This window comes from Corynebacterium sp. EPI-003-04-2554_SCH2473622 (genome assembly GCF_001665955.1).
Taxonomy (GTDB): Bacteria; Actinomycetota; Actinomycetes; order Mycobacteriales; family Mycobacteriaceae; genus Corynebacterium; species Corynebacterium pseudodiphtheriticum.
In genome coordinates, this window is the sequence record NZ_LZMN01000080.1 from 1 (window position 1) to 57671 (window position 57671).

50 protein-coding genes and 3 pseudogenes (1 of these 53 running past the window's edge) are annotated in these 57671 nt (G+C 55.8%); 25 read left to right on the forward strand and 28 right to left on the reverse strand.

Going from position 1 to position 57671, the window contains the following annotated elements:
* Positions 1-11: 11 nt before the first annotated feature.
* Positions 12-257 carry a hypothetical protein gene (locus tag A5774_RS12040; RefSeq protein WP_369815552.1) on the forward strand — a complete coding sequence of 82 codons (246 nt, stop codon included), beginning with the start codon at positions 12-14 and terminating at the stop codon, positions 255-257.
* On the opposite strand, the pseudogene A5774_RS09355 reads toward A5774_RS12040, so the two are convergent.
* Positions 243-1022, reverse strand: a pseudogene (locus A5774_RS09355) (Cj0069 family protein); the annotation flags it as partial. The gene A5774_RS12040 and the pseudogene A5774_RS09355 sit on opposite strands and share 15 nt — an antisense overlap.
* A 120-nt stretch (positions 1023-1142) precedes the next feature.
* Between A5774_RS09355 and A5774_RS09360 the strand changes: the two are divergent.
* From A5774_RS09360 to A5774_RS09375, 4 genes are all read left to right on the forward strand, one after another.
* Positions 1143-2033, forward strand: coding sequence for a sulfurtransferase (locus A5774_RS09360; protein WP_064834565.1), 891 nt, complete (start codon positions 1143-1145; stop codon positions 2031-2033).
* A 181-nt stretch (positions 2034-2214) separates the two neighbouring features.
* Positions 2215-3993: an acetyl/propionyl/methylcrotonyl-CoA carboxylase subunit alpha gene (locus A5774_RS09365; RefSeq protein WP_064834567.1), complete on the forward strand. Its 1779-nt coding sequence runs from the start codon at positions 2215-2217 to the stop codon at positions 3991-3993.
* A gap of 59 nt (positions 3994-4052) precedes the next feature.
* Positions 4053-4553: a GNAT family N-acetyltransferase gene (locus tag A5774_RS09370; RefSeq protein WP_021351845.1), complete on the forward strand. Its 501-nt coding sequence runs from the start codon at positions 4053-4055 to the stop codon at positions 4551-4553.
* A gap of 244 nt (positions 4554-4797) precedes the next feature.
* The gene (locus A5774_RS09375; protein WP_156519605.1) at positions 4798-5904 is read left to right on the forward strand and encodes an ABC transporter substrate-binding protein; all 1107 of its coding nucleotides are present in this window, start codon (positions 4798-4800) and stop codon (positions 5902-5904) included.
* A 31-nt stretch (positions 5905-5935) separates the two neighbouring features.
* On the opposite strand, the gene A5774_RS09380 is transcribed toward A5774_RS09375, so the two are convergent.
* From A5774_RS09380 to upp, 5 genes are all read right to left on the reverse strand, one after another.
* Positions 5936-9364 (reverse strand): pyruvate carboxylase, encoded by a 3429-nt coding sequence (locus A5774_RS09380; RefSeq protein WP_027017580.1) that lies wholly within the window; start codon positions 9362-9364, stop codon positions 5936-5938.
* A 165-nt stretch (positions 9365-9529) separates the two neighbouring features.
* On the reverse strand, positions 9530-10936 hold the full coding sequence (locus A5774_RS09385; RefSeq protein WP_021351848.1) for an NAD(P)H-quinone dehydrogenase: 1407 nt from the start codon (positions 10934-10936) through the stop codon (positions 9530-9532).
* Positions 10937-11138: 202 nt separating this feature from the next.
* Positions 11139-12329 (reverse strand): amidohydrolase, encoded by a 1191-nt coding sequence (locus A5774_RS09390; protein ID WP_023019062.1) that lies wholly within the window; start codon positions 12327-12329, stop codon positions 11139-11141.
* Between the two features lie 107 nt (positions 12330-12436).
* Positions 12437-12898 carry a helix-turn-helix domain-containing protein gene (locus tag A5774_RS09395; protein WP_064834571.1) on the reverse strand — a complete coding sequence of 154 codons (462 nt, stop codon included), beginning with the start codon at positions 12896-12898 and terminating at the stop codon, positions 12437-12439.
* A gap of 210 nt (positions 12899-13108) precedes the next feature.
* On the reverse strand, positions 13109-13744 hold the full coding sequence (gene upp / locus A5774_RS09400) for a uracil phosphoribosyltransferase (protein WP_027017579.1): 636 nt from the start codon (positions 13742-13744) through the stop codon (positions 13109-13111).
* 89 nt (positions 13745-13833) lie between these two features.
* On the opposite strand from upp, the gene A5774_RS09405 reads away from it, so the two are divergent.
* From A5774_RS09405 to A5774_RS09415, 3 genes are all read left to right on the forward strand, one after another.
* Positions 13834-14205, forward strand: coding sequence for a hypothetical protein (locus tag A5774_RS09405; protein WP_021351852.1), 372 nt, complete (start codon positions 13834-13836; stop codon positions 14203-14205).
* A gap of 12 nt (positions 14206-14217) precedes the next feature.
* Positions 14218-15234, forward strand: coding sequence for a C40 family peptidase (locus A5774_RS09410; RefSeq protein WP_021351853.1), 1017 nt, complete (start codon positions 14218-14220; stop codon positions 15232-15234).
* 134 nt (positions 15235-15368) lie between these two features.
* Positions 15369-16619 carry a hypothetical protein gene (locus A5774_RS09415; RefSeq protein WP_027017578.1) on the forward strand — a complete coding sequence of 417 codons (1251 nt, stop codon included), beginning with the start codon at positions 15369-15371 and terminating at the stop codon, positions 16617-16619.
* Here A5774_RS09415 and A5774_RS09420 read toward each other — a convergent pair.
* Positions 16616-17680 carry a hypothetical protein gene (locus A5774_RS09420; protein ID WP_051619207.1) on the reverse strand — a complete coding sequence of 355 codons (1065 nt, stop codon included), beginning with the start codon at positions 17678-17680 and terminating at the stop codon, positions 16616-16618. The genes A5774_RS09415 and A5774_RS09420 overlap by 4 nt on opposite strands.
* A gap of 154 nt (positions 17681-17834) precedes the next feature.
* Between A5774_RS09420 and A5774_RS09425 the strand changes: the two genes are divergently transcribed.
* Positions 17835-19238, forward strand: a complete 1404-nt coding sequence (locus tag A5774_RS09425; protein ID WP_064834573.1) for a D-alanyl-D-alanine carboxypeptidase family protein — start codon at positions 17835-17837, stop codon at positions 19236-19238.
* A 68-nt stretch (positions 19239-19306) separates the two neighbouring features.
* On the opposite strand, the gene A5774_RS09430 is transcribed toward A5774_RS09425, so the two are convergent.
* The 6 genes from A5774_RS09430 to A5774_RS09455 form a co-directional block, all read right to left on the reverse strand.
* Positions 19307-20395 carry a YhjD/YihY/BrkB family envelope integrity protein gene (locus tag A5774_RS09430; RefSeq protein ID WP_064834575.1) on the reverse strand — a complete coding sequence of 363 codons (1089 nt, stop codon included), beginning with the start codon at positions 20393-20395 and terminating at the stop codon, positions 19307-19309.
* Positions 20396-20561: 166 nt separating this feature from the next.
* Positions 20562-21593, reverse strand: a complete 1032-nt coding sequence (gene trpS, locus A5774_RS09435) for a tryptophan--tRNA ligase (protein ID WP_027017575.1) — start codon at positions 21591-21593, stop codon at positions 20562-20564.
* Between the two features lie 107 nt (positions 21594-21700).
* On the reverse strand, positions 21701-21892 hold the full coding sequence (locus A5774_RS09440; RefSeq protein ID WP_021351859.1) for a hypothetical protein: 192 nt from the start codon (positions 21890-21892) through the stop codon (positions 21701-21703).
* 55 nt (positions 21893-21947) lie between these two features.
* A complete protein-coding gene (locus A5774_RS09445; protein ID WP_021351860.1) occupies positions 21948-22727 on the reverse strand; it encodes a trimeric intracellular cation channel family protein in 780 nt (259 codons plus the stop codon).
* Positions 22728-22802: 75 nt separating this feature from the next.
* Entirely contained in the window at positions 22803-23738 is a 936-nt protein-coding gene (locus A5774_RS09450; protein WP_064834655.1) for an exodeoxyribonuclease III, read from the reverse strand.
* A 48-nt stretch (positions 23739-23786) separates the two neighbouring features.
* Positions 23787-25046, reverse strand: coding sequence for an MFS transporter (locus tag A5774_RS09455; protein WP_035000476.1), 1260 nt, complete (start codon positions 25044-25046; stop codon positions 23787-23789).
* Between the two features lie 201 nt (positions 25047-25247).
* On the opposite strand from A5774_RS09455, the gene A5774_RS09460 reads away from it, so the two are divergent.
* Positions 25248-27464, forward strand: coding sequence for an NADP-dependent isocitrate dehydrogenase (locus A5774_RS09460; protein ID WP_064834577.1), 2217 nt, complete (start codon positions 25248-25250; stop codon positions 27462-27464).
* A 314-nt stretch (positions 27465-27778) separates the two neighbouring features.
* Here the strand turns inward: A5774_RS09460 and A5774_RS09465 are convergent, their stop codons facing one another.
* Complete coding sequence (locus A5774_RS09465; protein WP_064834579.1) at positions 27779-29131, reverse strand: septum formation initiator; 1353 nt, start codon at positions 29129-29131, stop codon at positions 27779-27781.
* 242 nt (positions 29132-29373) lie between these two features.
* Here A5774_RS09465 and A5774_RS09470 point away from each other — a divergent pair, with 242 nt between their 5' ends.
* From A5774_RS09470 to A5774_RS09480, 3 genes are all read left to right on the forward strand, one after another.
* Positions 29374-30492, forward strand: a complete 1119-nt coding sequence (locus tag A5774_RS09470) for a homoserine O-acetyltransferase (protein WP_064834581.1) — start codon at positions 29374-29376, stop codon at positions 30490-30492.
* A gap of 121 nt (positions 30493-30613) precedes the next feature.
* Complete coding sequence (locus A5774_RS09475) at positions 30614-31717, forward strand: SWIM zinc finger domain-containing protein (RefSeq protein ID WP_064834583.1); 1104 nt, start codon at positions 30614-30616, stop codon at positions 31715-31717.
* A 29-nt stretch (positions 31718-31746) separates the two neighbouring features.
* Positions 31747-32268 (forward strand): gluconokinase, encoded by a 522-nt coding sequence (locus A5774_RS09480; protein ID WP_156519606.1) that lies wholly within the window; start codon positions 31747-31749, stop codon positions 32266-32268.
* Here A5774_RS09480 and A5774_RS09485 read toward each other — a convergent pair.
* The 3 genes from A5774_RS09485 to A5774_RS09495 are packed head-to-tail and all read right to left on the reverse strand — an operon-like array spanning position 32255 to position 34953.
* Positions 32255-33637 (reverse strand): GntP family permease, encoded by a 1383-nt coding sequence (locus A5774_RS09485; protein WP_064834657.1) that lies wholly within the window; start codon positions 33635-33637, stop codon positions 32255-32257. The two genes, A5774_RS09480 and A5774_RS09485, sit on opposite strands and share 14 nt — an antisense overlap.
* A gap of 58 nt (positions 33638-33695) precedes the next feature.
* Entirely contained in the window at positions 33696-34112 is a 417-nt protein-coding gene (locus A5774_RS09490) for a DUF3017 domain-containing protein (protein WP_082936197.1), read from the reverse strand.
* Positions 34102-34953: a bifunctional methylenetetrahydrofolate dehydrogenase/methenyltetrahydrofolate cyclohydrolase gene (locus A5774_RS09495; RefSeq protein WP_156519607.1), complete on the reverse strand. Its 852-nt coding sequence runs from the start codon at positions 34951-34953 to the stop codon at positions 34102-34104. Before A5774_RS09495 ends, A5774_RS09490 begins: the two co-directional genes overlap by 11 nt.
* Before the next feature lie 23 nt (positions 34954-34976).
* On the opposite strand from A5774_RS09495, the gene A5774_RS09500 reads away from it, so the two are divergent.
* Entirely contained in the window at positions 34977-35447 is a 471-nt protein-coding gene (locus A5774_RS09500; RefSeq protein WP_027017566.1) for a tRNA (cytidine(34)-2'-O)-methyltransferase, read from the forward strand.
* Here the strand turns inward: A5774_RS09500 and A5774_RS09505 are convergent.
* The 3 genes from A5774_RS09505 to A5774_RS09515 form a co-directional block, all read right to left on the reverse strand.
* Positions 35444-37024: a PH domain-containing protein gene (locus A5774_RS09505; protein WP_082936198.1), complete on the reverse strand. Its 1581-nt coding sequence runs from the start codon at positions 37022-37024 to the stop codon at positions 35444-35446. The two genes, A5774_RS09500 and A5774_RS09505, sit on opposite strands and share 4 nt — an antisense overlap.
* Positions 37021-37470 carry a PH domain-containing protein gene (locus tag A5774_RS09510; protein ID WP_021351879.1) on the reverse strand — a complete coding sequence of 150 codons (450 nt, stop codon included), beginning with the start codon at positions 37468-37470 and terminating at the stop codon, positions 37021-37023. Before A5774_RS09510 ends, A5774_RS09505 begins: the two co-directional genes overlap by 4 nt.
* 165 nt (positions 37471-37635) lie before the next feature.
* Complete coding sequence (locus tag A5774_RS09515) at positions 37636-38244, reverse strand: hypothetical protein (protein ID WP_064834587.1); 609 nt, start codon at positions 38242-38244, stop codon at positions 37636-37638.
* A 151-nt stretch (positions 38245-38395) separates the two neighbouring features.
* Here A5774_RS09515 and A5774_RS09520 point away from each other — a divergent pair, with 151 nt between their 5' ends.
* A complete protein-coding gene (locus tag A5774_RS09520; protein ID WP_231892410.1) occupies positions 38396-38848 on the forward strand; it encodes an excalibur calcium-binding domain-containing protein in 453 nt (150 codons plus the stop codon).
* Between the two features lie 267 nt (positions 38849-39115).
* Here A5774_RS09520 and A5774_RS09525 read toward each other — a convergent pair.
* From A5774_RS09525 to A5774_RS09535, 3 genes and pseudogenes are all read right to left on the reverse strand, one after another.
* Positions 39116-39844 (reverse strand): annotated as a pseudogene (locus A5774_RS09525) (SPFH domain-containing protein); the annotation flags it as partial.
* A gap of 260 nt (positions 39845-40104) precedes the next feature.
* A pseudogene (locus tag A5774_RS09530) lies at positions 40105-40710 on the reverse strand (hypothetical protein); the annotation flags it as partial.
* Positions 40711-40725: 15 nt separating this feature from the next.
* Positions 40726-43263, reverse strand: coding sequence for a nitric-oxide reductase large subunit (locus A5774_RS09535; protein ID WP_035000472.1), 2538 nt, complete (start codon positions 43261-43263; stop codon positions 40726-40728).
* Positions 43264-43482: 219 nt separating this feature from the next.
* Between A5774_RS09535 and A5774_RS09540 the strand changes: the two genes are divergently transcribed.
* The 5 genes from A5774_RS09540 (at position 43483) to A5774_RS09565 (ending at position 48230) form a co-directional block, all read left to right on the forward strand.
* On the forward strand, positions 43483-43746 hold the full coding sequence (locus A5774_RS09540; RefSeq protein ID WP_023019034.1) for a hypothetical protein: 264 nt from the start codon (positions 43483-43485) through the stop codon (positions 43744-43746).
* A 69-nt stretch (positions 43747-43815) separates the two neighbouring features.
* Positions 43816-44568 (forward strand): NAD-dependent deacylase, encoded by a 753-nt coding sequence (locus tag A5774_RS09545; RefSeq protein WP_021351889.1) that lies wholly within the window; start codon positions 43816-43818, stop codon positions 44566-44568.
* Positions 44569-44678: 110 nt separating this feature from the next.
* Complete coding sequence (locus tag A5774_RS09550; protein WP_021351890.1) at positions 44679-45479, forward strand: hypothetical protein; 801 nt, start codon at positions 44679-44681, stop codon at positions 45477-45479.
* Between the two features lie 189 nt (positions 45480-45668).
* The gene (locus A5774_RS11040; protein WP_082936199.1) at positions 45669-46973 is read left to right on the forward strand and encodes an LGFP repeat-containing protein; all 1305 of its coding nucleotides are present in this window, start codon (positions 45669-45671) and stop codon (positions 46971-46973) included.
* 576 nt (positions 46974-47549) lie between these two features.
* Complete coding sequence (locus tag A5774_RS09565; protein WP_156519608.1) at positions 47550-48230, forward strand: hypothetical protein; 681 nt, start codon at positions 47550-47552, stop codon at positions 48228-48230.
* A 44-nt stretch (positions 48231-48274) separates the two neighbouring features.
* Here the strand turns inward: A5774_RS09565 and A5774_RS09570 are convergent, their stop codons facing one another.
* On the reverse strand, positions 48275-48724 hold the full coding sequence (locus A5774_RS09570) for a hypothetical protein (RefSeq protein WP_348650548.1): 450 nt from the start codon (positions 48722-48724) through the stop codon (positions 48275-48277).
* Between the two features lie 222 nt (positions 48725-48946).
* Between A5774_RS09570 and A5774_RS11570 the strand changes: the two genes are divergently transcribed.
* A complete protein-coding gene (locus A5774_RS11570; protein WP_021351894.1) occupies positions 48947-49096 on the forward strand; it encodes a hypothetical protein in 150 nt (49 codons plus the stop codon).
* Between the two features lie 264 nt (positions 49097-49360).
* A complete protein-coding gene (locus A5774_RS11045) occupies positions 49361-49507 on the forward strand; it encodes a DDE-type integrase/transposase/recombinase (protein WP_023019028.1) in 147 nt (48 codons plus the stop codon).
* A 275-nt stretch (positions 49508-49782) separates the two neighbouring features.
* Here A5774_RS11045 and A5774_RS09580 read toward each other — a convergent pair whose 3' ends face one another.
* Positions 49783-50733 (reverse strand): Abi family protein, encoded by a 951-nt coding sequence (locus tag A5774_RS09580; RefSeq protein ID WP_197490281.1) that lies wholly within the window; start codon positions 50731-50733, stop codon positions 49783-49785.
* Between the two features lie 227 nt (positions 50734-50960).
* On the opposite strand from A5774_RS09580, the gene A5774_RS09585 reads away from it, so the two are divergent.
* From A5774_RS09585 to A5774_RS09595, 3 genes are all read left to right on the forward strand, one after another.
* Positions 50961-51728 carry a phage antirepressor KilAC domain-containing protein gene (locus tag A5774_RS09585; RefSeq protein WP_064834596.1) on the forward strand — a complete coding sequence of 256 codons (768 nt, stop codon included), beginning with the start codon at positions 50961-50963 and terminating at the stop codon, positions 51726-51728.
* Positions 51725-52177, forward strand: a complete 453-nt coding sequence (locus A5774_RS09590; RefSeq protein ID WP_064834598.1) for a DUF4406 domain-containing protein — start codon at positions 51725-51727, stop codon at positions 52175-52177. Before A5774_RS09585 ends, A5774_RS09590 begins: the two co-directional genes overlap by 4 nt.
* Positions 52178-52238: 61 nt before the next feature.
* Complete coding sequence (locus A5774_RS09595) at positions 52239-52538, forward strand: hypothetical protein (RefSeq protein ID WP_023019026.1); 300 nt, start codon at positions 52239-52241, stop codon at positions 52536-52538.
* A 58-nt stretch (positions 52539-52596) separates the two neighbouring features.
* Here A5774_RS09595 and A5774_RS09600 read toward each other — a convergent pair whose 3' ends face one another.
* From A5774_RS09600 to A5774_RS09610, 3 genes are all read right to left on the reverse strand, one after another.
* A complete protein-coding gene (locus A5774_RS09600) occupies positions 52597-52785 on the reverse strand; it encodes a hypothetical protein (protein WP_064834600.1) in 189 nt (62 codons plus the stop codon).
* Between the two features lie 148 nt (positions 52786-52933).
* Entirely contained in the window at positions 52934-56212 is a 3279-nt protein-coding gene (locus A5774_RS09605; protein WP_064834602.1) for an AAA family ATPase, read from the reverse strand.
* A 257-nt stretch (positions 56213-56469) separates the two neighbouring features.
* Positions 56470-57671 carry the 3' portion of an amidohydrolase gene (locus tag A5774_RS09610; RefSeq protein ID WP_064834604.1) on the reverse strand. Its footprint extends 442 nt past the window's final position, so 1202 of the gene's 1644 nt are visible here — the last part of the coding sequence; the start codon falls outside the window, past its right edge; the stop codon is at positions 56470-56472.

Below are 57671 nucleotides of genomic sequence, written 5' to 3' on the forward strand. Positions count from 1 at the left end.
CTCCGGTTTCGGTGATTCACAAGAAGCCTGCTGCGGGCGGCAACAACTTCTCGGCGACGCTATTTTCTGGTGCGCACTACACCCATGATGCCCCGGAGGCATGGCCGGATTTGTTGGCCGTGTTTGATCGTTTCCGCCCGGTGCTTGCTGAGCGTTTGGGCGGTGAATTGGGTGGCACGATGCCATTGCTGTGGACCGCTGATTTTATTCTGGCCGACGGCGACGATGGAGCAGAAAGCGTGCGCACCAGAAAATAGCGTCGCCGAGAAGTTGTTGCCGCCCGCAGCAGGCTTCTTGTGAATCACCGAAACCGGAGTATCACCGACAACCAAGACACGGATCTCGCCTTCCACAATGCGCGGCAAAAAGCGCATGTCTACGAGCATGCCGTTGTCGCCCTCCAGATAGGCCTCACACTGCGTCATGAATTCCGCCAGCGTGTGGGTTTCAGTATGGTTGTCCACGGCCTCGGTACAGGTGACCTGGGCATCGCCCGCCACCGGTTGCCCAGACCCAGGCCGCGCAGACTCATCGGCAAGCTGTACGCGCCAAATACCCTCCCCGGTAGAGCCGCGGTTTTGCTTGAGCACACGCTCACCGCTAGCTAGGGAGATTGGGAAAGCCTGCCGGAAGCTGTCTACGTCGTAATATGCTGCGGTGTCTGCGGGAACCAGTGGAGTGTCATTCAGCTTGACCAATGCGTCTTTCGCGCCATACGCCAGCATTTCTGCTGGGCGGGAGAATGCGGCCAGGCCAGCGTCGGCAAGCCTTTCTAACAAGGCAAAATACCCTTCCTCGCCACCAGGGATATTGCCCGGGTTTACTCGCGAGATATAGGCATCGAAGGAGCCGGACACGTAGTCGAATAATTTATCGGACCACTCCGGGCGGTACACAACCACTTCCGCGTGCCAGCCTTGCGCCCGCAAAGCATCAAGAATGGGCTGGGTATCGACGCGGTTGCCGTGGATGGTTTTGTCGTTTCCGCCTTCCACTTCAAAGACTACGACGGCCCGGTGGATTGCGTCTGCTGCGCGCGTGGTGTCAGGTTTCTGGGCGTCCGTGCTCATGGCTGCTCCTTGCATAGGAAGTTTTCGATAAGATTTAATGGTGTACTTTCCCGCCGTCTGAAAGGCTAACCCGTGGCTATTGCATTCGATAACCATCCCTCGTTTCGGGAATATGCGGAACCTGGACGGTTAGTTTCCGCCTCGTGGCTATCCGCACGCTTGGGCGTAAAAGGTTTGCACGTCGTTGAGTGTAATGAAGACTCCGTGCTTTATAACATCGGGCACTTGCCGTCCGCCCTGCGCATCAACCCCGACGAGCTGATTGACCCCACGACCTTGGACATTATCGACGGTGAGGGTTTTTCCGCGCTGTTATCCCGCCTGGGCATTGGCCGGGATGACACCGTGGTTTTCTATGGTGATCGGAGCAACCGGTGGGCGTGCTTCGCGCTGTGGGTTTTCGAGTTGTTTGGGCACCCGGACACGCGCATTTTAGATGGTGGCCGTGAAGGCTGGATGCAGGAAGAACGGGACACTTCCCTTAGCCCGGCGTTGGTGCTGAGCCCATCGCATTATCCGGTGTGCGAACGCGATGATTCCGACGCCCGAGCATTTGTGGATGAGCTTGCCGACGACGATTCCATAACGGCAATCGATGTGCGCTCTGCCGCGGAATTTTCCGGGTTGCCTAGCGAGCAGGCAGCAGCGCGCTTTGAGCTGGGATCAGGCCCTGGTGCGGTGACGGCGCGTCGACAAGGTCACGTTCCTGGCGCTAAGCATTTACCGTGGAAATCGCTGATAACTCCGAGTGGCATGTTCCGTTCCCGTAAGGAGCTCGAGAAAGTCTGGCCAGCACAGTCAAGCGTAATTTATTCGCAGGTAGGCGCACGCGCCGCACTAGTGTGGTTCATTGGCCGGTTCTTGTTGGGGCACACAGAAACTCGAATTTATGACGGCGGTTGGTCCGAATGGGGCAACATGGTCGGCATGCCTATTGAAACGGGCAGTGACGCCGAAGAATAAAGCGACGCCGAAAAATAATTAGCCGATGCCGCGATTTTGGTTTTTGCACGATTTTCGGCATGATTTTGGAACACAAACCAAAACCTGATGGTTTTCTCATGTTTTGGTGTGTAAGAATAGACTGAGACGGATTCACGAATTGTGCAACGATTTTTTACTTTAAGCGCTATGGAGGGCCAACGTGGCTGAACAGACAAAGATCACCAAGGTATTGATCGCCAACCGCGGAGAGATCGCGGTACGCATCATCCGCGCCGCCAAGGACGCCGGCATCGGCTCCGTGGCCGTCTATGCGGAACCCGACACCAACGCGCCTTTCGTTGGGCTTGCCGACGAAGCTTTCGCCTTGGGTGGCTCCACGTCTGCAGAGTCATATTTGGACTTCCACAAAGTACTCGACGCCGCGAAGAAATCCGGCGCCAACGCCATCCACCCTGGCTACGGCTTCCTATCCGAAAATGCCGATTTCGCACAAGCAGTCATCGACGCCGGCTTTATCTGGATTGGCCCCTCACCAGAAGCCATCGCGAACCTAGGCGATAAAGTCACCGCGCGCCATATCGCAGAAAAAGCTGAAGCCCCGATGGCACCGGGCACCAAAGATCCAGTCGCTGACGCCGCAGAAGTGGAAGCTTTCGCGGACGCACACGGCCTGCCCATCGCCATTAAAGCCGCATTTGGTGGTGGTGGCCGTGGCATGAAAGTCGCCTACGAGCGCGAAGAAGTTGCCGAACTTTTTGAATCCGCCACCCGTGAAGCGACTGCCGCCTTCGGCCGCGGAGAATGCTTCGTCGAACGTTACCTCGACCGTGCCCGCCACGTGGAAGCCCAGGTGCTGGCCGACCAGCACGGCAACGTCATCGTCGCCGGCACGCGTGACTGTTCACTACAGCGTCGTTTCCAAAAATTGGTGGAAGAAGCCCCAGCCCCGTTCTTGACGGACGCGCAGCGCGCAGAAATCCACGAATCGTCCAAACGCATCTGCCGTGAGGCCGGTTATTACGGTGCCGGAACCGTCGAGTTCTTGGTGGGTTCCGACGGCCTGATTTCCTTCTTGGAGGTCAATACCCGACTGCAGGTAGAACACCCGGTTACGGAGGTAACCACCGGCATCGATTTGGTGCGCGAGCAGTTCCGCATCGCCGAAGGGCAAAAACTGCGCTTTAGCGAAGACCCCACCCCAGTCGGCCATGCCTTTGAATTCCGCATCAACGGCGAGGATCCAGGCGCAAATTTCATGCCCACACCAGGCACCGTGGCGACTTATTCCGAGCCGGCCGGCCCCGGTATCCGCGTGGATTCCGGCGTACGCCAGGGCACCGTAATCGGCGGCCAGTTCGACTCCATGCTGGCCAAGCTGATCGTGCACGCGGAAAACCGCGAAGAAGCCCTAGCGCGTTCTCGCCGTGCACTGGATGAGTTCCTGGTCGACGGCATGCCCACGGTCATCCCTTTCCACCGCACAATCATCGACGATCCGGCTTTCGCATCCGCCGATGCCGAAGGTTTTACGGTATACACCAAGTGGATCGAAGAAGAATGGAACAACGAGCTCGCTGCTTTTTCTGGGGAACACGTGGAACCAGAAGCCGAAGCCGACTTGCCACCGCAGAAATACGTTGTCGAAATCGACGGGCGTCGCATCGAAGTTGCACTGCCTGGCTCATTGACTGTTGGCGGTGGCGGAGAAGCGCCAAAGAAGAAGGCAAAGAAACGTCGCGGCGGTAGCTCTAAGGCCGCCGTGTCCGGTGATGCCGTCACTGCTCCAATGCAAGGCACCGTGATCAAGGTGGCTGTGGAAGAAAACCAAGAGGTCGCAGAAGGCGATGTCATCGTCGTGCTGGAAGCCATGAAAATGGAAAACCCGGTGAAAGCCCACAAAGCTGGCACAGTGACTGGCCTGCAAATCGCTGAAGGTGGACAAATCGGCAAAGGCGATGTCATGTTGGAGATCAAATAAGTCATCTTCCCCAAAATGTGTAGCCCACGCTATATAGATTTCGGTTATCCTAGGTAGCTATGACTAACGACACAACTATCACCCTGCGCCCGGCTACTAACGAGGACCGCACCTACCTATCCCGTCTGCACTACTTAGCTGACGTTTTCGGCGACGAGTCCCGCGATCTCCCGGAAAGCGAAGCCGCTGATCACCACAAATACGTCAACCAGTGGGATCCGTACACCCAGGGTGGCATCATCGCGGTATCAAGCCACGCGGTACCCGCTGGCGGTTTGTTCCTGCGCTACTGGAAGTCCAATAATCCTGGTTCTGGCTGGGTTGGCTACCCAGAGGTTCCGGAGCTCGTGATCGCGGTTGAGCGCCGCTATGCCGGCCTCGGGTTGGGCACTCGCCTCTTGGAGGCCGGTGTGGAGCTCGCGCGCGCACAAGGCGCCCCAGGCATCTCTTTGTTCGTGGATAAGGACAACCCACGTGCGCGTTCGCGCTATGAGAAATTCGGCTTCGAATACAAGACAGATTCCACAATGGTCAAGTGGTTCGCGACTCCACGCGTTTAGCGGGGCGTTGTGGGAGTCTAGCGGGGCCGGTCTGCACGTTGAGCGGGATTTAACCCGCCACGGCTCCGTGGCTATTTCATGGTCTCCACATCATCACCACCGCTTCATCACCCAGCTTCACAATAACTTATAAATTTGGCTATGCTAACCTATTGGTCGTAATAAGGGTGGACTAGCAACACCGTACGCTAGTTCGGCGTTGCTGGTCTGCACTTCAGTTTTGCGACCAGGAGGTACAGCCACAGTGCCAGCATCCCCACTGCCCGAAGCAGCAGCGGTTTCCTCACCACTTCCCCACAGGCAATTCTCCCCACACCCAACGTCGATAAGCAGACAATCGCTCGGCAGCCCATTCCACAGCCGGAAGGCCAGAAACGCATTCCTCGCAGTCGCCTGCAGCTTGGGGCTACTGACTGCATGTACCGCACCAGCCGATGATTCTGCGCACCCCAGCCAGAATACAACCACCGGCACTGCAGACAGCACAGAATCGTCTGCTACACGGACAATTTCGCACGCAATGGGATCGACGGAGCTGGGCGAAGAAATTACCACCGTCGCAGCACTCGACCGCACGGTATTGGACCCAGCTATCGCTCTGGGCTTGCACGTCGTTGGCTTCACCGAGCTCCAAGGGGGCAGCGAAATCCCTGCTTATTTCGGCGATGATGGCGAGAAATACGCAGGCGACGCGGTCTCGGTTGGTGAACTTAATGACCCGTCATTAGAGAAAATCGCTGCGCTGAAACCCGATGCGATCTTGTCGTCGAAAGTCCGGCATGAAGATCTCTACGAACGGATGAGCAGCATCGCGCCGACGGTTTTTTCTGATTCTGGAGGCCATGGCTGGAAAGACAGCTTGCGCCTGGTAGGTGAAGTAGCGGATAAAACCGAAAAAGCCGACGAGCTGATCACCGAATACGAAGAGCGTGCTGCGCGCATCGGTGATCGCGTACGCGAAAAGCTCGGGAAAAACCCGAGCGTGACGTCCGTGCGATTCGTCGATGGGCCGACTCGGATCTATAAAGACGACAGCTATATCGGGGTGATCTTTGCCGATCTCGGCTTCGCACGAAATGACGCTTCCACCGGCACTGGGTTCACCACCGAAATTTCCGCAGAAGAAATCGCCAAAGCGGATGCAGACTACATCTTTACCAGCGCGTATGGCGACAACGATGGCGAAGCCGCAAAGACACAAGAAGAATTCCAGCGCAATCCGCTCTGGAACCAACTGAAAGGTGAGATCCACGATGTCGACGACACCATTTGGATGAGCGCCGTCGGCATTTATGGAGCAAACGAAGTACTCGACGATATCGCCGAGTACTTCGAAGTGGACGCAGACTAGCTGGACAGAGACTAGCTAGTCTAGTCTCGCACTAGTCTTCCTTGATCACTACGATCAGGTCTCCACCTTCCACGCTAGTGGCTTGGCCCATCGCAACCCGTTCGATGGTGCCATCCACGGTCGCGGAAATCTGGGCTTCCATCTTCATCGCCTCGATAATGGCAACTTCGTCGCCAGCAGAAACCTTGTCACCAACCTGTGCGGTTGGGTTCACCACACCAGCAAATGGCGCTGCAACGTGGCCAGGGTTAGACTTATCGGCCTTTTCCACAGACGCGACGGATGATTCCACTGAGTTGTCGCGGACCTTGATCGGGCGGATCTGGCCATTGACGTTCATCACGACATTGCAGATGCCCTTCTCATCCGGATCACCCACGGCATCCAGACGTACCACCATGGATGGCGGAGTGGAGCCTGTCTCGTCCGGAGCAAAGTGCAACACGGTTTCTTCGCCTTCCACCAAGCCATAGAAGAAGACGCGATCATCCAACGCGGAAGTATCGCCGTAGCGGCGCTTGAATTCTGCGAATTCTTCCACCTGCTTCGGGAACAATAGACGATCCAGCCCGCCGCGGCGCACCCACTTATCGTCGTCGGCAAGCGCTTTTTCTTCTTCTTCCGGCACCTCGGTCAAAGCCGGTTTCGAATCAGAGCGGCCCGCTAGTGCTTTATCTTTCAGCTCTGGCCAACCAGCTGGTGGGGTACCCAACTCACCGCGCAAGAACGCAATGACCGAATCCGGGATGTCATATTTCTGCGGATCAGCCGCGAAATCTTCCGGCGAGACATTTGCTCCCACCAAGTGCAGCGCCAAGTCGCCCACTACCTTGGACGATGGCGTGACTTTGGTAGGGCGCCCCAGCATCTCGTTCACGGCGGCATAGGTGTCTTCGATCAACTCGAAGCGATCGGCCAAGCCCAGCGCGCTGGCCTGGGTACGCAAGTTAGATAGCTGGCCGCCCGGGATTTCGTGCTTGTACACGCGGCCCGTCGGCCCAGGAATACCAGACTCAAACGGTGCATACACTTGCCGCACTGCTTCCCAATACGGTTCCAGATCGCCTACAGCCTGCAGATCCAGACCAGTATCGCGGTCAGTATTTTCGAAGGCAGCCACAATCGCCGACAGTGATGGCTGCGACGTGGTGCCGGCCAATGGAGCCGAAGCCCCGTCGACCGCATCCGCACCTGCGTTGGCTGCTGCCAAATACGTTGCAAGTTGGCCGCCAGCGGTGTCGTGCGTATGCACGTGCACCGGCAAATCGAAGTTCTTGCGAAGTTCAGTAATTAACTTGCTGGCGGCTGCCGGACGCAGCAAGCCCGCCATATCCTTGATTGCCAATACGTGCGCACCGGATTTCACAATCTCTTCTGCCAGGCGCAGGTAGTAATCCAGAGTGTAAATATTCTCTTTCGGCGAAGCCATATCACCCGAGTAGGCCAGAGCTACTTCGGCGACCGACTTGTTGGTTTCCAGCACAGCGTCGATAGCTGGGCGCATTTGCGAAACATCATTCAGCGCATCGAAAATACGGAAAATATCGATGCCGGAATCGGAAGCTTCCTGCACGAAGGCCTTAGCGACGGCATCCGGGTACGGCGTGTAGCCAACGGTGTTGCGCCCACGCAGCAGCATTTGCAGGTTGATGTTTGGCATCTCTTTACGCAGCAGATCCAAGCGCTGCCAAGGATCTTCATGCAAGAAACGCATAGAGACGTCGTAAGTAGCACCGCCCCAGGCTTCCACGGAGTACAGATCCGGGGTCATGCGTGCGACATGCTGGGCCGCAGCGAACAGCGTAGAGGTACGCACGCGGGTAGCCAGCAATGACTGGTGTGCATCGCGGAACGTGGTATCGGTGACCGCCAGCGCATCTTGCTCGCGGATCGATTTCGCGAAACCTTCTGGGCCGAGCTCCAGCAAGCGATCACGGGAGCCCTTCGGGATCTCCGGGGACAATTTCTTTGGCAGCTTATCGAAAGCACGCAGCGCAGTTGGGCGTTCACCGTGTGGTTTATTCACGGTCATATCTGCGATGTATTCCAAGATCCGGCCTGGCTCATCATCAGCTGGTGGCGCTTCCAGCAGATGTGGGTGATCCGCAATGAAGCCAGTGTTAATGCGTTTATTCGCGAATTCTGGTTCGCGCAGCAAGGCGCGCAGGAAGCCGATATTCGTCGAGACACCGGTGACGGTGAATTCGTTCAGTGCGCGCTGGGCACGGGCTACAGCGATCTGGAAATCCGCACCACGGCAAGTCATTTTCACCAGCAGCGAGTCAAAATTCGGGGTGATCTCAGCCCCGACAGAGGTAGCGCCATCCAGACGTACACCCGCACCGCCCGGCGAACGGTACGACGACACCGTGCCGGTATCCGGGCGGAAGCCGTTGGCAGGATCCTCAGTGGTAATACGGCACTGCAACGCGGCACCGGAAAGTGTGATGGAATCCTGTGTCAGACCCAATTCGTGCAGCGTCGCACCAGCAGCAATGTGCATTTGCGATTTCACGATATCGACCGAAGTAACTTCCTCGGTGACGGTATGTTCCACCTGCACACGCGGGTTCATTTCAATGAAGACGTGCTTGCCGTTTTCGTCGACAAGAAACTCGACTGTACCGGCACCCTCATAATTGATGTGTTCACAGAATCGCACCGCGTCGGCACAAATCTTTTCCCGCAGCTCAGCATCCAAAAACTGCGCCGGAGCAATTTCAACAACTTTTTGGTGACGACGCTGCAACGAGCAGTCACGCTCATACAGGTGCACCACGTTGCCGTGCGAATCCGCCAGGATCTGGACCTCGATGTGCTGTGGCTTAATCACCGCGGTCTCTAGATAAACACTAGCGTCTCCGAATGCGGCCTCGGCTTCACGAGAAGCTTCGGAGATTTTGGTGCGCAGCTCTTTCTCGTTTTTCACAAAGCGCATGCCACGCCCGCCACCACCAGCCACGGCTTTGACGAACAGCGGATATTCAAAGTCTGCGGAATACTCCACCAGCGTATCGACATCCGACGACGGTTTCGAATCCTTCAGCGTCGGCAAGCCAGCTTCTTCTGCAGCATGAACAGCCGCGGCCTTATCACCGGTCAGGTGCAAAGTATCTTCTGTTGGCCCAATGAATTTGATTCCGTTTTCGGCGCACTTGCGTGCCAAATCCGCACGCTCAGACAAGAAACCATAGCCCGGATAAACCGCGTCCGCACCAGATTTCTTCGCAGCGCGAATGATTTCGTCGACGTCCAGATATGCCTTAACCGGCTGAGCTTCCGCACCAATCCGCACTGCCTCATCGGCAAAAGCACGGTGGAAAGAGTTGCGGTCTTCTTTCGGATACACCGCGACGGTACGCGCGCCGGTCTCGAAAGCGGCGCGGAATGCGCGAACGGCAATTTCGCCGCGGTTAGCAACAAGAATTTTGTTGAAGGCTGGCAAGCCTGACTGTGGCACGTCATTTTCCTTTCGGATATACACATGAGAAATCACCCACCCACATCGTCACACACCGCCTCACCGGCTGAGCGTTACAGATTGTTGGGTAATCTAGGTCTCAATATACTAAACCCGCCGTGGGTGACGGCGGGAGGGGTGATATCTCGATAGAAAATACGCAGCTTAAGTCAGCGTATCTGGGGCAATCAGGCGACGAGCTGCCTCGGTGATCGAACCAGACAGTGACGGGTACACGGCAAAAGAATCCGCCAGATCCGTCACAGTGAGGTTGTTTGCCACCGCAACCGCGATCGGCAAAATCAGCTCCGAAGCATGCGGAGCAACGACCACGCCACCAATAACCAGGTCGGATTGCCCACGGCAGAAAATCTTCACAAAACCATGGCGCAGCGAACGCATCTTCGCACGTGGGTTGGTGTGCAACGGCAATTTAAACTTCCGGGCCAGCACTTCCCCATCTTCGATTTCTTTTTCTGTCACTCCCACAGCCGCGATCTCCGGACGAGTGAACACCGCGGTAGCCACCGTCTTCAAACGCAATGGCGAGACACCTTCGCCTAGTGCGTGGTAGGCCGCGATACGGCCCTGCATAGCAGCCACCGATGCTAATGGGAACAGGTTCGAGCAATCGCCAGCGGCATAAACATTCGGCACGTTGGTACGCGAGACGCGGTCCACCTTGATGTGGCCAGACTTTTCCATCTCCACACCTAGGCGCTCCAGACCCATATTGGAGGTATTCGGGATGGAACCAATCGACAGCAGCGCATGCGAGCCATGAATTTCACGGCCGTCGTCAGTGATCACCACAACGCCTTGCCCACCTTCACCGTCAGTGCGCTTGATCTCGGAAACACGCGCGTGCTTTTCCAGTTCCACGCCACGCTCGGCCAGCACTTCCTCCAGAGTATCGGCAGCATCGGCGTCGTCATGCGGCAAAATACGATCACGTGAGGCCACCATGGTGACCTTCACATCCAGCTCAGAGAACGCGGAGACAAACTCGGCACCAGTAACACCGGAACCAACCACAATGAGGTGCTCTGGCAGCTCTTCCAAGTTATAAATTTGCTGCCACGTCAAAATCCGTTCACCATCTGGCTGCGCACCCGGCAAAATACGTGGGCTCGCACCGGTGGCCAGCAACACCAGGTCACACGGGATAAGTTCTTCGCGGCCATCTTCTTTATGGGTAGCAGTAACCAGGTGGGTGACGCCGGAAACCATTTCCTCGAAGCTAGCGCGACCGTTAATTACGCGCACGCCCAGCTCTTCCAGGCCTTCGGCGATATCGGCGGACTGGTCATTAGCCAGCACCTGCACACGTTCGTTCAGCGCTTTCACCGAAAGGTTGGTTTCACCAATCCCCTCGTTCAAGCCCATGTCGTCGGCACGGCGCAAGTCAGTTTTAATATTCGCGCCGGCGATAAACGATTTCGATGGAACACAATCCAGCAGCACCGAGTTGCCACCCGGAGCCAGATCATCAATCAAGGTCACTTTGGCACCATATTTAGTTGCCGCCGAGGCTGCTTCATACCCGGCTGGCCCTCCGCCTATGATGACCATTCGCTTTGCGGTGTGAGACACGCGGGCTCCTTACACTCTCATCGAAAATTATGTGCGGTTTGATGTTGTCCGGCCTGCATTTCTCCGGCCTGATGTAGTCGTGGGAACCATCAGAGGGTTAGCAGGATTTGACCTCAGCGGCACGCCCACACACCAGGTTTGGTGTGCAGAACAACGCAGCAAAGATCACATTTAACCCATTCTAACGCGCTTGTTCCTCATAACGCGCAACAATGCCACCAAACAAACGAATGCCGACGGCCAACGAGCGCTCATCCGGGTGGAAGTTTCCCTGATGCAGGTCCTGCATTTCGCCGGTACCCGACCAGCACCCCAGGCGCGCCATAGAACCAGGAACGTGTTCGAGGTACCAGGAAAAATCTTCCCCTCCCGACGATTGCGGAGCTTGCACTGCCGCCTGCGGATCAATGCCGGTCACTGCCTCTGCCAGCAGGGCCGTTGCCACCTCGTCGTTAAGCACAGGTGGTACACCTTGGTCATGCGTAATGGCGTAATCCACCCCGGTTGGGGCCAGGATCTCACCGACGATTCCTGATAATTCCCGACGCAGCCAACGCCACACGCTGATATCCGCGGTGCGCAACGTGCCCATCACTGAACCTTGTTCTGGGATCGCGTTCGGAGCAAATCCCGCGTGAATAGCACCAAAGACTACGACGGTGCCGGTGCGCGGATCCACTCGGCGCGAAAGCACTGCTGGCAATTCCGTCACCAATTTGCCCAGTGCGTAGACGACGTCGCTAGTGAGATGAGGGCGGGAAGTATGCCCACCCGAGCCAGAGACTGCAATTTCAATAACATCTGAGGCCGAGGTAATCGCACCCGTACGGATTCCGATCTGGCCAACTTTCAATTTGGGTTCTGCATGCACCGCGTACAGCGCCGAGACCCCTTCGAGTGCACCCCATTCAATCACATCAACTGCGCCACCAGTCATAACTTCTTCAGCCGGCTGGAAAATTACCCGCACGCCAAAGCTCAAAGCACCGGGATAAGCACTGATCAACTGTCCCAAAGAACACGCCAAGCCCAGCGCAATGGTGGTGTGAATGTCATGCCCGCAAGAATGCGAAACCCCATCAATCTGCGAAGCGAATTCCGCACCGGTGAGCTCTTGAATGGGCAGCGCATCAATATCAGCACGGAAGGCTATGCGACCTTTACCGTGGTCCTCACCGACGTCGACATAAAGTCCCGTTTCTGGGAATCGGTGAGGGTGCAGGCCGTATTCTTCCAGCACCTGGCATAAGAAATCCGTGGTGGCGTATTCCTTGTGGGATAGTTCCGGGTTACGGTGAATGTGGCGACGCCACCCGAGAACCTCGTCGTGATGGTGTTCGATCCACTCAGCAACGAACGAGGCAATATCCATCAACCCGGTCCTTTCTTCAGCTATCTAACAGCTAATCTCCAATTGCGAATCTCGCAATTACTCTTGCACCCTACTCTGCACAGTACACAGGCCCGAATTATACGCTGTTATCTTTTCCTGCGACGTTCTCCCGGGGACCGCTTGGGTGGCGTGATTTCCGCTGTTCCTAACGGTTCTGGTGCGGCGAATTCCGGAAGCTCATCGGTGACTGCCCGCGCCAAATACAGCGGGCTAAACGGGGCTGTGTCATGCTCTGCAACGGGCCACCTGCCCTGCAAATGCGGGGTGGTCGCCGCACACGGACCAGCAATCACCTCATCTACCCCGGGCAACAGCACGCCTGGCGGAACATACAGAATCTGTGCCAGCTTGTACACCGTGGACAACACGGGATCAGCAGCTTTAGCTCCAGATTCGTTACGTTCCAGGTTAGAAATAAGGTTGCGCGAAAGCCCCGATAATTGCGCTAACCGGGTCTGCGATAGCCCGCGCATTTCCCGCAAGGACCGCAGATTATTAGCTAGTGCGTGTCCGTAGCTTGTCCAATACCAGCGGTGATATTCCACCATTGCGTATCCTCCCCCGAAAACAACTGCAATGCGCTCCCACTCTAGTATGAGCGGAACCACACGCGCAGCTGCCACGCGGGGTGAGGCTTGGCCTAGGGCTGGCTAGGATTTGCTCGCGTTTGCTGGCGTTGCCGCCAATTCGGGCTAGCGTTCTAGTGTTTTAGCGCTCTAGTGTTTTTGCGTTTGCCTACAGCCCACGGGCACGGGGAATTAGAGATCAATATTGCGCGGACCATACAGGCGATCACCAGCATCGCCAAGCCCAGGAACAATATAGGCGTCGTCGTTAAGCTCCGGGTCAATGGCCGCGGTGACCAGACGCACCGGCAAACCGGACTCCTCGAGGGCCTGCACACCCGGGCGAGCAGAGACGATGCACACCGCAGTGATGTCACGCGCACCTCGATCAGCCAACAGGCGCAGTGAATGCAGCAAAGAGCCACCAGTTGCCAACATCGGGTCGACCAGGAAGACCGTGCGATCGCTCAAATCATCCGGTAGAGCTTCCAAATACGGAACTGGCTCGTGAGTTTGTTCATCCCGCGCCATCCCGATGAAACCAACTTGTGCATCCGGGATCATTGCCAATGCTGGATCTACCATGCCTAGCCCGGCGCGGATGATCGGCACGATAATCGGCGGGTTCGAAAGCCTGGTGCCGGTGGTTTCGGCAACCGGGGTGTGCAGGGCAAACTCGTCGATGTCTAAGTTGCGTGCGGCTTCATACACCAGCATGGAGCCTAAGTCTTTCAATGCTGCGCGAAAAGCTGCATTGTCGCTGCGTTGATCGCGCAGCAAGCTCAAACGCGCGGCGGCCAGGGGGTGTTCTACCACGGTGATATCCATAGTGCCCATGCTATGCCATGGGGCTGGCTTTGTGGCTGCCGGTGGAAACTCGTGGGAACCATTGTGCATTCACCGCTGTCTAATGGGGCATGACGACGTTCACTTTTGCTTATGACCATGCCACTGCTCTATCCCACGACCTAGAAAAAGCCGCAGGTAGCATCCGTGAACCTGCCCCACCAATGGCCGAGCCTTCCGTTGCCGCCAAAGCAGATGGCCAGCAGGGCCAGCAGGAATTCCGCACCGCTTTAGAACGCGCCACGACTATAACTGCTACACATTCGCGCCGGTTAGCACGGCGTTTACAGCAAGCTGCGGATTCTGGTTTCACCATGGTCCGTGATGCCCAATTGGCAGAATCCAGCACGATCGCCGAATCGAATACGCTTGCCGACGCCCTGCCTGGCCGAAGTACCTCAACCAGCGACAATTTCTCTAACCAACACTCCTCTAATGGATAAGGAGGCGGGCTGATGAACGTCTTGGAAACTATCAACCGCATCAGTGAGCTCGCTCCCGCGCAGCTAGGTGATTTTTCTGCACCCATCATGCCGGATGTCTCCGCTGCTGGTGAATTGGCCGCCATCAGTGGTGCGAGCGCTGCGGATATTGAGGCAGCTGCAAAACTGATCGACGGGAATAATCACCACATCGCAGAAATCACCGCCGAGGCACAAGTAGCGATAACTACCACTGCAGAAAATCTATTGGGAATTGGGCACTCCTTTCTCCAACAGGCTGCCCCTGTAGCACTGACAGCACTGCAACCAGTCCCAGGTGCCGCTGCAGGCGCTATCGCGCAGCTTGACGCCCTAGCACGCAGCCACATGGCGGAAGCGGAAACGGCAGCCAACGAGTTGGACGAACAGCTTTCTGCATTGGCTATGCAGCTGCACGGTATCGCCGAAGAACCGTTTGCACTCGATGATGCTTCACCCACTGCAACACCTCCTAGTCCAGCGCAGTACGCCAGCACCGGAGGCAATGGGACTGCTTACAGCCCGGACAATAACGCTGCTTTCCCTGAAGCAAATTTTGTACCAGCAGCACTAGAAACCACCGAAGGAACTGGCGCTCAAGCTGGCACTCCAACTGGCACAGAAACTGATAACCCGACAGACAACGCAACAGATGATGCCAGTGCCGCCGCCGGGCGCGCAGCCGTTGCTGCTGCCCGAAGCCAGCTGGGAACGCCCTACCAATGGGGCGGAACCACACCTGGTGTCGGATTCGATTGCTCTGGATTCACTCAATGGGCCTGGGGCGAAGCCGGAGTAGATATTCCCCGTTTGGCACATGAACAGGCCGTCGGCCAGCAGGTTTCTGTCAATGAATTGCGCGAAGGAGATCTCGCGGTTTGGGACGGGCACGTAGCCATGTATGCCGGAAACGGGGAGCTTATTGAGGCAGGCAGCCCGGTATCTACTTCACCATTGCGGACCAACAACTTAGACATGAATTTTCACGGTTTCTATCGGCCGACGGCTTAGCAACTCAACAGGCCAAAACCACGCCAAAGCCATGCCGAATCCATCGCCTGCCCCACGCGTCACAGAGCCATCCCAGCACCGTCACAGAACCGTTACAGCACACTGTTTAATCGGGTTCGCTAAACTTAGTGCCCATGAATAATCGCGCGATCATCCCGGTTTCTGTTTCATTCAACAGCGGTGACTTTTACACCCTGTGGGCTCCAACCTGGAAGGAAAACGGCTCGCAATGGGAAGCCTTTCTGGGCGACGATGAAAACGTCTTAGTCTTTCCCACTGTGGCAGAAATGCTGGTGTACTTAGAAAACACCACGAAGCACGACCTGCGTGACCACCCGAAGTGGAAGGATTTCGCAGAACTTCCGGAATACCGCGCGCACCCGGAAGACCGCGATCATTATGACATCGTCGGCTTGCCCCACTACCTGGCCGATCGTCCTTCGTATGACGCCGTCGCTACCTCTGCCAAAATTTTGTCGATCACCAAAGCCCTCGGCAATGTCTGCGCCGATGACGACACGATGATTTTCTTTTCTACCCACTCTGTGCTGAATAACGTGCAGCGCGGCGCTGACCACTACTCTGGCGAACACGGCCTTTCCGAGTGGTCTTCCGTCGGCCGAGCGGTGCTCACCAACTGGAAAAAGATCGAATCGAATCTGGCAAATAGCGTGCGCATTGTTGATGTCACCAAAGAATTCGCCAGCGTCGACAAAACCACCATCGAAGATGCCGAAAAGCGCATCGCTTCTTCGAAGGAGCAAGCCGACCAAGAGCACGCCAAGCGGGAGGAAGAACGCAAGCGCGAGGCAGAAGCAGCCGATCCTTATGATTCCTCAGCCTGGGCCGCGGCAGGTATCGACCCAATTAAGATCACCATCGACGGTAAATCTGTGTACACATTGCGGTGCTATGTCGACGGCGTACCGGTGTTTTTGGGGCGTTTTGGCACCATCAACTCCTTCGCGACCAGCCGCCAGTTGTTGCGCTGGATCATCGAAAATGATGAACACGACCTCGCAAAGGTTTCTACGTGGGAAGACATAGTGACTGCCGCCAACGCCGGTGAACTGGATGTCACGGTGCACCGCGATAACTCCTATAGCTTCCAGGGGCTCACTGAGGACATGGAAAAAGGGCCTGAAGCAGTGGACGTGCCACAAATGTCGGCGTGCTACGAACTACTCGCCGATGCAGCAGACTGGGCTGGTGACGATTCCATCAACTCGTATATGCTGGCCAACCCACGTTTCCAGGATTACCTGGGCTATATGCTCGGCTCACAACAAACCAGCGGCTACGTGCCTTCCAAGCCCTACACCGACCACTCGAAAGGTTGGCGCGGCTTGGAAGACATGCTGGTCAAACGCTTCACGAAGTTCTAGTCTGCGTTCTGGCTTGCGGAGCCGTCCTCAGTTACCGCCCCCGTTTCACCAGCTTCTTCCGCTTCCTCAGATTCATTAGTTCCTTCTGGCTGCCGCAATTCTGCGTCAGCCAGTTTTTCATAGCGCGGCAAAATCTGGGTTTCCAGCAGCTGCTGGCGCTCCGGCTCACTCAAGAAACTAGCCGTGACTGTCTTTGCAGTAAGGTCAAAAAACTCTTCGAGCCCATAGCCGAAGGTCTCGGTAAGCGAATTCATGACATCGCTGCAGCTACCAGCATGTAATTGCCCAGCGGAAATGGTGCAGCGAAACCCCAGCTGCTGCAGCAGCGGCAACGGATGATCCGGAAGCTCATCGACGGCTGCCTCTCCCAAAAATTCGTCGGCAAGATCCCACAGCGGAGTCATTTCCGCAGTGATGCCCCTATCGCGCACCCAACTCGAAATCTTTCCTGGCACAATACCGGTGATATCAGCAGAAAAGTCATCCACCAGCGCCAGCGGGCGACCTAAGCGCAACGCGCCTAGCTGTACAGCGGCGCCAACCGCATTAATACCGGCAGTACCGTCGATCGCGAAGGGCAGATAATTTTCACGCAGCTTCGTGCAAGCAGCGGTCAAGGCCGAACCCACAGCATTCCAGGCAGCATCCCCGCGCAGGATAAACACCATCCCAGCAAAGTTGGGATCCCCCTGCGCTTGTACCGCCAGCTCCGTCAATTCGGAAACGGCAGCACCATCGGCACGCGCGCACACTAACAACCTCGCCTGGATCCCCTCGGCAGCCACGGCATCTAGCGCCGTGGCAAAGGCGTCGGCAAGCACAAAATCATCAGTGCAGAAATCCTCCACCACAACACGTAACTCAAGGTAGACGACATTATCCTCGCGATAGCGGCGCACCGTCGACTGGATGTGTTTGGCCAATTGCTCGCGAGATGCCACCTGGGAACCGTCGTCGGTCTGCGTGGGCAAGTATTCATGGATGCTGACTTTCGGCAGCTCAGTGATCAACTGAGAAGCAAAGTTTTTATGCTCTGGGCTAATCGCAGGAGTCTCAATCATGCATACGATGGTACCGTCCGAATTTCGCGGTCTGAGATTCATTGCCGGTGTTTGTGCGCTGAGCCTAAACACTGTGTTTGCTAAGACAATTGGTTCACCCCGCCTACGGAATAAGCAACGCTGCCGGTCGCGCGGAGTAGAATTATCGGCTGTTATGAATGAGAGCAAACCCGGCCGCCGTGCCATTGTGAGATACAGTTCAACCTGTTGCGCGAATCTTCTGGTCGTCGGCATGGCCACAGGAGCAGCCACGCTTGGCATTGGCGCTTTTGGCTCCGCGTCCCCACACGCTGCCGCAACCCCGCACACTGAGGCGGCCCCGCTGCTTCACGCGCAACAGGAAGAACCCACTCCACTGGAAGGCCCCGCTCCAGCCCCAAGCGAGGCCGACGAGACGGCTGCTCCGGAACCACTCAGCCGCGAGGAAGCACCCGATACCAGCTCGTGCCCGAACCGTGTCCATCCACCACAAGCGCGCACCACCTCTGAGGCTGTCGCACCCGGTCAGCCCTCTCCTACCCCATTACCGCCACTGGAGAAACAAAACTGCGGGGTAAGTACCGCTCCCGGATTTCATGTCGACGAATCCGTCTTGGCGTCGGCCTGGTTGGTTGCCGACATCGATTCTGGCGAGATCATCGCACAAAAAGATCCGCACGGACGCTACCGCCCAGCCTCGATTATCAAAGCATTGCTGGCATTGGTCGCCATTGCAGAGCTGGACCTGGAAAAGACCGTGACCGTCTCGCAGGAATCTGCCGATCAAGTCGGCTCCCGAGTAGGCATCGGCGCCGGTGGCGAATACACCATCGAACAACTGCTGCACGGTTTGTTGCTGGCATCGGGTAATGATGCCGCGCACGCTCTGGCACAGGAACTCGGCGGCGACGAAGCGGCGCTGCGCAAGATCAATAAGCTTGCCGACGAGCTCGGAACCACAGACACCTACGCCGCGAGCTATTCCGGTTTGGACGTGGCCGGAAACTCAGCCTCAGCCTATGACCTGGGGTTGATTTATCGCGCGGCCTACCAAAACCCGACTTTTGACCGCATCGTGAACACCGAATTCATTGCCTTCCCAGGCTTCGACGAGCACGAGGGATTCGAAGTATGGAACGACAACCACCTGTTCATGAATGATCCGGACGGGATGGGCGGTAAAACTGGCTACACCGACGATGCCAACCATACCTTCGTCGGTGCACTGAACCGTGATGGTCGGCGATTGATGGCGGTAATTCTCGATACCACCGTCGACAAGGCCCGCGCGTGGGAGCAGGCGCAGAAGCTATTGCACTCGGGATTCTCTGTGGCACCGGGCACGAATATCGGCATGCTGCAACCAGTCGCCAATGCAGACACCGAACCCACCCTGACACAGGGGGCTAGTCCAGCACCGCAAAATTCCGATGATGCATCGCCAGATAGCGCAGACGCGGACAATGCCGGTACGAATGCTGAACCCCACGAAAAGACGATCTTGATTGTGGTGCTGGCTGTCATCGCCGCTGGCGCCGGAATTGCGGCAATAGCTGGATTTATCTTGCGCAGGCGTTAAGCTCTTTGCCACGGACAACTCTATATTTTCCCAAGATAGCAATTGTTCGGGAAAACGTTATCCAGACGTTATTTTGCCTTAAAGATCCGTCGGAGCGCCCAACCACCGGCGGCACCCAAGCCTGCACCGGCGCCCAGCAGAGTGCGGGTCGATGGACGCTTTTTCACCTCGTGGCGTACTCGGATCACGGCTGGTTCAGGAACCGGAACCTCTTCCGTGGCACGAGCCTGCTTGGTGGTGGCGGTAAACGCAGAAACGTAGAGCACCACACGCCAGATCAGATACAACACAATCATCAAAGCGATGATTGGACCGAAGATTGCACCAGTTGGGCTACCAGTAGCCGAAGACAGAATCACGGTAAACAGCTGCTTGATTACTTCAAAAACAAGTGCGCCAAGTAATGCTCCAATGAAGCCGGCTTTCTTCGGTACCTTCTTACGCGGCAGAATAACCACCAGCCACCACATGACCAGGAAGTTCGCCAGAATACCAATGAACAACGCAGAGAAGAACAGAATATAGTTCAACCCTGGCATCACATCTTCTACATGAAGCCATTCCAAAATGGTAAATACAATACCGGAAGAACCCGCGGCGGTGATACCAAAAGCAATGATAAAGGCGAGAATCAGACCAACTAAGCCCAGCAAATCATTAATCTTCTTGACGACGAAGTTGGCCCCGTCGTTCGGATCCATATTCCACATCGCTGAAATACCGGCACGCAGATTGTGCATCCAGTTCAGACCGGTCCACAGCGCAGTCAAACCACCAATACCGGCGACCGCACCACGGCGTTCGACCGCGCCTTCCAGGATCTCGTTGGCGATTTCGCCCATCTGCCCTTCCAGAGATGCCGTGATCTGATTCTGGAAGCTAGCAAAAAGCTCGGGACGTCCTGCCAGAACCTGTGCAGCCGCAGCGACGATCAACATGGCGATCGGGAAGACCGCCAGCACCGAAAAATAAGTAATACCGGCGGCAAACTGATTACCGCCCTGCGCACCATAACGTTCGACGGTGCGCATAACGTGGTCGAAAAAGTCCGATTTTTGGCGCATCTTGTCGACGAAACCGGGCTCGTCTTCTCGAACTCGCTCGATGCCGTAGTTATCGTGGTTTTTCTCGTTTGACTTTGTGGTGGTGGCTGCCACTTCAGTGTCCTTTAGGTTGGTGTTGGTCGTGCATTCAGGCGGGTTGTCACATATGTGTTGTCACAGACGTGCACTAGCCAGCGCTGACCTACGTTGGCTAGTGCAATCTTAGACTGCCCTGAATTTTCTCTGTGAGAGCTGCTTGTTCACTCTAACGCATCCTGGACTAGCGTATCTTCGCTGGCAGGAAACCCACCTTGTCGTAAACGTCGGCAAGCACTCCAGCAGCCACTTCCCGGGCGCGCTCGGCTCCATCGGCAAGAATTTGGCCCAACTGTGCGCGATCATCCATGAGTTCGTCGTAACGAGCACGCAGCGGAGTGGTGAATTCTTCCAACGCGTCCGCAGTATCGACCTTTAGATGGCCATACCCTTTGCCCTCGTAAGAGGCGATCAGCTCGTCAACAGAAGTGCCGGTAAGCGCAGACTGGATGGTCAGGAGGTTGGACACCCCGGGCTGCTGCTCACGATCAAAAGCAATAACGCCGCGGTCATCAGTGACCGCTGATTTCAGGCGCTTCGCCGAGGTCTTCGGCGGATCCAGCAGGTTAATCAACCCCTTCGGATGTGGAGTGGATTTCGACATTTTGATCGTCGGATCCTGCAAATCATAAATCTTGGCCGAACCTTCTGGGATGAACGGCTCGGGAACCTCAAAGGTGCTGCCAAAACGGGTGTTGAAACGTTCCGCCAGGTTACGGGTGAGTTCCAAATGCTGGCGCTGATCTTCACCAACCGGTACGCACTGCGGACGGTAAAGCAAAATGTCAGCGGCCATGAGCATCGGATAAGTAAACAAGCCCACCGACGTGCGCTCCTCGCCCTGCTTAGCGGACTTATCTTTAAACTGCGTCATGCGTGCAGCCTCGCCGTAGCCAGTCAGGCACTGCAGCACCCAATTCAGCTCAGCATGTTCCGGCACATGCGACTGGATAAACAATGTGGAACGCTCCGGATCAATCCCCAAAGCGATCAATTGCGCGACACCAGCGAAAGTACGCTCGCGCAGCTGTTTCGGATCCTGCTCCACCGTCAATGCGTGCATATCTGGGATGAAATAAAACGCGTCGAAGTCATTTTGCAGCTCAATCCACTGCTTGAGCGCTCCGAGGTAATTACCCAGATGATACGAGTCTGCGGTTGGCTGAATGCCAGACAGCACGCGTGGTTTGTCGGTTGTAGGCACCGATGCAGTCATCTTCTTATCCTTTACTGAAAAACGAATGGTTTCTGGCACGCAAAAACCCTGCTGGCGGGAGTGCAACCAGCAGGGCGCGAAGCTAACGGTAGCTAGTGGGTATTCAGCTAAACCTTGCGCGAAGTTGGATCATAGAGATCCAGCGCAGTGGCGAAAGCAGCAACGAGGAACGCGCCGCCTACACCCATGGTGATACCTGAAACCAGCCCTGCCATGGAATACTGCACGTTCAGGTACCAGACAATCGAACCGGCCAAAATGGCGATGCCGATGATCAGCCAGGATAAAACGCGAATCATACTGAATTCTCTTTCCGCTCAGCGTCAGAAGTTAAGTTCCTTTTATGCTAGCAGGTTAGTCGCTTTCCGACGATTTTGGCTGCTTATTATCAGGGTTCTTAGTTTTCTTCGAGGCCTCCGGTTTGATCCCCCTAGCAACCTTTGATTTCGCTTTCCGCGCGGTTTCGCGCACAAACTGCGCCGATAGGCGCAGGCGCGGATCCACCGGCTGGTTTTCGTCGTTATACGCGAAAATTGGCATGGACTTGTTGTACTTCACTGCCCACATGCGCACGGCAAAAGTCACGATCAGCCCCGCGGGAATCACCACTGCCGGTGGGGCACCTAATTGTTCCAAGACCATATAAGTCACCGAGCCGATCAGTGCGCAGGCTGCATACAAATCGCCCATGAATACTAGCGGCACACGGTCGCTTAAGATATCGCGCAAAATTCCGCCGAAGACACCGGTACAAATCGCGGCCACGATAGCGATCAATGGCCCATGGCCTTCCGACAACGCCACCTGGGTACCCAACACCGTGAAGGCGGCCAACCCCACCGCATCAAGCGCCAAAAAGAGCGAACGGAAATAGTGCATGAAAAACGACAGCGAAACAGTGATCGCCGCAGCTGCCAGTACGACAATCAAATACACCGGATTTTCCACCCACACCAGCGGGTAATGCCCAAGTAACACGTCACGCACTGTTCCCCCACCGAAGGCAGTGATAGCGGCGAGCAGCGAGACGGCGAAAAAATCCAGGCGCTGGCGGCCAGCAGACAAAGCTGCGGTCATGGCCTCTGCGGAAATACCGACGACATATGTCGCGGTCAATAACGTCGTCACGGTCATTGATGCACGTCCTTTACATGAGCTGGAATCGAAGCTGAGGCTGCGCTAGAACGCAGCTGGAGCTCCAAGCCGAACTTAGTGAAATTCCACCAACAACGGCGAGTGATCCGACCAACGTTGCTCGACCGTCGGGGCCTTTTCTACCCAGGTTCGTTGCGCGCGTTCCAGCATGGCGCGAGTAGCAGCCTGATAATCAATGCGCCATCCCGCGTTGTTGTTAAAAGCCTGACCGCGGTAGGTCCACCAGGTATACGGGCCGTCTTGTTCCGGATCTGGGTTGAGACGACGCGCCAGGTCAAACCACTGCGGGTCGGTGGTCGGTTCACGTCGGGTGTGTGCCGAATAATCAACTACGCCTTGATAGTCACCAAGAAACTTCTTCTCTTGCGGGGCAGCATCAGGAAACGCCCCGAAGACGGAATCAAAAAAGGCGCGTTCTTCCGGCAAATGGCCGGAGACCTTTTCATTAGGCTTGTTGTTTTTCAGATCTTGGCTGCGGTGGCAAATATTCCAGTCCCCACCGATGACCATGTTCTCGTGTGCAGCTGCACGCTGGTTCAAAATCGAATCAAATTCATCCAAGAAAGCATATTTTTCGTCTTGCTTAGCTGTCCCCTGCGCGCCGGAAGGCAAATACAGCGAGGCGACGCGGACATCACCAAAGCTAGAACCCAGAGTGCCCTCGATCCAACGACCGGCATTATTAAACGCACTGTCGCCGCCAAAGCCCACCTGGACGTCGGCAAGCGGACTCCGTGATAAAATTCCCACCCCGGCGCGACCCTTGGCCTCGGCATCAGCCACTACCAGGTGCCAGCCAGATTCCAGAGCAGGGGCTAATGCCTTTTCGGTTTGTTCCGGGGTCGCGCGGACTTCCTGCATGAGGACGACGTCGGCACTGGTATTTTCCAACCAGTGATTCATCCCCAGGTTATCGTCGTTACGTTTCTTGCAGGCGGCGCGGATGCCGTTGACGTTAACTGTGGCTATCGTCAGTTGAGGTTCAGACATGGCACCCACTGTATAGGGTGGGCGTCACAGTGTGGAAACTAACCGGTCTTAGTGAACAGCTTGTCCCGTTTTAGTGAAGGACTTGTGGCGCAACCAAATAGTCGGAAACCAAATAACGATTGCAGCAATGGCCAAAGCGGCACCAGCAAGCGATGGAGCGCTGTAGCTGTAACCGGCGGAAATCACCGCACCACCCAGCGCAGCACCCGCAGCATTCGCCATGTTCAGTGCGGAATGGTTCAACGCAGCAGCCAGAGTCTGCGCGTCGCCAGCGGTATCCATCAAACGAATCTGCAGCGATGGCACCAGCGTCGAACCGAAAAAACCTACCAGGCCGAAGTTGATGGTACCTAACCACGGATTCGACGAGGTGAAATAGAACGCAACCAGCACCAGGCAGATCATCGCCAAAGCAAACAGGATGCCTTTTTCCAAGTTCCAGTCAGCAACGCGCCCACCGAACCAAGTGCCCGCAACCATACCAATGCCGTAAGCCATGAGGACCACCCACATCAGTGACGGATCCAGCCCAGCTTGTTCGGTCATCGTCCAGGAGATGTAGGTGTAGACCGCGAACATGCCGCCGAAACCAACGGTGCCCATCGCCAGGGTGAGCCATACCTGGCCACGCTGCAATGCGCCCAACTCCGTACGAACCGAGGTCGCACCCATGCGCACCATGTGCGGCATCAGGTACCACAACGACAGCAGCGTAATAACGCCAACAGCCGTGACGAAAACGTACGACGCGTGCCAGCCAAAGGCTTGCCCCAGCGCCTGTGCTGCAGGAACACCGCCGACGGTGGCAAAGGACAGCCCCATCGAGACAAAGGAAATCGCACGTCCGCGTTCACCCTCCGGCGCCATCGAAGCCGCGGCCAAACCCGCCACCGAGAAATATGCGCCATGTGGCAAACCCGCAAGAAAACGGGCTGCAAGTAAGAATTCATAGCTCGGCGCGATGACCGACAAGAAGTTTCCTGCGATGAACGCACCAACCAGCAGAAGCAGCAACCGTCGCCGGGGAATCTTTCCTGTGACAGCAGTGATCGCCGGCGCACCGATGACGACGCCCAACGCGTACAGGGAAATGATGCGTCCCGCAGAGTCTTCCGTGACCCCGAAATCCTCGGCGATCAGCGACAACAAACCCATGGACACGAATTCGGTAACTCCAATACCGAATCCACCCAGCCCCAGGGCAACCATGACGATATAACGTCGTTTCTCTGTGATCTCAGTTTGCCGTGGCAGGGCTCGACGACGAGGGGCAGAAGCAATCTTGCGCAAATGACTCAGGTGTGGCACGCATGTGACCCTACGCCGAAAAACATGCAGGTGCCTAGTTTCCCGTTTGTTGTGTGTTATGCGCCACGACAACACACGGCGTTGGGCCAGCTTCATGGCGTTTATGGCTGACAATCTTTATGGCCTTTACGGCAGACGATTGCTTTTGTAGGTAACCTGGTACCGCGACATTTTAGTGACGAAAATTTTAAGGAGTCTGAGATGGCGAAGATTATTTGGACCCGTACCGACGAAGCCCCTCTGCTGGCAACCTACTCATTCAAGCCAGTAGTCGAGGCTTTTGCTTCCACTGCGAATATTGATGTTGAAACTGCCGATATCTCCCTGGCTGGTCGTATCATCTCCCAGTTCCCAGAGCGTTTGACTGAAGAGCAGAAAATGGACGACGCCCTGGCACAACTCGGCGAACTGGCTCAGAAGCCAGAAGCGAACATCATCAAGCTGCCAAATATCTCAGCTTCCCTCGTGCAGCTAAAGAACGCCATCAAGGAACTCCAGGAAGGCGGCTACGACCTTCCTGATTACCCAGACAAGCCCGCTAACGCCGAAGAAGAAGACATCCGCAACCGCTATGACTCGGTGAAGGGTTCTGCCGTAAACCCAGTGCTACGCGAGGGCAACTCTGACCGCCGCGCACCACAGGCTGTCAAGAACTTCACCAAGAAGCACCCGCACTCCATGCAGGACTGGCCAACAGATTCCAAGTCCGCCGTGGCCACCATGGATGCCAACGACTTCGCACACAACGAGAAGTCCGTCATCATCGACGGCGACGACGAATTGAAGTTTGTCCTCAAGGCCGCCGACGGCTCCGAAAAGGTACTGAAGGAAGGTCTGAAGGTTGAAGACCGCGAAGTAGTCGACGCCACCTTCATGTCTGCGAAAGCCTTGGATGATTTCTTGCGCGAGCAGGTCGCTTACGCCAAGGAAAATAACCTTCTGTTCTCGGCTCACTTGAAGGCCACCATGATGAAGGTCTCCGACCCGATTCTATTCGGCCACGTGGTACGTGCGTACTTCCACGAAGTTTTTGAGAAGTACGGCGAAGAGCTGATCGAAGCCGGGCTGAATGGCGAGAACGGCCTGGGCCATATCCTGGAAAACCTGGACAAGCTGGACAACGGCGACGAGATCAAGCAGGCCTTCGACAAGGCGCAGGAAGACGGCGCCCCGCTGGCTTACGTCAATTCCCACAAGGGAATCACCGCCTTGCACGTGCCTTCGGATGTCATCGTGGACGCTTCCATGCCTGCAATGATGAAGACCGGCGGACAGATGTGGAACAAGAACGACGAAACCCAGGACGCCTTGGCTATCATCCCGGATTCTTCCTACGCCGGTGTGTACCAGACCGTCATCGAGGATTCCCAGGCGAACGGCCAGTACGACCCAACCACCCTGGGTACCGTTCCAAACGTGGGCCTGATGGCCAAGAAGGCCGAAGAATACGGCTCCCACGACAAGACCTTCAAGATCCCCTCTGCAGGCACCGTCGAGGTGCGCAACAGCGCCGGTGAGGTTCTGATCTCCCACGACGTGGAAGAAAACGATATCTGGCGCGCCACCCAAACCAAGGATGAGCCAATCCAGGACTGGGTCAAGCTGGCTGTTTCCCGTGCGCGTACTTCCGGCATGCCAGCCATCTTCTGGTTGGATGAAAACCGCGGCCACGACGCCACCCTGATCAAGCTGGTGAACAAGTACCTCGAAGATCACGACACCGAGGGCTTGGACATCACCATCATGGATCCGGTCTCTGCCACCAAGAAGTCCGTCGAGCGCATGCGCAACGGTGAGGACACCATCTCCGTAACCGGTAACGTGCTGCGTGATTACAACACCGACCTGTTCCCTATCTTGGAACTGGGTACTTCCGCGAAGATGCTGTCGGTAGTTCCGCTGATGGCTGGCGGCGGACTGTTCGAGACCGGTGCTGGCGGTTCCGCTCCGAAGCACGTGCAGCAGGTTCTGGAAGAAAACCACCTGCGCTGGGACTCCCTGGGGGAATTCCTGGCGTTGGCGGAGTCCTTCCGTCACGAGGCTTCCAAGAACGACAACGCGAAGGCCTCTGTTTTGGCCTCGACGCTGGACAAGGCCACCGAGAAGCTTCTCGACGAGGGCAAGTCGCCTTCCCGCAAGGTAGGCGAAATCGACAACCGTGGTTCTCACTTCTACCTGGCGATGTACTGGGCTCAGGAACTGGCAGCACAGTCGGAGGATTCTGAGCTGGCTGAGCACTTCGCCCCAATCGCGGAGAAGTTCTCCGAAGCTGCTGACAAGATCGATGCCGAGCTTATGGAAGTTCAGGGCGACAGCGCTGATTTGGGTGGCTACTTCCAGCCATCCGACGACAAGGCTTCCAAGGTCATGCGCCCATCGGCTACCTACAACCAGCTGATGGAAGATCTGAAGAAGTAAAACCTCACGAGTAGCTGCGGTGTCTGCGCCGGATATCCGGCGCAGACACACATTTAAAGCTTAAAGCGCCCGAGGCTGGGTTTTGCCTCGGGCGCTTTTTGGTGCCCGGTTGCTCGCGGTTTAGTGCTGGCCGGATAATGACGCGCTGGATAATGCCTGGATACTGCTTGGTTATTCGCGGTTTGGTGCGTTTTTACAAATAGTGCAGCAAAACAGGGGCTTTTTTCGCGCCTATTTGTAAAAACGCACCACTAGCTTCGGCCTACAAAAGTTTTCACCTGGACTTTCGCGGAACCCACGCCCCGCAGCCTTGCTTAACCCACCAGGTTGCGCAACACGTCCCAGAAGGTTCCGACCATCACAACCACACCGATAATGACCACAAACCAGTTGCTGACTACCGGCCGGAAACGATTGAGCGCATCGATGCGGTAGATGGCCCACACTGGCAGCAAGTAAGTCATGAAGCCCATGAAAATACCACCGATCAAGGTGATCATGTCCAAAATGGATGGGTTGATGATCGCCACGGCCGTGACCACGATAAAAACGAACAGGTAGATAGCAATGGCCACGGTGCGTGGTTTGGTATCCCGCATGAGCCTTGGGGCCACAAGTTTGCCAAAGTAACGGGTGCCTTCCACCGTCGCCAGCAGGTGGCCGAAGTAGGACGAGACGATCGCACAGATAACCACGATTGGTGCAATATAGGCCAAGAATTGCGTGCCAGTTTCGTTTGCCAGATAAGACAGCACCGGAATGTTCTGCTCGTAGGCTTCCTCCATGCCATCAGCGCCCAGCGCAAGTGCCGAAGACCAGACGAAAAACATGGTGAAAACCGTCAGCAGCGCGGTAGCAATTAGGACGATCTTCGACGATTGCTTTTCGGCGTCGTCGCCGTAAAAGCGCTCTGTATCCAGCACGAACTGCGAAATTGCCGCCAGGAAGCTAAACGAAAACACCAACACGGGCATGATCAGGATGATATCGCCAAGGTTAGCGACGAAACCGTCGGCGCTGTAGTGGTAGAACGAGCTGAAATCCCATTGCGGGATCAAATACAGCGAGACAGCGGCCAGCGCCACGATCAACGGGTAGATCACAAATTGCGCGACTAGCAACGCAGCGTTGCGGCCCAAGGCGAAGCCGAGTGTCATCAAGCCAACGCAGAGCGTCGCCAAGATTGGGCGTGAGATTTCTGGTCCGTTCAGCTGGTTTTGGATGAAGCTGTCGACGGTGTTGGTGATGGAAATGCCGTAGATCATGACGATCGGGAACACCGTGAACCAGTAGATCAGAGCGATCAGAATACCGATGTTTTTGCCGAAGAAGCCCGTGACCACTTCCAGCACGTCTTGGCCTTGTTGCGAGGAGCCACTGAGCATGCGCGCGTAGGCACGGTGTGACAGAAATGCCATGGGGCCGATCATGAGTGTGGCCACCAGCAGCGGCCAGAAACCGAAACTACCGGCGTTAATAGGTAAGAAAAGGATACCGGCACCTACGGCAGTACCAAACAGCGCCAGGGCCCATTTCGCATTGTTGGGCTTTTCGCCACGGACGTCCTGATCGTGGCCAGGATCGGTTGTTGTCCCGGGGTCGCCAGCTGTACCTTGGCCGCCTGCGGTTTCGGTTTGCGCTGAAGCGGGAGTGTGTTTTTCGCTCACGAGCTGGAGCCTTTCCGTCGTCAAGAATGATTATTAATAATCACAGATTGTTGAGCAGTCCACACCATTATGTCAGCCACATCACAAGAATGGAAAACCAGATCTGAAACACAGCTACATCAGCTACATCTGACTTGCCGACGAACACCGCCGCGGAAGCAGAATATAATTCTATAAGTAGACAGCTCTGTTCATCTAGACTGTGTGAAGCAAGTTACCGTCCACGTCGGAAAGCGACAGATATGCCTCACACCACGCCTTTTGGCCCAACCTCCACGCTGAACCACGCCAGCATCGGCGAATTCCGCACGGAAGCTGGCGCCATGATGGATGAGGTCACGCTGGGATATCACGTCTTTGGAGCTTTCCGGGGTGAGTTGGACGGACCCAATAACGTCATCCTGATCGAGCATGCCCTGACTGGCTCCTCCGACGTCGCGGATTGGTGGGGTGAATTGCTCGGCCCCGGGCGAGCTCTCGATACTTCGCGCTGGTGCTTCATCTGTGTCAATGCGCTGGGCGGCTGCCACGGTTCCACCGGCCCATCCAGCATTGCCTCCGACGGCCGGGCATGGGGTTCGCGCTTCCCGGCAGTATCGATCCGGGATATTGTCGCCGCGGAACGTCGGCTGCTCGACAAGCTCGGGTTGGAAAAGGTCCACGCCGTTATTGGCGGCTCCATGGGCGGTGCCCGCGCGCTCGAGTGGTCACTACTCTACCCAGAAATGATGGATGCGGTATGCATCCTGGCGGTATCCGCCCGTGCTTCTGGTTGGCAGATTGGCATTCAGTGCGCACAGATTTCCGCCATTGAGCGCGACATCAACTGGCACGGTGGCGACTACCACGACACCGACGACTACCCTCTCGAAGGTCTGTGCGCCGCCCGCCGGATCGCACACCTGACTTACCGTGGCGAGCAGGAGATCGACGAACGCTTCGGCTCCGATGCGAACGAAGGCGAAAACCCCTTCGGCGAATTCCGTGACCCTACCCAGCGCTTCGCGGTCAATAGCTACCTGGAATACCAGGGCATCAAGCTGTCGGAACGCTTCGATGCCGGTTCCTACGTCGCACTCACCGAGGCGCTTAACCGGCACGATATTGGGCGCGGGCGTGGCGGTCTCAATCGCGCCCTCGGACGTTCGACCGTGCCGACGATGATCATTGGCGTCGACACGGACATTTTGTACCCATATCACCAGCAGGAACATCTCTCGCGGAATATTGGCAACTTCTTGGGCATGGCGAAGATTGTCTCGCCGGTTGGCCACGACGCGTTCCTAACGGAAACCCGGCAGTTAGATCGCATTTTCCGGAAGTTTTTCAAGCTATCCCTGCCGGAGCCCTACAGTATTTAAACTTGCCCGCCCTGGTCGGTCTATCCGCCATGGGGCTCCGCGGGTGTGCGAATATTCATTAATTAGCAAACATATTCGACAATGTGGGGCTGTGTGTGCAGCAGCACCCTATTCTTAAGTTATGTCGTTGCCACAGCAGTCTTATTTAATTAACCTCCTTACTCGTACTTACATCGCCGCCCACACAGATTCGGGAAGCTTCCACAAGGGATCAAAAATTGATTCCACAGCAATTTCCGGCCACACAGTGACCGACAAATCTATTAAAGCTTTCGTGCAGGGATCGGCAATCCATCCCTATGAGGTGCACATCAAGCTGGTCGAAGGAACGCCCATCACCTATTGCACCTGCCCTGTGCAGCACCAATGGTGCAAGCACTGCGTCGCCGTCGGTTTACGCAGCATCGCATTATTTCAAGCGTCTGAGGATCGTTTCCTAGAAAACTTCGTCGACACCGCGAGCCCTAGTGAAATCGTTAGTGCATTCCGGAAAATTTTTCAGTGGGAACCACAGGTCCAGCTCCCGCTACAGCTACATGTCTTGGCGCATACTGGCACGACCGTGAGCATTTCGGAGTTTCTCGAAGATCACCTTGGCAAAGCCATTGGGAGCTTTCTGCCGCCGCGGTGGACAGAAAGCAGCCCGCCATCTGGGGCTGGTGCGCACTCAAGTCTGAACGCGGGCGTCGGCAAGCGCGAACAAACTGCTCGGTTTGAAGAAATGATGGTGATTTTTCGGCATTTCCTTGACCATGGGCATACAGAATTGATGCTTCCGTACCTCGAGGAATTCATAAAGCAACTTGCCAGCAACCGTACGCTGAGCCTGGCAGGAAGTAAGGCTGCGAAAAATACGCTGAACGATGCTCTTGCCCTGCATTTATCCGCAGCCAAGGCTGTGGTGAGCTCAGCGAATGCGTCTGCTGGGGCGGAAATCGCGCGGTGGATAACCTGGACCTATTTTTTCAGCGAAGATATTACGCCACGTCTGCCCATCTACGCTGCCGAGAAAGCACTGGGGCAGGCGAGCATAGACTACTGCGTGAATTTCGCGTTCTTGGCAGAAGGCTACTACGGCAAAGACCACCCGCGTCTGTGGCCGTACCTGCGCGACGTCATCTCGATCACGGCACCGGCGCAAGCGAGTGCGATTACGTCGTACGCAGCAAGTTTGGGCTTGCCACCACACAACAACGCTGAGTCACAACAACACAGCCGCCAGTGAGGTTCCCGGCAGGTGTTAGGATCACCAACATGCCTGAACATGCACCGGATACACCACTGCCCCATCACATCGTAGTGATGGGGGTTTCTGGGAGCGGGAAGACCACCGTCGGCGCGGAACTGGCAAACCTTTTAGGGCTGGTTTACCTCGACGGGGATGATTTTCACCCGCAAGCCAATATCGACAAAATGGCCAGCGGCATCCCGCTTGACGACGCCGACCGCTGGCCGTGGTTGCGACGCGTCGGCAATTGGCTCGCCGAACAAGAACACGGCGCGATCGTTGCGTGCAGCGCGTTGAAGCACAGCTACCGCGAGGTATTGCTCTCTGAGTGCCCGGGCACCGTGTTTGTGCACTGCACAGGCTCACGCGAACTGCTGGAGCAACGCATGCTGGAGCGCACTAAGCATTTCATGCCGGCGCATTTGCTGGACTCGCAGCTAGCTACTTTGGAGCCGCTGCGTGCCGATGAACCCGGCGCGAGTTTTGATGTCGCCGAACCACCAACCCTGGTGGCGGAGGCAATGAAGGACTGGATTACAGCGCGCTGACGCCGTAGATCACCATAACCAGAGCGAAACCGATAATGGAGATCAGTGTTTGATTCACCGTCCAGGTCTTCAGAGTAGTCGCGGTATCCATGCCCATCAGTCTGCCCACCAGCCAGAAGCCAGAATCGTTGACGTGGGAGGCAATGACGGAACCGGCGGCCGTCGCCAAGACGATCAGTGCTAGCGCGACTTCGGAGTAATCCGCGGCAGCCACGCCCGGTGCCATCAGGGCTGCGGCCGTCGTCAAGGCGACAGTCGCCGAGCCTTGGGCAACGCGGAGTGCGGCAGCAATCAGGTAGGCGGCGAGAATCAACGGGATGCCCATGCCTTCCATGGATTCGGCGAGCGCGTCACCAATGCCCGAGGTACGCAATACGCCACCGAACATGCCGCCAGCGCCGGTGATCAGCACGACGGAACAGATAGGACCGAGCGCGCCGTCCATGGATTTTTCAATGGCTTCGCGGCTTACTCCCCTACGCAACCCCAACACAGCGATGGCTACGAATGCGGTAATCAGCAGGGCGATTGGGGTTTGTCCGAGGAAACGTAGGAACTGCACAAGCCCAGAATCACCGTCGATCCAGCCTGCGGTGGCGGCGGTGTTCGCGCCGGTGTTGCCGAAAATCAGGAGCATCGGCAGCAGCAGGATCGTAGCGACGGAACCAGCGCCCGCCGGGTTCTTCGGAGCCTCGGAGCGCGCGCCCAACAGCAAATCAGGTACCGGCAGCGGGAATTTGCGGCCCAGGAACTGCCCCCACACATAGCCAGAGATATACCACGTCGGCAAGGCGATAAGCAGGCCGAACGGCAAGATCAGCCCGATATCCGCATTGTAGAATTCGGCAGCTGCTACCGGCCCTGGGTGCGGTGGCAAGAAAACGTGGGTGACAGAAAACGCGCCGGCTGCCGGGATGCCGTAAGCCAGAATCGGGCCGTCCAGGCGTCGTGCGACCGCAAAGATGACCGGCAGCATAACGATGAGCCCGGCGTCGAAGAAAATGGGAAAGCCCATCAGCAGCGATGCCACACCCAGGGCAAACGGGGCACGCTTTTCACCGAATTTACGCACCAGCAATTCCGCCAGCGACTGCGCGCCACCGGAGTTTTCTACCAAACGACCAAGCATCGCCCCCAGACCGACCAACAAGGCCACCGATGCCAAGGTGGAGCCGAAGCCGTCGGTCATGGTCGGGACGACGCCTGCTAATGGGATACCCGTCGCCAAGGCCGTCAGTGCGGAGACGGTGATCAGGGTGATGAACGCGTGGATGCGGAAATAAATCACCAGCACCAAAATCGTTGCGACGGCTGCCGCGGCGATGGCTAAAAGCGGTGCTGTGCCCAGTGTGGGCTCCCAAGTATCCATTGGTGACATTGGTGCAACTTTCTACTATTTGCGGCGCACAACTAACTACACCGCACAACTAACTACCCAGTGCGTCGACTGAGGCGGATAAAAACATCAGCGCTGCCCCGGCAACAACGCTGAAAGCGGCGTCGAACCGGCGCGAACGCACAGCAAAGACGCCCAACTTCGCAGAGTCACAGGTCAGGCGCAGTGCTGCCAGCCAGAGCATCGCCACGCCCAGGGCAAACGTGGCTCGGCGCCAATGATCCGCGAACAAAAACCACGCGGCGGCGGCCAGCAGCACGATAAACGCAGCCATGCCAGACCATTGCAACCAACCAGGCACGCGGGAGGCAGCCAGGTTCAGGTCGTGTGGGTTGGCCAGGCCGCTGCGGTCTGCCTTCTTTTGGCGGGTCGTCAGGGATTGCGCACCGCCAGTGACTGGTTGGCCAGTGCGACGCCCAGCCTGGTGCGAGTGTGGTTTATCCGGCATGCAATTCTGCGCGCTCCACCACGTTGTGCACCAGGAAGGCACGGGTCAGCGGGCCCACGCCGCCGGGGTTGGGCGAGACCGCACCGGCTTTCTCCCAAACATCGGGGGCCACATCTCCGGCGAGTTTGCCGTCGACACGCGAAACGCCCACGTCCAGCACTGCAGCACCTTCTTTCACCATGTCTGCGGTGAGCATATGCGGCACGCCGGCAGCCGCGATGATGACATCAGCAGCTTTGGTTTCTGCGGCCAGGTCTTTGGTTCCGGTGTGGCACAGGGTGACAGTGGAGTTTTCGCTGCGACGCGTCAGCATCAGACCGATTGGGCGGCCCACGGTCACGCCACGGCCGATCACCACAACTTTTGCGCCATCAAGCTCGACGCCGAAACGGCGGAGCAGCGAAATGCAACCATTCGGGGTGCATGGCAGAGGCGCGTCCTCGTTGAGCACCAGCTTGCCCAGGTTCACTGGGTGCAGGCCGTCGGCGTCCTTTTCGGGGTCGATACGCTCCAGCACCTCGTTCTCGTTGAGGTGCTTCGGCAACGGCAACTGCACGATATAGCCGGTACAGGCTGGGTCCGCGTTGAGTTCATCGATGACAGCGAGCAATTCTTCCTGGCTGATATCGCCGGGCAGGTCACGACGGATCGAGTTGATGCCCAGAGCTTCACAGTCGCGGTGCTTCATTTTGACGTACCTGTGCGAGCCTGGATCATCACCCACCAACACCGTGGCCAGACCAGGGGTAATGCCCTTGTCGCGTAGCTTGTCGACGCGCTTTTTCAAGTCGTCGAAGATTTCGTCTCGGTAGAGTTTTCCATCCAATGTCAATGCAGTCACGGCTACCATTCTAGACTCTTGCCATGGCCGATTTGCATGTTGTCTTTGATAATCCGGTGATCCCCTCGAATACCGGCAACGCGATCCGCTTAGCTGCGGTAACCGGGGCCCACCTGCATTTGGTGGAGCCGCTGGGGTTCAATTTCGACGATAAACATTTGAAACGCGCGGGGCTGGATTATCACGATCTAGCGGATCTGCAGATTCACCCCAACTTGGACGCGTGTTTGGAATCGCTTGGCGACGGCCGGGTGTTTGCCTTTAGCACTGGTGCCAAAACCTTTCACACTGAGGTGAACTACCAGGACGGCGATATTTTGCTTTTTGGCACAGAACCCACCGGGCTGCCTGCCGAGGCGCTAGCGCACCCGCGGATAACCGAGCAGGTGCGCATCCCCATGCTGCCAGCGCGGCGGTCGATGAATTTGTCGAATTCTGCTGCCGTCGCGGTGTTTGAGGCGTGGCGACAGCTCGGCTTTGCCGGTGGAGTCTAGTGAAAAGTCCCCGCCTGTTCTAGTTCGGGCAACGTGCGCTGGCGCAAGTATTCCAGGAGTTCCTCGGCATCGTCTGGGGAAAGATCCGCGCCTACCATGCTCACTGGCCCGCCGACCAGGTCCAGGCGTAAACTGCGCAAACCAAGCAGCGCTTGTATCGGCCCCCTGCGCAACGAGAGCTCTTGGATGTGTGGCTCAGCGACGATGGCAACCTTGCGCCCAATTCGCCCGTGGTGGATGATCACGGCGTCGTCGACAAGCGTGACGCCCTGTTGTTGGTAATCAATCGGCGAGCACCAGCGCGCTTGCTTCGGCGAGGTGTACCGGGGGCGGGTGAAACCGTCTGACCGGGCAAACTCGGCGAGCTGCTCGTCGGCAAGCGGGGTGACCAGCGCGGCAATCTGTTGGGCCTGTTGTTTGCTGCCGACGGGCAGGATCATCGTGGAGCCGGAATCTTTGCCAGATAGTGCGCCATAACCTGCGACATCTACCTGCACGATCCACCAGCCGGTCAGCCGCCACAGGACGGGTTGGCGGATTTCGACGGCATGGATGCGGTTCAGTGGCACTGATTGCCGACGCCTGCTGGTGAGCCCATACGCGATGTCGAGGGACGGCGAGTTGTTCGGCCCGCCGGTCTCGTTGAGCGTGGCGGTGAATTGCCACGCATTGTTGATGTGGCCAAGCAACGCGCCCAGGGCGGCAAGGACGATGACGAAACTGGAGAAGACATTCAGAGCGGTAAACAGCTGAGAAAGCACGACGATAATCGCGATCATGGTGCTGGGACGCAGCACCATTGAGCCGAGCACCCGTCCGGTGGGGATCGGCGGGATGATTACGCGGTTCGGTTGCTCAGCGGCATGAGCCGGATGGGCGAGATCAGGCTTGTGTGCTTGCGCGGCATCACCGGCTGGGGTTTCTACTGACGCGGCTTCCGGTGCACCGGGTTCTGCGATGCCCGAGTGCGCGATATCAGGCTCGGTTGATTTTTCACCACGCACGCGCTGCAGAACTTCCGCGCGTAGGCGTTCTGCTTGTTTCTTGCGCAAATATTCGACTTCAATCACAGAATCCGAGCCGCCGGCGGTCTCGACGCGGACTTTCGCGAGGCCAAAGATGCGAGCAATAAACGGCTCGACGATGTCGACGGCTTGGATTCGGTTGAATCGCGCTGAGCGCACTTGGGTAGAAAACACGCCCTTTTTGCGCGCGATTTCTTCGTCGTCAAGCCGGAAACCCATGGCCCGCCACCAGAAATAAGACAGCCCCACGACAAGTACCGCGATGCCGAGCAGAATCGCGGTGCCAATGAGCAGGTCGGTCAGGTGTTCGCCATCTGCCCAACTGGAGACCGCGTTGATAATCGTCGAGTTAACGTTGACGAAAATGACGACGGCCAAACCAACCAACACCGACCAGAATTCCAGGATCGGGGTGAGGAAGTGCACTCGGTGCCACTGCTGCTGGTTGGCTCGTGCCTCGGCCGGTGGCTGTGCGTCTGCTGGTTCTGCGGCGGTTGGGTGCGAACCGGTGGGGTGTTGCCCGTGTGGCTGAGGGTTTTCTGCTGAACTCATAGGCCGCTCATCCTCTCACGGGCCTTTTCGGACAGGCGCTGCCGCAGCGCGTCTGCGTCGGCAGCTTCTAGCCCGGGGACATCGGAATCGGACGAAGACGAAGCCGTGTGTAGCTTCACGTTTTTTAAACCAAAGATTTTATCGATGGGGCCTGCAGAAACATCCACGAATTGAATCCGCCCATATGGCACGACGGTGAAGGTGTGCCAGATTTTACCGCGGGTGATCAGAAGTTCGTCGTCGGTTTCTTTCCAACCAAGCAGTTTTACCTGCCGTGGAATAAGCCATATGCGAAAGAGGACGAAGACGATTATGACGGCGGTGGCGATCCATAACCAACCGCTCCAGAACACGGCGGCTGCGATGGAAGCACCAATAAATAACACGGCCCAGGGCAGACCTGAAAGATAACGCGCTTTGATCAGTTTCCTCGACACTGGGTTCATGGCAACCCAGGTTACCTTTCGCTGCGCAGCCTTGCGCAAACGTAAAAACAGCCATGCCAATCATCATGACCAACATGGCTGTGCGAAGAGAATGCGGAAGGCAATGCAAAACAAGATTGCGGCTTAGTTACCGTAGCTTGCTAGAGTTCCGCCATATCTATGTTCTTAAACGAACTTGATCTCGGTTTCTTCGACGCGCTTGAAGCCTTCGGTGTGGTCACCGAACAACTGCACGTTGCAGTCCTGGGTGGTGCAGTCGACGCCTTCGCCGGTTGGGGTCGCGCGCAAGGTGACAACAGCGGTGCCATCTTCTTTCATGTCCACGGTGCCACCCTCAGACTTGACCCAAGCCTGGGTGGCTTCGTCGCCATGCTCACCGGTGCATAGTGGTGGACGACCTTCAGAATCGTTTTCATCGTCAGCACAAATAGCGACGTAGTAGCCCTGATCCGGGTTCAGACCAGACAGTTCAATCTGCAGTTCGCTGTCTGCTTCCACACCAGCTTCTGGGTCCGGGGTCACGCGCATTTCAGCGTCAATGGCCTGCATTGCTTTGTCCCCGGCTTCTTTGGCCTTTTCGGTGGCGGATTCAGCAGCATCGCCAGCAGCCTTGGTAGCGGATTCTGCGGCTTCGCCAGCCTCGGAGGTTACCGATGCCGCGGTGTCTTTAACTTCTTCAGAAGAGCAGCTGGCCAGCACCAGTGCGGATGCGGCGGTGATGCCCAGGGCTGCGGAACGGAGCGTACGGCGACGAGAGGTCTTTGTAATAGTCATGAGCACATTATATGCATGATTAGTGTTTGAACAACGTAAGAGTTGCTTTAGAGCTAGCCATCAGGAAATATCTCCACATGTGAATTCCCTGCGCAAAACACTCTTAGCGACGCTTTCTACCACGTGCATCCTCTTAGCATCATGCACGGATGTGGATTCTTCAGCAGACCAAGCAATGGTTACCGAAACGTCAACGGAAACCTTTACGGAAACTGCAACCGCGTCGGCAGAATCCATGGAAGAAGCACGTGCTGAAGACGCAGCGGAAAACCCAGCCGAAGTCAACGCGCACGAGCATTCTGGGCGTGGCAATGGCACGGTGCTCCCGGAACGTTACGACGAACGCTTCCCACGTGCTCAGGAAGCACCAGCAGATCAGCCACCAGCACCAGAGGCTCCGGGGGCGAATCCCGAGATGAACGAACACCCGGTGGCACCGGCGCACGTCGATGCTCCTGCTGCCCCGCCGGCAGCGCCCGGCGGCGAAACGTATTTCCAGAATTGCGCGGCCGCTCGTGCAGCCGGTGCCGCTCCCCTGCACGCAGGCGATCCCGGTTATCGCTCACAGCTAGACCGAGACAAGGACGGCGTAGCCTGCGAATAACGCGGCGCGCGATTACTCTTTGCCGACGGTTTTATCGTCGCCCTTCTCGCCGTCGACGTCCTGGCCATACCCGTCGTCAAGCTTGTATTCGGCAGTCTCTGGCCGCAGATCCAAAGAGGTGAATTCACCAGCCTGCTTGCCACTATCGGAGTTGTTGTCCGCAGGCGAGTCGTTGTTGTCACTCGTTGGTGACTCATCAGCTTTATTGCCCACCAATGAGCTGAGGTTTTGGTTCAAATCACTAAAACCCTGCTGGAACTTGCCCATGTTGTCCATGAACCCACCCAGAATATCGATGGGCAATGGGAACACCACGGTAGAGTTCTGGTCAGCACCCAGCTCCAAGATGGTCTGCAAGTAGCGTAATTGCAGAGCGGCTGGCGCCTTTTGTAATTCCTCAGCCGCTTCACGCAGCTCTTTCGACGATTGCAGTTCACCGTGTGCCGAAATGACTTTCGCACGGCGCTCACGCTCGGCCTCTGCCTCACGCGCGAGGGCGCGCTGCATGAGTTCCGGAATTTCCACGTCCTTGATTTCGACAATCCGAGTTTCTACACCCCAACGGTGTGTTTGACCATTGATGATGCGTCGAAGATCCTCATTGAGCTCATCGCGGTGCGCCAACAAATCGTCCAAACTGGCACGTCCCAGCAGCGAACGCAGCGTCGTCTGCGCGATCTGCGAGGTCGCGACCGCATAGTTTTCTACCTGCAGCACAGCTTTGATCGAATCGGTCACCTCAAACATAACAACGGCATTCACACGCACCGAGACGTTGTCTTTCGTGATGATCTCCTGTGGCGGGATGGTCAACGTAACCACGCGCTGGTCGACGCGTTCCATCTTGTCAATCACCGGGATGATCCAATGCCCGCCCGGTTCCATCAACGGGCGCAAGTGCCCAAACCGGAAGGCCACTCCCCTTTCGTATTGTTTGATTACCTTAAACGAATAGCTGATGATCACCACCAGCACTCCCAATGCCAGCAATGCCATGATCGGCCAAAATACTAGTGCGCTCATGAAAAGTTCGCCTGTGCCTTACCTTTTATGCCTAATGAGGCTTGTGTGTTTTAGGAGTTTTCCACTGGTTTGCTGCGCGACCGACGCTGCGATCGGCTATCCGAACGATAGTGGTGCTTGTATTTTGCAGCAATTACTTCGTCGTGGTTTTCGCCGGTTGCGCGAATGCGCTCGGAGCCGTATTTCTTCGCAAGGCGCGAGACTTCGTCGTCACGCACACCGGCGATGGCTTCTTTCGTCGAACGGTACTTCACGCCGTATTTATCAGCTACGGCTGCATTAACCTCGGCTTCGATATTATCCATCGATGGCAGCTCTTCGGGGAAGTTCGACGGGGTGGACCACAGGTGACGCGCCAAAGGAATAGTGCCACCGACCAGCACGACCAGCACTCCACCAGTCAACACCAAATCTGCGGTCGACGAATGCACAAGCAATGACATGAGTGGCAAAATAAAGCCCATCAACGCCACCGCCAAAGAAACCCCACGGTGGAAACGTCCGGTCTCCGAATGTGGCCACGGGTCAAGCTGACGAGTAACCTCGCGGCCTTTCGCACTGATCGTGCAGGATTGCTTGACCGGGCAGGTGTTGCACACGGTCGGGTTACCCCGGTAACGCATGACGCGGTTTTCTGGGTCGAAGCTGGAAGGCCACAGCCATTGGTCTTCCGGGCACTGCCAAGCATCGTGGGACTCCATATAGCGGAATCCACCTGTCTGATCGCCATTGGTGCGATTGGATGCCGACCGAGCCATCCGGTCAAAGCCCCACGCCACGGCGAGCAAGAACAGACCATAGATGGAACTGAGGATGGTAAATACCGCAGGTAATTCCATTGCTATCTCGCTTGCTTACTTGCTGTCGTCGTCACGCTTGTCGGAGCTGTAGCTACCGCCCCACTTGGTGGAGCTGTTGGACTTGTGCTTATCCAGTGTATCCGAGACTTCTGCGCCCGTGCGGTTGTCGACGCGGCCATGGCCACCGGAGACCAATCCAACCGGAGAGCCTTGGCCTTGTGCTCCAGTACCGACAGGCTCCAGGTTTTCTTCGGATTCCACCTTGCTAAACAGTGGCGTGACCGGGAATTCTTGCTCATCTTCCATCGTTGGTATCTCACCGCTGTGACGCACGGCCTTGAATGCTCCCCAGATCAAGCCAGGAATACCGGCCATGAAGATCACGTCGCCAGGCAGGCGCAGCCATTCGATCAGGGCGTTATCCGGCTGGGTGATGTATCCCAGCGAACGAGCTTCAACATAACCTTCCGCAACCGAGTGGTAGAGCTGCAATGTGCCCAACGGCAGCAGCGAAATGAAGACCATCCACAGCAGGCCAATGTTGAGTAGCCAGAAGCTCCACTGCATCGACTTATCCGACCAGTACTTCGGAGGTGTCAGGTAACGGAGCGCGAACACGCCTAGGCCGACGGCAAGGAATCCGTAAACACCCATCATCGCGCCGTGTGCGTGGTTGGCCGTCAGGGCGGTACCGATCTGGAAGTATGACACGATTGGCAGGTTGACCAAGAATCCGAAGATGCCGGCACCCAAGAAGTTCCAAAAACCAACGGCAACCAGGAACATCACAGCCCAACGGTGTGGGAATGGCCGCTTGCCGGTCGCACGCTGTTTAGATCCAAGCTGCATGAACGTCCAGGCTTCGACGGTCAACAATGTCAGCGGGACCACCTCGGCGGCAGAGAAGAACGACCCCAGCGCCATGTGCTCAACCGGAGTACCGGAGAAATACAGGTGGTGCATGGTGCCGATCACGCCACCAATGGAATACAAAATGATGTCCAAGTAGATGATGCCCAGGGCGATCTTTTCGCGAATAACACCCAGCAACACGAAGACATAGGCAACCATGATCGTCGTAAAGAGTTCCAGGAAGTCTTCGACCCAAAGGTGGACAACCCAGAAACGCCAGAACTCTGCAACAGTCAGGTGCGTCGACGAGCCTGCAAGCATGCCGACGGCGTAGAAACCTGGGATGGTCAGCCCGGAGAAGAAGAACAACCACGGCATGTTCGACTTGTGCTCGGTTTTCAGGCGACCGTGCAGGGTTCGGAAGATCATGAAGATCCATAGGAACATGCCGATGGTCAGCAGGATCTGGAAGAAACGTGGCAGATCCAAAAACTCCCACTGCTGCGACCAAATGCTGCCTTCTGGCACGATGCCGAAGGACGAGAGCCATTCAAAGGCCATGGAACCGAAGACGACAAAGGCGATGGCGCCCAGCAGAGCCCATGTCAGCCAGCTTTGTTTTTTAGGTTCGCGGCGGGCAATGAATGGTGCCAGGAAGATACCGGCGGCCAGCAAACCACCGGCAGTCCACAGCAGGGATAATTGCAGGTGCCATGTACGCGCGACGTTGTACGGCAAGATTTCTTGCAGCGGGATTCCGAAGAAGCCTTCGATTTCCACGCGGTAATGCTGTACTGCGGCACCCAGCAGCGCTTGGATGAGGAACAGCAGCATGGTGACCAGAACGAACCAGGCAACCACTTTTTGCGATTTGGACAGTTTTACTTCCCCGGGTTGTTTGAAATCGAGGTTTGGGGTCTCTTCAGCGTGCCAGCCAATCTGGCGCGACCAGCGGCCGTAGATGGCGAAGATCAGACCGATACCACCGATCAGTGCAATTAGAGAGAGCACCGACCACACAACTAAGTCAGCCGTCGGAGTGTTGTTCACACGTGGCTCTGCTGGCCAGTTGTTTGTGTAGGAATAATCATGGCCTGGGCGTTCTGCAGCAGAAGCCCATGCGGTCCAAGCGAAAAAGCCGGTGAGGTCGTGAATTTCGTCTTCGTTGTTGATGAACTCCTTCGGCAGACCGTGAACATCGGAGTTAGTACCGAAATAGTCCAGGTAGTGTTTTTGCGCTTCTTCGAATGCCGAGATTTGGTTCGGGGTCCACTCCAGCACACCAGTTTGTTCGTCGAACCGGTTGGTGCGGAATTCCTCGACGATGGCTTCATCTTCCGTTGACTCCGGCGAGATGAAGCCTGGGATACCGTTTGCTGAGTTCTGCTCTTTGGCGTGCTCAGTGGCCATGCGCAGGTACTCCGCGGTGAAATCAGGGCCCAGGTATGCACCGTGCCCCATCACAGAGCCATATTGTTGCAGGCCGCGGGCCTGGAATAATTCCTGGCCATGGGTGATCTCTTCAGAAGTCAGGATGGTCTCACCGGACTCCTGCGAAACAATCTTTTCTGGCTGCGGCATGGAGGCATCGTAAGTTCGATACGCCAAAAAGCCCATGACGAAAAAGCCGAAAAGCATGGTCAGTGCAACACCTTGCACCCATGCACTATTGAATGCGAGGACCGGCTTCGACCGATCTTCTGTGTCCTCTGCCAAGGACGCGCGCTGAACTTCAGACATGATGACCCAAATCCCATCTATAAGACTTCGCACAGATAACCTGTGTACAGTCCTATAAATACCTCATAAAATAGTCGGAAAATAATTCATGACCGGCGGGGTTACTAATAGGTTCCTTCAAAAGATGTAGGTCGATAAACAGCCAGTTGAGCAAGCAGTGTGATTGTTGTGGTGCGGTAAAAATTGTCTCCAAAACGCTCCCCCATTAAAATTAAAACCATGTCCTTCAAGGAGCACACGAAAAAGAATTGGCTGATCACTTTCTTCGCTGCAATCTTCGCAGCCTCGGTCGTGGTCATGATCTTTTTCGACGAGCCGCGCAATACCGTGGTGATCTCTTTGGCATTCGTGGCATTTGCAGTGCTGAGTTTTCTGCTCATCCTGGTGATCTGGCTGTGGCTATCCAACCGGAAACAACGCGTGCAGGGTGATGGCACGCAAAGTAACTCGCAGCGCGAACAGGACAAATCTGCCGTGAGCTAGGTAGCGAATTACATGCACTCTTGAGCCTGATCGCGGTGGCTAACTCGCACCACACCGTAGGCTTGTGGCATGAAGCAATCGCTTATCGACGCCCACGAGATTCTTGCCGACGCCAAACAGGTGGAAGTGTTTACTGGCGCGGGCATGAGTGCGGATAGTGGGATCGCCACTTACCGGGATGCGCAGACCGGCTTGTGGGAGAACGTGGACCCGCAGGCGATGGCTTCGATCGATGCCTGGCATCGCGATCCAGAAACCATGTTTGCCTGGTACTTATGGCGCGCACACTTGGCACAACGCGCCGAGCCCAACGCCGGACACCGCGCCCTCGCAGCAGCACGAAAAGTGACCGTGACAACGCAAAACATTGATAATCTGCATGAACGCGCAGGCAGTGAAGATGTTGCCCACTTGCATGGTTCTTTGTTCGAATTCCGCTGCACGGATTGCGCAACGCCTTATCGTGAGCAGATTGCCCTGCCTACCAGACCAGTGGACAAGATTACGCCACCAGAATGCAGGGAGTGCGGTGGGCTCATTCGGCCGGGCGTAGTCTGGTTTGGCGAGCCGTTGCCACAAAATGAGTGGGTAAAGGCGGAACGTCGGATGTCCACGGCGGACGCGCTGCTCATCGTGGGAACTTCTGGGGTGGTCTACCCTGCCGCCGGGCTGCCTGTGACGGCGTATAGGCGTGGTATTCCGATCGTGGAGGTCAGCCCACAGCCGACGGATTTATCACAGCTAGCCAGCGTGATTGTCACAGCCACCGCTGCGGAGGCTCTGCCCCGCATCCTCAGTGGGAGGATCACTAGCAATCCGTAATCTGGTATTCAGGAAGACAATGGGCTACAAAGCACCAATGGGTCACAAAGCACCGTTGTGTCGAGATGCCCCGATCACGTCAACCAATGGAAACGCTTAGGACACCTACTATGAATCATGCCAGGTCAATATGTGTTTACACACTAATCTCCAGAGCATGGGGCCACTACTTTGTCGAAGGCCCGTGGCATCTGCGAGACCAACTTGCATTCGAAACCCATTCACTCTTGTTCAATATTATCCAATTCTCCGAGGAGGTAACGGGAAAACTAGGCAAGACCGCTCTCAAAAAAGCCTACGATGCTTATAAAGCCGCATTTTTTGACCCCCGCTACCAAGCAGCAATACAGCGGTGCATCATACACGCAAAAATATCCCAAATCGCCACCCAAATTACACCATTTCTACACCACCACCTATATCTACAACCCGAAATATTCGACGACGACTCCCTACTGGAATGGATCAAACAATATGCCCACACAATTGATCCCACGCTGAATCTAGGCCGACCAGTCCATTTCAATCCAGATTTTGAAATAGAAACACCCCAAGGACAAAAACCAGAACTAGTCGGCTATTACGGGTATATGTATGAATTCCCGTGGCCGAATCAGTCCGAATATTGCCGAAATGAACAAGAACTTCTGGCGCGCACAGCAGGAATGGCCTTTGAAGAGCTTGCCGGCACCATACAATTCCGGCATTCCCCACCAATGGACAGTGAATTTCCTTATCGATACAACGCCCAATTGCGTTGGTGGGAAAGCTATTGGAATGGCTGCTTCGATGAGATGGCACCATGCGAAAAAGTCGCAAGCTTTATTCGTGCGAAGCGTGGTCGCGAGCCTTATTTCATCCGAATTTATCCGTTGATCCCTGCAAGACAATCATCCGAGGGCAAGGATTAAACGCCTGGGAATCCCCCCAGGCCAACTTCACTGGTCTCCTTAAGCCAATTTAGTGCATACAACCATATACGCGATTTGTGTCACACTCTGCTAAAGTGGGTTCACTTCACCGTTTAGATCTGCGAGGATCTACGAGATCACAAGGGACTGATCAGATTGAGACGCAAACACTACACAGCCATATTGGCCATGCCTCTAATCACGCTGCTCGCAGTTTTCAACTCAGAGGTTGCATCAGCACAGGTCAGTGCCGTCAGCGACGATGTCCTCACCGATGAAGCTATAGCTTTAGAAACTCAAACCCAGGATTATGTTGCAGATCGTGACCAACCCTCGCCTGAGGATGAAATAAAACAATTTGCGCTCGAGCACCCGGAAACAGTTGCTGAATACGAACTTCAAACAACCACAACTCCAGTGCAATCCTTAGGAAATCCTGAGGCCCCTGCATCAATAGGGGAATCCAGAAGTGCTTGCGAAAGGGTATGGCCAACACGCTTTTCTGTGTGCGGCGCAATTAAAGCTAAATATAAGGAAATCGGCGGAGCACTATCATGGCTAGGACCACCAACAAGCGGAGAAGTACGTAACCCCGATCAAGTCGGTTATCGATCTACTTTTCTTGGCGGTTCTATCTATTGGCATCCCGAAACTGGAGCACACGCCATCACAAACGATGGTATGCGTCAATGGGGTTCATTAGGTTGGGAGCAAGGAGTCCTTGGGTATCCAACATCCGGGCCCAAAAATATTAGCCCATTGCCAGTCGCTCAGTACCAAAATTTTCAAGGTGGAGACACCTATTATTCACCCGTCACTGGAGGCGCAATTTGGGGCGACCTGAAACAGCGTTATGATGCAATAGGTGGCCCATCTCATCCGATCGGCATTCCAGTTAGTAATGAGTTGTCTAATACCGATGAATATCGATTTAATAATTTTTCAAACGGAGTAATGACGTGGCAGCGCAGTAGTCGACGCAGCCACTATATGTATTTGCCTGCTCGTAGGGTCTGGGAATCATTAGGCCGGGAAACAGGAACACTGGGATTTCCGGAGACTGATGAAGTCGCCGAACATGCCGGAGTTTTTCATCTAGTCAACTTTGGCGATCGCGGTGTCATTGCCTGGAATAACCTTTTAGGTGCACGTGAACTCCAGGGACAATTATTTAACCTATGGATTCAGCATCGTGGCACCCCAAATGATTTGGGGTGGCCGATCCCCTCTCTCGAATCTATGCATGACTCAATCCACCAAGACTTTACAAAGGGTACCGTCCTTGGCTCATCTGACAGTCTCGCTTGGATCCCTTCCGACGAAGAATACTGGCCCAATGAAATCGCCACCCGCACTGCGGGTCTAACCATGGATGCTGACTCGCATATTTCCCCAGGAATGTCCCGCTCGGCGAATTTATGCAGCAGCTTGCCGCCAGTTTCAGAGCAAAAGAAAAACGAAAACTTCGCCGTAAAAAATAGGGGCTGTCATTAAAGGCAAAACAAACTCACGGGACTACCCAGACGAATTTAGGTTTATGATCCGTAAGGGATTTTATGATGCCTCTATGATGGACGGATGGGGTCAGTTAAAAGCACTTTGCAAACATAACTTCTCAAATTACAAAATGATGGAGGCAGTGTCCAAACATTCTCCAATCGGCTACAGTTCTGACCCTGACAAAGATTACTTCCGATTCGATAAAATCGTTTACTTTTATTCATGCGGAGGCCCTAGCTTCACGCGCAATAACTGTAAACAAGTCTATGATCCAGAAGAAATAACCGTGATCTTCGATCCATTCAAGCCAAAAAACTACACAGGAACAACCGCCAAGTGGGCTAACGGACTCATTACCGCATGGTGCAACCCAGCTGGAATCAGAAGGTCAGAGCCCTATGTGTCGAGATGCCCCGATCACGTCAACCAATGGAAACGCTTAGGACACCTACTATGAATCATGCCAGGTCAATATGTGTTTACACGCTAGCCCCGAACTCATGGAGCTGCTACATTGTCATGGGCCCATGGCCTTCGCGGGACCAACTTGCGTTCAAAACCCATTCATTCTTGTACGGTTCGATTCTATGTTTCGAGGCTGCAGGAAAACTAGACAAGACCGCTCTCAAAGAAGCCTACGATGCTTATAAAGCCGCATTTTTTGACCCCCTCTACCAAGCAGCAATACAACGGTGCATCGTAGACGCAAAAATATCCCAAATCGCCACCCAAATTACCCCATTTCTACACCACCACATATATCTCCAATTCGAAATTTTCGACGATGCCTCCCTACTCGAATGGATCAAACGTTATGCCCACACAGTCGACCCCGCACTAAATCTAGGCCGCCCAGTCCATTTCAATCCAGATATTGAAATAGAAAAACCACAAGGCCAAAAACCAGAACTAGTCGGCTTTTACGGGTATATGTATGAATTTCCGTGGCCAAATCAGTCCATGTATTGCCGAAGCGAACAAGAACTTCTGGCACGCACAGCAGGATTTGCCTTTGAAACTCTTGCCGCCAGAATACATTTCCGGCATTCCCCACCAATGGACAGCCAATTTCCTTTTCGATATAACGCCCAATTGCGTTGGTGGGAAAGCTATTGGAATGGATGCTTCGATGAGATGGCACCATGCGAAAAAGTCGCCAGCTTTATTCGCGCACAGCATCATTACGAGCCTTATTTCATTCGAATTTATCCGTTGTTCCCTGCAAAAACAGCAGTCGAAGTAAAGGATTAAACACCTGGGCATCAACCCCAGGCCAATTTCGCAAGCGCAAATCACTACGCCCCACGCATCTGCATGAGCTCAGCAGACCCGTCCTCCACAAACAGCGGATCAAACCGCACCAATAACTCGTGTAGTTTCTGTTCAACCCGCGATTGTTTTTCTTTCCGGTCCTCGCCGCCGCGGCTAAACCGCGACATCGGGGGAAGCAGTTTCGCGATCTTCGCCCCGCCCAGGTAGGCCGCTCCACTGCCGAAAGCAGCGGGTACCACATCCCAGGTGGCGTCTGCTTTTAATTTTTCGCCTTCAATAATGCGGTTCAGTTCTTGCACCATTTTGCGGCGCACGTATGCTGGCCAGGCCTCATCAACGGCGGTCGTTACGGTAACGGAATCGACGAATTCTTCTACCAAGTCCTTAACGGTCTCGTCGATGGCATCGCGAAGCTGAGATTGGCGCATCACAATACTTTCAATCTCCGCAATGAGCTCTTTGATGTCAATGATCTCGCGAGTATCTTCAGGCTCAACGTGAGGTTATCCTCGAGTAGTGGACACCCTATTAATAAGGATCCTGTGTCCGTAAGAGCGGATGTTCATTGTGAGTCAACAGCGAAAGAAATACACACCTGAGTATCGACGTGAAGCCGCGAACCTAGTAATCGAGTCGCAGCGCCCAATCGCTCATGTTTCAAAGGAGATTTGCGTCGGACCAGGCCTTTTAGGCTGGTGGTCAAACTCGAGCGGGAACGCCAAGGCTCGGTAGATGGCCGTAGTGATGCCGATATACGAGCCGAAAACGCTCGCCTGCGTCGTGAGTTAGCTGCGGCCAAGATGGATAATGAGTTCTTGTCACAGGCCACCGCCTTTTCGCTTTGAAACAACGCGATCGGAAAAACTTGAGCTGATACAGCCAGAGCAAGGCGAACCACAGCATAAAAACAATGAGCAGGTTATTAGAGGCTTCCCGTTCTGGCTACTATAAATCGCAAAACCGTGGCCAAACGCATGCGGATGATGGGTATTGAGGGTATTCCACCCAGGGCGTTTGTTCCCGTAACAACGATTCAATCCAAGCGGAAATCCACGCTTGCAGACCTGGTGAAACGCCTATTTGAAAAAGGGTAGCTTAATCGAGTATGGATGTCGGATATTACCTATCTACGCACGAGCCAGGGCTGGCTGTACCTATGCGTTATCCGCGATGGACACTCCCGCCGAGTCCTCGGCTGGCCGATGGGTAGTGTGCAGGATTCTTACCTGGTTGAACGTGCACTGCGCATGGCTTAGATCCTGCGTGGTGACGTACCCGATGGCTTGGTATTCCACGCAGATCGTGGCACTCAGTTCACGAGTGAACAATTGTGGAATGTCTGCCAGCAACTAGGGATTGCACAACCGGCGCCGTTGCCACTCGTTCATCGGGATGATCAGCCTCTTCGATTTCGAAGCCCAGCTCGCTGATCAAATTGATAATAAGAAGGCCGCTGCTTAACCCCTAAGCAGCTTAACAACGTGTCCACGATTTGCGGGCAACCCCACTCGTGCGAGTTCTACCAAAGGGACTAGTCGATAAGGGTATCGGGAGATAGTTCTCCGTATCGTGCCGGTTCAGCGATTCCTTTCGCGAGCAACCGATGCTTGTCCAATATCGGCTCGATGGTCTCTGACAGCCAGCCGGTCGAAATTCCAGAACGGGTAGCTACGTCGTCGAGTGCAACAAGGATTTTGTAAATCGAATGGTCCGAGAATTTTCGGTAGTCCTGTTTGATGCGTCTGGTGGTCTTCGGCTGCAGGCCGGGAACATCGAGCACTCGGTGGTTCCATAATTGAGCACAATGAGCTATCCGGTTACGTAAGTACACGAATGACTTCACTTGGCCAGGCAGTAGTCTGCGAGAGGTATTCATCGAGTCTGCAATGTCATCCAACACTCCAGACAAGCTGGATGCCTCGATGAGGCGTGACAGGCTACCGAAAGAAAAAGCTTCCACGGCGACCCAAATTGGCATGCGGTCATAGGCTTCAGGCTTGTAGGTATGGCCTTGTTTGATTTCATCGCGGTAGTGGGCGACGAAAGCCTCTTTACTGCGATCAAGGTTCGAAAGGGCGTGCTCTTCGACACGTTCAGCATCAGGGTGAGGTGATTGAGTAAAACCTTCGCCGTGTGCAAACATCCCGGTTACCCCGACACGGCAACCATAGGCATAGGCGAACCGGGTGCGTAAGAGAACCTCAAGGGGGTGCAGGAGCTCATCACAGACAGCCACCAGCTCCTGCTCTGCGTCATAGAGAGCGCGAATCGTCTCAAATGAGGCGCCCTCGAAGAACTGATTGTCGCCCCGCGCTGGGTCATGCTGCCAATGCCGGAAGTATCCGGAGAAGCGATAGTAATTGACCCGCGCGAGAAATTCAGCTGCAGATGCCTCGTCATCGATGCGCATGCCGCGCCGACCGAGTAGCTCTACTTGTTGCTCGTAGCTCAACCAATCCTTCGGCATCGGGTATGCCTCCATAGAAATGAAAGGCCCCGGCCATTTGTGCATTCCCTTACAGGGAAGAGGCCCGACCGGGGATCTATTGCAACCTACTATACAGCACCTCTCCCAACGGATACAAAGTTGCTGCTGTCGGGGTGTCCGGATTCGCGTGGACTCAGGGGCGTATGCGTGAGAGCCCAAAGCGGCCGCACCCGTGGCTTGCTGGAATTCACATCAACCCTGGCTCTTAGAAGGAACCAGGCGTGGCTACGAGAGATCTCCAGGTATTCACCAATGATGCTTTTGGAACGATCCGAACTGTCGAGCATGAGGACAAGGTGTATTTCTGTGGCCGTGATGTGGTCACGGCGCTTGGATACGCCAATACCAGCAAGGCGATTCAGGATCATTGCCGTGGGGTTACGTTTCGTTACCCCATCGTCGATGCGCTCGGGCGCACTCAAGAAGCCCGATTCATCACCGAAGGTGACCTGTACCGGCTCATCTTCTCCTCCAAGCTCCCCGCAGCCCAGGACTTCGAAGCCTGGGTTGTCGACGAGATCCTACCCATCATCCGCCACCACGGTGTCTACGCCGTCGACGAGCTCTTGGACAACGATGAGTTCCTCGAGCATGCCATCGTCCAGCTTCGCTCCGAGCGGGCCAAACGGCTGGCGGCAGAGCAGGTCCTGCTTGAGGCCGCCCCGAAGGTCTCCTACTACGACGTGGTGCTCCAGTCGGACTCGCTGCTGACCATCACGGAAATCGCCAAAGACTATGGATTGTCGGCAAAGAAGCTGAACTTGCTGCTGCACGACGCCGGGGTGCAGTTCAGGCAGTCCGGCCGCTGGTTTCTCTACGCCCGGTTCGCCGAGCAGAGCTACACTCAGTCCAAGACCCACGAGTACGACAAGGGTAAGACCCGCACGCACATGTACTGGACCCAGAAGGAACGGCTCTTCGTCTACGACTTGCTGAAGAAGCAGTACGGCCTGCTGCCGGTCATCGAGCAAGACAGCGGTGCGGCATGACGACGACTGCTGTCAACATCGACCTCGGTTTCTCGCCCCACAACACAGAGGGCTATCCGGACCGCACCACGTTCAAAGCATTGAAGAATTTCCAGCGCGCCGAGTACAGCTACCGGCCACTGGTCTACATCTGTTCCCCGTACTCCGGGAACGTCGAGAACAACGTGGAGCTGGCTCAAGCATTGTGTGCTCACGCGTTGTCACGGCACAAGATCCCGCTCGCACCACACCTGTTGTTCCCGCAGTTCATGGACGACACCGACGCGAACGACCGCGAGCTGGCGATGTTCTTCAACCGAATTCTGTTGAGCAAGTGCGAGGCGATCTGGGTTTACACGGCCCGTGTCTCGGCAGGGATGCGCACCGAGATCGAATGGGCCCACCACCTCGAGCTGCCGATCACCTATTTAGACGTTGATTTTGAGGAAGTCACCCTACGAGGGCAATGACGATGTTCACCACGCAGGTGGCAGGCCAGCAAAACAACGCCACTACCCAAACCCGCACACTGTGACCACTGCGACAGACCTGGAGACGGTCGCCAGGCTGGATCATGTGGTTGCCGAGTATGTGCGTCGTAGACGCTGGGCGGGCAGTTTCGTGACCTCGAACTGCCTGGTCATGGATGTCGGCAACTCCCACACCGAGGACCTGGCTGAATGGGTCACCCCGAAATCGCTGGCTAAGCGGATGGCGGGTGTGGCGTTGATGACCGCCACCAGCAGGAACCACCAGAGGGCGAAAGGACCCCGGACCCCAGTCGGCGATACCCCGCTTCCACGTCTACTTCCCAATCGACCCCGTGACTGATGCTGTGGCCCCCTCGACGGGGCAGGCAACGATAATAACTAGCTGGTGTCCACAGAAATTAGTCTTCAATGAGCCACGAAAGTGCTTCATAGCGATCGAGCAGTTCTTCTTCTTTGAATTCGAGAGCGTCTGCTTCTCGGAGTCGCCGCAACATCTCCACTGTGTAGGGGTTCATTTCTTTTTCGACCTGGTTACGATCGCTGCGAAGCTCCTCCGTTGAACGTGGAGTCGATAATGGTGCTGACATGATGCCTCCTCGCAGCTTTCCCTTGATCGAATCGAATTATCGTTACAGCAGTTATCCCACTGCTACTGCAGTTGCGGTACTAGTCTCCAGAATTATGGAGCAGCATTTTCTGAACTGGCCCCCAAAGTTCCTGGTTCCTCGGCAATCGTTATTTCTTCGTCACCAACGCCAGGATTCCGAACACGACTACACAGACCAGGGCTGCCATCCAACCGAGCATAAGCACTCCCCCTACCGCAGCTGGGGCTTCCGCAATAGCCGCAACGATAGTCACTGCGGTTATGCCACCCAGTGTCAACGCTGACTGTTTCAGTCTGCGAGGCGCTTTCCGCGGTTGTGCTTGTTTAACAGGCTCTGCAGAATAACTTGCCTGATATTGCACTGGTGCAGCATCAGTGCCCCTGCCGTCATTTATCGGGCCATAGCGCAAAGCACGTGCCTGGGCTAGCAGCTGCTCACCAATCTCATCATCAATTTCTGGATCCAGATTTTCCCGCGCTGCCTGCATAGACCGTGGTTGTGGAGTAGCTTCCTCGTTCCTGTGTGTCGCACGAGTAATGCGGTCGGCGCTACAGATGCGCTGGCCTTCGTCGTTAAGCACTCTACGCTCATCGCTAGCTTGCTGTTCTAGAGGCTGTGCTAGTTCTGCAAGCTCGTCAACCTCGGCCTCTTCTGTAGCAAAAGCCTCATCTGCAAAAGACACATCGAGTTGGAGCTCCGCCCACTGCGCAAAATCAGCTGCGGTAACAACTGGCTTCCCATAACGACGGGCCAACCCCGTTTTACCGTCTTCAGCCGTAATGTCATCAGAAACCAGGACGTCGCAACGCGTCTTAGTAACAGCCTGCTTGTAGTCCAGGCCAAGCATCGCGCACAGCCTTTGCAGAGAATCCCCGTGCGGGTACAACTCACCATTGACGACAGTGGAACCGCGGAAGGCAACCCGGGTGCCTTCGACAAGAGCTTCGTCTGCTCGAACTACCTGAAGAGCAGATTTTTCCGTCTCCGGCTGCTGGCCATACGGGTAGTGTTGTGAATCTGCAACAAATTTTTCGACTACCGGAGCCTTTGGCTCAGGGGCAGGCGCAGAAACCGCAACGTAGTTCGGAGTTTGTGTCTCCTGCGCATGATCGTTGTTGTAGTACCAGTCTTCAAAATCTTCTTGGGCAATAATCGGTTTACCAAACTCGCGGGCAGCCTGTGCCTTCCGCGACATTGAAGCGATGTCAGCGGCAACAACCACGTCGCACCGCGTCTTCGACATATTCTTCTTGTACTCCAGCCCCTTTTCGGCACAGATTTCTGCTGATCTTTCATCGTTCGCAGACCCGCCCAACAAGCTGGTGACTCCCGTAAACGCCACCCGGGTGCCCGGGCGCAGCAGCTGAGAAAGGTCCACGACTTCGTCTTCCACTGGTGGGAGCGAAACCGGACGCGAATCAATACGAGCAACTCGCTGTTTGATCTCATGCTCCAACGTCGTGGTCCAAGCACCACGCGACAGTGCCCACGCGGACAAAAGCTCGGCACATTCTGCTACTTCAGCAAAATCCTGCGGCTGTGCACCACCTCCCGACATTGCTGCCCACGCGATATCGGAATCTGTAGCCTGCGAATTATCCAAAATCATCGGGAAGTTCGGCGCCCACTGCGGTCGATACACAGCACCTTCCGCATCCTTGTTTGCGTTTGGGACGAGCTGCCCACGTTCAGGCACAAGTTTGCCTTGTTCGTAAGCCCGGGCCATCGATTCGCAACGCTCTACCACTGTTTCGCCTTGCGCCTCAAACTGAAAATCGCCAGTTTCATAACCGATACCCAACGCTACATCCATGCCTGGTTCTTGATGGCGTACTGCGCCTTCTAACATCGCAAGGCGATCACCAATAACAATTCCTCCCTGTGCCTGGCGCAGCAACAACGGCCAAAAATCGCCGAGTGTTGGCACCATCGCTAAGCCCCTGGCTGGAATGTTGTGCTGTCGGCCAAAATCACCCAAGTCTGCCATCGGATTAATCCACGAACCAAAATCAGCTACCCGCCGTCCATCTTGGTAAATAATCGCGTGAATACGTGCCACGTGCTGGCTAAGCCCAAAATTCACTCCATTAAATGACAAAAACACCACGCGGCTAGCATTGATCCCGGCGCTCACTTCCCGTCGCACCTTGCGCACCAACGCATTATTCGCCCGAATATGCCGGGGCTCCACCGGTGCCGAGAACCGCAGATTCTCCAAATCAACCGCCCGCGACAACGCGACATAAAATTGCCCATCGGTAGCAGTTCCGCCTTTCAAATTAATGAAAAGTCGCGGAATCGTCTTGCCTTGGCTCTTATGGATCGTGATCGCCCAAGCTAAAATAATCGGAAATTGCGTCACCGCACCAACTCGAACACTCACCAAACGCCCGCCCTCAACAGCAGGCTGTTTAATCTCCCAGGTATAACGGACAATCTTCACTAGTTGGCCGGTGTCGTCGATACGCACCATAATCTCTTTATCCGTTGCGCCGACTATCTCACCAAAACTGCCGTTCACATAACGCCCGTGGGCATCATTAACCACCGTCATTACCCGAGCCCCCACAGCATAATGCAGTTCTTCGCTGCCGCTAAAGGAGTGGACATCCGCGTATCCGTTCTTTTCGGCGTAAGAAACGTAACGACGGCCAGGCAGCTGGCTCAGCCGCGTTTGGTTGATCGCTGCAACCGTAGCTTTACGTGACGTCAACGTAACCCAACCATCCGGAGCGACAAAATCTGGGTCTACTCGCTGGTTCAGGATTTCTAAAGCTTCACTGCCAACCACGCCTTCGCGCACCTCATTGAGGATATCGACGAACGTGGAATCTGCCTGGCGCCAAATCGTCGTCAGGTTAATCTCCTTTAACTGCAGTTCAGCATAAGATTTCGCGGAAAAGAAGTACGGCGTATCCCACACGCTGTTGAACAGATCTGCTTCCTTGCTCGTCACAACAGGTGGAAGCTGGAGTAGATCGCCTACTAACACCAGTTGTACTCCGCCGAACGAAACATCACGACCGCGAATTTTCCGCAGTGCGATATCCATCATGTCGAAAATGTCCGCGCGCACCATGGAAATTTCATCAACCACGAGCACGTCGATAGCTTTCAGCACCTTAGAAACTCTGCTCGACGCACTCCACTCACCACCAGGTGCGAGCGCATCCGGATACATTCCCGGACGGAACCCAAAGGACTTATGTATGGTAAACCCATCTATGTTCAGTGCAGCCACTCCAGTAGGCGCGGTTACTAGAATTTCTTTATCGCTGTGGCTGTCCAAAAAATGCCGCAATAAGGTGGATTTACCAGTACCCGCCTTGCCAGTAATCAAAACATTCCGCCCCTGCTCAATAATATCCAGGGCATCTTTAAATTCGGCGGTAATAGTGATGGGCACGGCGCCTCCGCAAAGAACAAATAAAAACTATTGACGATTGTGTTTAATAACATATCTAATCAACGGTTCCGGCTACTCATTACCCAGCCCTTGCGAATACACACTGGTAAATAGTTCTCGGCGACACCGACGGCATCCAATTCCTGATTCGGGCCTCCGGCCTCACCGTGACATCCATGGGCGCCGGAAAACAGCAGGTTTAACAGCTAATCTGCAGCGGGTATAATAGGCGAGGCCCGCTGCAGATTGCAGTAAAACTACACTTCTTCCAGCCCACCGTGGACGAATTCACCGCCGACCATGGTGGCCAGGATCTGGATATCGCTGATGGTATCCGGATCCACCTCCCGGGGGTCGTCGGCAAGCACCACCAAGTCTGCTAACTGGCCCGGCGCGATCTGCCCCTTGCGGCCAGCCCAGCCGGTCGCTGCCGCAGACCCCACGGTGTATGCGTAGAGCGCGTCGTCGACGGTGATGATTTCTGCTGGGCCGAACTCTTCCCCGTTTTCTGTTTTACGCTGCACGAATGCCTGAATAACCTTGAGTGGTTCGCCATCGGCAACCGGGCGGTCCGAGCTTCCCGGCAAGATCATGCCCGCTTCCAACAATCGTTTCGCCGGGTAAGCCAGCTTCGTACGCTCTTCACCGAGCATCTCTGCCATGATCCCGCCGAATTCTGGGATGAACCGCGGCTGCGGTGCCACAACGATGTTGTTTTTCGCCAGCCGCTCAATTTGATCAGTGCGCACTACCCCGCCGTGCTCGATGCGGTGCGGCATTTCCGGTGCGCCGTATTTTTCGGTGGCTTCTTCGATGATGTCGAGTGCCAGGTCGATCGCGGCATCACCGATCGCGTGCAGTGCCAGCGACCAACCGTTTCCAGCAGCCTTGATGGCTTGGTCACGCATATCTTCCGGGTCGCCCTGCAAGTAGCCCTTGCGGTGTGAGCAACCACAATAGGCTTCTGTCATCGCCGCGGTGGTGCCCAACATTGAGCCGTCGGTAAACAGCTTCACCGGTCCGATCTGCAGGTGCTGGTCGCCAAGCCCCGTGCGGATGCCCGCATCTAGACCGTGCCCCTCCGGATCGTCAGCGTGCCCGTCGAGCGGGTGCAAAACGTCGCTGGTGATCATCGCTTGGGTGCGGGCCAGCAGGTCCCCAGCCGCCGCGGCTTGTTGGTACGCGGCCATCTCGCGCGGGCTGTGTCCGATCCAGCCACCGGCGATTCCGGCATCAGTCACCGAAGTCAGGCCTTCTTCTACATAACGACGGTGCGCCAGCTGCAGCGCATAGGCGAGCTCGTCGACAGATTCTGGGCTGAGCTGATCGTTAATTGCACGCATGGCGTTTTCTTCCAGCAAGCCGGTCGGGTTGCCGTCGTCGTCAAGCACCACCTGGCCGCCTTCAGGCTGCTCTGGGTCGTCGACATTGATGCCACCAGCTTGCAGGCCCGCGGTGT

Excerpts from the sequence above, each read along its gene's own strand:
- A5774_RS09370 (WP_021351845.1), top strand. The coding sequence starts at position 4,053 with ATGACTAACGACACAACTATCACCCTGCGCCCGGCTACTAACGAGGAC.
- A5774_RS09385 (WP_021351848.1), bottom strand. The coding sequence starts at position 10,936 with ATGGTCATCATAGGCGGAGGGCCAGCCGGGTATGAAGCAGCCTCGGCG.
- A5774_RS09390 (WP_023019062.1), bottom strand. The coding sequence starts at position 12,329 with ATGGATATTGCCTCGTTCGTTGCTGAGTGGATCGAACACCATCACGAC.
- A5774_RS09395 (WP_064834571.1), bottom strand. The coding sequence starts at position 12,898 with ATGGTGGAATATCACCGCTGGTATTGGACAAGCTACGGACACGCACTA.
- upp (WP_027017579.1), bottom strand. The coding sequence starts at position 13,744 with ATGGATATCACCGTGGTAGAACACCCCCTGGCCGCCGCGCGTTTGAGC.
- A5774_RS09405 (WP_021351852.1), top strand. The coding sequence starts at position 13,834 with ATGACGACGTTCACTTTTGCTTATGACCATGCCACTGCTCTATCCCAC.
- A5774_RS09410 (WP_021351853.1), top strand. The coding sequence starts at position 14,218 with ATGAACGTCTTGGAAACTATCAACCGCATCAGTGAGCTCGCTCCCGCG.
- A5774_RS09415 (WP_027017578.1), top strand. The coding sequence starts at position 15,369 with ATGAATAATCGCGCGATCATCCCGGTTTCTGTTTCATTCAACAGCGGT.
- A5774_RS09420 (WP_051619207.1), bottom strand. The coding sequence starts at position 17,680 with ATGATTGAGACTCCTGCGATTAGCCCAGAGCATAAAAACTTTGCTTCT.
- A5774_RS09425 (WP_064834573.1), top strand. The coding sequence starts at position 17,835 with ATGAATGAGAGCAAACCCGGCCGCCGTGCCATTGTGAGATACAGTTCA.
- trpS (WP_027017575.1), bottom strand. The coding sequence starts at position 21,593 with ATGACTGCATCGGTGCCTACAACCGACAAACCACGCGTGCTGTCTGGC.
- A5774_RS09440 (WP_021351859.1), bottom strand. The coding sequence starts at position 21,892 with ATGATTCGCGTTTTATCCTGGCTGATCATCGGCATCGCCATTTTGGCC.
- A5774_RS09445 (WP_021351860.1), bottom strand. The coding sequence starts at position 22,727 with ATGACCGTGACGACGTTATTGACCGCGACATATGTCGTCGGTATTTCC.
- A5774_RS09450 (WP_064834655.1), bottom strand. The coding sequence starts at position 23,738 with ATGTCTGAACCTCAACTGACGATAGCCACAGTTAACGTCAACGGCATC.
- A5774_RS09460 (WP_064834577.1), top strand. The coding sequence starts at position 25,248 with ATGGCGAAGATTATTTGGACCCGTACCGACGAAGCCCCTCTGCTGGCA.
- A5774_RS09470 (WP_064834581.1), top strand. The coding sequence starts at position 29,374 with ATGCCTCACACCACGCCTTTTGGCCCAACCTCCACGCTGAACCACGCC.
- A5774_RS09475 (WP_064834583.1), top strand. The coding sequence starts at position 30,614 with ATGTCGTTGCCACAGCAGTCTTATTTAATTAACCTCCTTACTCGTACT.
- A5774_RS09480 (WP_156519606.1), top strand. The coding sequence starts at position 31,747 with ATGCCTGAACATGCACCGGATACACCACTGCCCCATCACATCGTAGTG.
- A5774_RS09485 (WP_064834657.1), bottom strand. The coding sequence starts at position 33,637 with ATGGATACTTGGGAGCCCACACTGGGCACAGCACCGCTTTTAGCCATC.
- A5774_RS09490 (WP_082936197.1), bottom strand. The coding sequence starts at position 34,112 with ATGCCGGATAAACCACACTCGCACCAGGCTGGGCGTCGCACTGGCCAA.
- A5774_RS09500 (WP_027017566.1), top strand. The coding sequence starts at position 34,977 with ATGGCCGATTTGCATGTTGTCTTTGATAATCCGGTGATCCCCTCGAAT.
- A5774_RS09505 (WP_082936198.1), bottom strand. The coding sequence starts at position 37,024 with ATGAGTTCAGCAGAAAACCCTCAGCCACACGGGCAACACCCCACCGGT.
- A5774_RS09510 (WP_021351879.1), bottom strand. The coding sequence starts at position 37,470 with ATGAACCCAGTGTCGAGGAAACTGATCAAAGCGCGTTATCTTTCAGGT.
- A5774_RS09515 (WP_064834587.1), bottom strand. The coding sequence starts at position 38,244 with ATGACTATTACAAAGACCTCTCGTCGCCGTACGCTCCGTTCCGCAGCC.
- A5774_RS09535 (WP_035000472.1), bottom strand. The coding sequence starts at position 43,263 with ATGTCTGAAGTTCAGCGCGCGTCCTTGGCAGAGGACACAGAAGATCGG.
- A5774_RS09540 (WP_023019034.1), top strand. The coding sequence starts at position 43,483 with ATGTCCTTCAAGGAGCACACGAAAAAGAATTGGCTGATCACTTTCTTC.
- A5774_RS09545 (WP_021351889.1), top strand. The coding sequence starts at position 43,816 with ATGAAGCAATCGCTTATCGACGCCCACGAGATTCTTGCCGACGCCAAA.
- A5774_RS09550 (WP_021351890.1), top strand. The coding sequence starts at position 44,679 with ATGAATCATGCCAGGTCAATATGTGTTTACACACTAATCTCCAGAGCA.
- A5774_RS11040 (WP_082936199.1), top strand. The coding sequence starts at position 45,669 with ATGCCTCTAATCACGCTGCTCGCAGTTTTCAACTCAGAGGTTGCATCA.
- A5774_RS11045 (WP_023019028.1), top strand. The coding sequence starts at position 49,361 with ATGTCGGATATTACCTATCTACGCACGAGCCAGGGCTGGCTGTACCTA.
- A5774_RS09580 (WP_197490281.1), bottom strand. The coding sequence starts at position 50,733 with ATGGAGGCATACCCGATGCCGAAGGATTGGTTGAGCTACGAGCAACAA.
- A5774_RS09590 (WP_064834598.1), top strand. The coding sequence starts at position 51,725 with ATGACGACGACTGCTGTCAACATCGACCTCGGTTTCTCGCCCCACAAC.
- A5774_RS09600 (WP_064834600.1), bottom strand. The coding sequence starts at position 52,785 with ATGTCAGCACCATTATCGACTCCACGTTCAACGGAGGAGCTTCGCAGC.